Below are 57,671 nucleotides of genomic sequence, written 5' to 3'. Positions count from 1 at the left end.
AATTGGGAAGCCACCTATTTCAACTTCGATGCGGATAAATTGGAGTCGATTGCCGCGGAAGGAGCGAAACTCGGGATAGAGCTATTCGTACTGGACGACGGTTGGTTTGGCAAAAGAGATGCAGATAACTCCTCTCTCGGAGACTGGGTAGAGGATCTGCGCAAGCTTCCAGGTGGATTGTCTGATGTGGCGCAGCGTGTGAACAATCTAGGCTTGCAGTTTGGCCTCTGGTTCGAGCCGGAGATGATCTCGCCAGACAGCGAGCTCTATCGTAAGCATCCCGACTGGTGTCTGCATGTGCCGGGACGCCGCCGCAGCGAAGCCCGCTGGCAATTGGTGCTGGACTATACTCGGGAGGATGTACGTCAGTACATTTATGAGTCACTGTCCCGGATTTTCTCGACCGTGCCTATTAGTTATGTGAAATGGGATATGAACCGTTGTTTAACGGAGATTGGCTCTGCAGAGTTACCTTCTGAACGCCAAGGGGAAACCGCACATCGTTATGTGCTTGGTCTGTATGAGCTATTGGAGCGAATAACTTCAGAGTTTCCGTATATCCTGTTCGAGAGCTGCTGTAGTGGTGGTGGCCGCTTCGACCCAGGCATGCTGCATTACATGCCGCAGACCTGGACCAGTGACGATACCGATGCTGTGGAACGACTGAAGATTCAGTATGGAACAAGTCTGGTGTATCCGGTTAGTTCGATAGGCGCGCATGTGTCTGCCGTGCCGAATCATCAGGTAGGACGGATCACCCCGCTGTCTTTTCGTGGAGATGTAGCTATGTCCGGTAATTTCGGTTATGAGCTGGATCTTACGAAGTTTACAGACGAAGAGAAGGAACTTGTGAAGGAACAGGTTGCGAACTATAAACAAATCCGCAGTCTTGTGCAGCAAGGGAATCTGTACCGGCTGCAAAGCCCGTTTGAGGGCAATGAGACAGCATGGATGTTCGTGTCCGATGATCAGCGTGAGGCATTAGTTTATTACTTCCGGGTAATGGCTGTGCCGCACCCGCCCCGCCGTAGCCTGAAGCTGAATGGTTTAAATCCGGAGCTGGATTACATTCTGGAGGCAAGTGGTGAGGTTTACGGTGGTGATCGGCTAATGCAGGCTGGACTGGCTCTGCCGGATATCCAGCAGGATTTTGTTAGCGGATGTTATAAATTGAAGGTGCAGGAATAGAGTTTATTGCAAGTCATCAGCAAGCCATGAGCCTAGCTCGTGGTTTGCTTTTTTTGTTCAAAGATGAATTTGAATCAGCTGAAGCTGCGGATGGCAAGGCAGCCTTGATCGTATCCACCTCCACACATATATTCCTCCTGTTTTGGCATCCTGTGCAGCTACCCTTGTGCATGACGCTATAGCTTTTTTGCATGTTCATATTCCGTTCATATTGAGGTCATAGAGAGTACATCTTCATTGGTTAATCTTAGCTTAGCAGTTAGTTATGGTAGTCCAAAACACAGCTGATGACAGGAGAAGATACGAGTGGAAATAAAAGAAAAAATGAAAATGAAGGCGGGCACGAGAACAAGTAAAATACTAAACATACTACTTAAAGTAGTAGGAGCAATAATCATCGCAATCGTGCTTTTTCTCGCTATTGTCTATACAGTTAATTTAATCAGCAATAAATCGGAACAAAATAAAATAGAACCCTATGGTCAGTTAGTACCCGTAGATGGGAAAAACATGAATGTTTATATTCAAGGAAAAGGTGAAGAAACAGTCGTGCTACTACCGGGTTATGGCACAGCAGCGCCAGCTCTTGATTTTAAAGCATTAATAGATGAACTGTCGCCGTTTTACAAAGTTGTCATGATTGAGCCTTTTGGGTATGGATTAAGTGATCTGACCAAAAAGGAGCGCAGCACAGAGAATATTGTAAGTGAAATTCATGAAGCTTTACAGGCTCTTAATATTGACCGTTATATTCTAATGGGCCACTCTATTTCAGGGATATATGGACTAGATTATGTTAACAAGTATGAAAATGAAGTGAGTGCATTTGTCGGGCTTGATAGTAGTGTTCCATCGATAAGCGAGAGGAAGATCGAAGCTTCGGAATTAAGAGCTATAAATCTGCTCAAAAAATCAGGTTTAATCAGATTGCAAATGAAATTTAGTGCTGACCCAATTGCTGAACTACCATTTGATGATAAAACAAAAGAACAAATGAGACTGATCAATCGCAAAAACATATTTAATCCCACCCAATTAAATGAAGCTGGAATGATGTATTCTAATTTTAAATCAGCTGAAAGCTTAACATTTCCTAAAAATCTTCCTCTTATTTTCTTTATACAAGCGAATCAACCAGCAACGGATAGATGGATACCAGAGCATGAAAAGCAAATCAAGGACTCTGTGCATGGAAAAATAGTGAAGTTTGAAGAGGGACATTATTTATATCGCACTAAAGCAAAAGAAATCGTAAAAGACTTTCAGGCATTTATGAAAGAAATAAAATAAGTGCTGCCGTCGAGCCGACCGGATTTCAGGATTTCCTCTGATTTTCGTTCGGTTTTTTATTAGTCCGTAAGATATGAGGGAGTGCCACCAGTTAACGATGCTCCAATCATTATGGTCTGGTCTGGGATAAGAATGAGAAGGCGCCGACTACATATGATGGAGAGTTCCCTTGGTTGCTGCTAGGTTCCTAGGTACCCTGCTTCGGATCGGACTCAGGAGTCCTTATTTGCTAGAAAAGAGGCAATTGAGGTTACTTTCGGACCCCAGCGACGTTATTGGCTAATTATCGCGACCGGATGGGGTATTTTGGAGTAAATAGCTGCACCTGAGTCCGATAGCTTCTCAAAAAAGCGTTTTTTTCGCAAATAGCGTCTGTGCGGTCCGTAAGTAAATAGGGAGTAGGGGTGGTATGAGAAAGTATGAGAAAGTATAAGGGATTATGAGGGAGTATGAGGTAGTATGAGGGGGTTCCACCAGTTAACGATGGTCTAATCTTTAGGGTTTGGTCGGGGATAAGAATGAGAAGGCGCCGACTACATATGATGGAGAGTTCCCTTGGTTGCTGCTAGGTTCCTAGGTACCCTGCTTCGGATCGGACTCAGTAGTCCTTATTTGCTAAAAAAGAGGCAATTGAGGCTACTTTCGGACCCCAGCGACGCTATTGGCTAATTATCGCGACCATATGGGGTGTTTTGGAGTAAATAGCTGCACCTGGGTCCGATACCATCTCAAATATGCGGTTTTTTCGCAAATAGTGGCTATACGGTCCGTAAGTAAATAGGTGAGTACGACCAGTGGAGCGTGACCAACTAATCGAATGGGTGAGTACGACCAGTGGAGCGTGACCAACTAATCGAATGGGTGAGTGCGACCAGTAGCGCGTGATCAACTAATCGAATGGGTGAGTACGACCAGTAGCGCGTGACCAACTAAGTGAATGGGTGAGTGCGACCAGTGGAGCGGAACCAACTAATCGAATGGGTAAGTACGACCAGTGGCGAGTGATCAACTCATCGAATGGTGATTCCAATGATCGCCGGCTGACTCACTAATTATCCGTAGTTTCCAGTAATCTATGGTGAGCCCTATCTTTCCACAACCTCCATAAATCCCACAATGAGCCCCACGGTAGCCTTTTTTAAGCAAGAGCATGTCCTATTTCCCTATAATCCACATTGACTTGGGTTTGTCACACCCCTATGATGATTATTAATATAAAAATATATGACACGAAGAGGAGCGAAACATCATGGCTTTGGAGATCGAACGCAAGTTTCTGCTGCCGGAATTTCCGGAGCAGCTGATTCAAAAGGGAGAGTTGAAGATTGTTACCCGTCATAATATCGATCAGACATATCTGGCGATAGATGGTGGTCAAGAGCTTCGTGTGCGTAAAATTACGGATCTGGACTCAGGTGAGGTAACCTACACGCATACGTTTAAGGATGGCAAAGGGATCAAACGCGAAGAGATCGAATATTTTATCTCAGAGGGTTTATATAATCAGATGATCGAAGCGGTAAATGCGGTAGCTTTGGTCAAAGAGCGAATTACAGCGGTGTGGAATGGCATAACGGTTGAGATCGACGTATATTCCCAGCTGAAATTGTCCGTATTGGAGGTTGAATTTGAATCTCTGGAGGAAGCGGAAAGCTTTAAAGAGCCGGAATGGTTCGGTAAGGATGTTAGTACAGAACGGCAGTACAGCAACAAAACGGTCTGGAGAGAGCTGCAAAATAAGACAAAGAATTAACGGACTTTAGCGCGTAAACGTGGTAGTATATAGGGAAAACAAGCAGAAATAGCTTTATCATCCCTAACTAGCTTAAGGATAACGTTTAGGGTGAAACTTATAGTTAATTATAAGAATTTATAAGTGGTGCAACTATAATAGCCTTATATTTCTGCGAGAAACAGTTGTCTTCTATATAGGACGACAACGTTGTTTCTTCTTATCATATATTCTTGTCATATATTAACGAGGGGTTCAGGAGGATGAGCATGAAGTTTATAAGCACAAGAGGTAATGTGGAACCTAAAGGTTTTATTGATACGGTGTTGATGGGACTTGCGGACGACGGTGGGCTGATGGTTCCATCCGAGATTCCAGTGGTTTCAGCAGCAACGTTGGAAGAGTGGAGAAGTCTCAGCTATCAGGAGTTGTTCCTGAAGATTGTTGCCTATTACACCAATGATGAGATTCCTTACGAGGATTTGCAGGAAATGGTCAACACCAGTTATGGCAATTTCCGCACACCTGAAGTAACGCCTATACACCAAGTGGATGATTCTTTATATGTCCTTGAATTGTTCCATGGGCCTACTTTTGCTTTCAAGGATGTAGCGCTGCAGTTTATGGGTGAGCTGTATTCATATATTTCCAAAAAACAAAACAAAATCATCCACATCCTCGGTGCAACCTCTGGGGATACTGGAGCGGCGGCCATTCAAGGTGTACGCGGCAAAGAAGGCATCAAGATCTGTATTCTCCATCCACATGGCAAGGTAAGTAAAGTGCAGGAGCTGCAGATGACTACGGTGGACGACAGCAATGTACTGAATCTGTCTGTTCATGGTAACTTTGATGATTGCCAGAAGGTGATTAAGGATCTGTTCGCAGATCTGGACTTTAAAGGTCGGTATCATCTGCGTGCAATTAATTCCATTAACTTTGTGCGGATTCTGGCGCAGACTGTTTATTATTTCTATGCATATCTTCATGTCGATGGCAGCAACGAGAAGAAGATTAATATCAGCGTGCCTTCCGGTAACTTCGGTAATATTTTCTCGGGCTATTTGGCTAAGCAAATGGGACTTCCTATTAACAAGCTGATCATTGCTACGAATGAAAATAATATTTTGGAGCGTTTCGTGAATACTGGCGAATACAAACCAGGTAATTTCACAAGCACTTACAGCCCTTCGATGGATATCCAAGTGGCAAGTAATTTCGAACGGTATCTGTATTATCTGGTAGGCGAGGATTCTGAGAAGTTATCCGCGTATATGTCCAAGCTGCAAACCGAAGGCAAGATTACGGTTGAAGGCGAGGCGCTTCAGCAGGTGCAGAAGGATTTTGCAGCGCTGGGTGTGAAGAATGATCAATGCTTGAATACGATCGCTAAGTATCAAAAAGAATACGGCTACCTGCTTGATCCACATACAGCATGTGGAATCGCGGCTTACGAAGCCTTTAATGGCCCAGATGAGATTGGCATTACCTTTGCGACTGCACATCCAGCTAAGTTCGATGAGGCAATTACTTTGATCGATATTAAGCAGGAATTCCCGGCACAGATTAAAGCATTGTTCGAGATGCCACAACATCAAACCGTAGTGGATCATGACAAGGATGAAATCGTGCGTCAGCTGCAAGCTTTTTACGGATTGTAATATCATATACTGTTCTACTTCACAGCACAGCCCCCGTTCTTGGGATAAGAACGGGGGCTGTTTGTGTGTTTATAGTAGCTTCTAACATTAACGTTGCGGCGTACGGGTCTGCTCCCTAGCTTTTTCACAAAAAGCAGCGACCTTATAAGAGACATAGTACGCCAGCATTTTTTCAGAATCGGTAAAGTCGGTGTCCAGCAGTCTGCTGATAAGATCGAGCTTATATCTGAGTGTATTCCGGTGAATGTACAGCTCGTCTGAGGTAATCTGCATGTTCCGGTTATTTTTGAGATAAACGTAAAAGGTATGATACAGATTGGACTGGTGCAAAGTATCGTATTCTTGAAGCTTGAGCAGCTCTGGATGGTAGTAGTTATTATCCTCGTTAAACACAACATCAGCAGAGAGCATCTCATAGAGCTGGATATCTGAATAGTAAGTCAGCTGCTGCTGCGGGCTGAGAATGGAACCGATCCGAATAGCATTTCGGGAGTGAAGATAGTGTCTCCTACATTGCGTAAGATTAGTGAACATATTGCTGATGCCAAGCGAGATGCCGGTTTGGGCTAGAAATTCCTGCAGCTGCTTATTTACAAGCTCTTTGGAGAGATTTCCATCATGGATCATTACAATCTGCCCGTCATAATAGGTGGAAGGACTGCCCGGAAAAAGCTGTTGCAAACGTTCTCTTAAATAATCATCATAACGGCCTGAACCCTCATACCAGGTAAGATCGAACAGCAGCACAAGCAGCTGATTCCCGAACTTTAGTCCTGCACTCCGCATCCTGTCCTGAATAATCCGGTTGTCCTGAAGCTGTTCCTCTAGCAATGCGCAGATAAAATCTTCAACTTTTATATTTTTGGCGTTGCGATAGTAGCTATTTTTGCCCATCTCTTCGGCAAGTATGGTAGCGGTGATGGACAGCAGCTCGTTATCTCTGGCGCGAAAAGGATTTGTGCATCCTAGAAGCAATACATTGCCGATTTGTTTGCCGGCTACTTTTATTTTGGAGATCAGTTTGGAGTTTGATGTTTCCTCGCAGGTTACCTCATAAGATTCATCGCTTTGTTTCCCACGCTGGACACTGTTCATTTTGCTCACGGCCGCAATGAAGTCGTAAGAGCAATAACCTTTGCGGATATTATCACTCCATATGTAATCGTCGATATCGGAAAGGTCAGAGTGAGCTACAATTTTGAAGCTGCAATCAAATACAATGACGGGATTCTGCAGTAGCTCGGCAGCTGTCTGTACGATAGCTGAAAGGCCTGCACCTGAAATGTATGCAGTAAACAAAGATGCGGTATAATGCTCCATTTCGATTTTACCTGATACTTGCTCATTTAAGGAAACATCCATTCATATCGCCCCCTGGTTCAATAATAGTGCAATATGCACTATAAAGAAGTGATTTTTGGTGCTTGTAAATATATTCACAAAGTATTGGACGCCTTAAACTAAAGGTGGAGGTGCTAAGCAGATGAAATATGAAAAACTGTTTGCAGCAGGTAAAATTGGACGCCTTGAACTTAAGAATAGAATTGTATTGCCGGCTATGGGAACGTCACTGGCTGCGGCCAGTGGTGAAGCATCGGATGAAATGATTGCTTTTTATGAGGAACGTGCCGCAGGTGGCTGTGGTCTAATCATTACGGAAATTACGCGTGTGGATAATGAGACCGGAGTAGGTACACCGAACCAGCTGAATGCAAGTGACTTGCTGTTTGTGCCACGTCTGGAGAAACTGGCAAGAGCTGTGCATCGTCATGACAGCAAAATATTCCTTCAGCTCCAGCATCCGGGCCGGCAAAATCACGGACGGCTTATTGGAGGCAAACAAATTGTTGCTCCTAGCGCAGTGATGTCTTCAGCGATTGGAGAAATGCCCCGGGAGCTGTCTACTGAAGAGGTAGAAGAGTTAGTTCGTAAATTTGTGTTCGGAGCTTATATAGCTAAAACAGCAGGTATTGATGGTGTGGAGATCCATGGTGCCCACGGCTATCTCGTAGGACAGTTTCTGAGCCCACTTACCAATCTGAGAACTGATAAATATGGCGGTTCACTGGAAGGTAGAATGTCATTCCTGAACGAAATTGTGCTTGGCATCAAAAAGACCTGTGGCGCAGGATTCCCTGTATCGGTGCGAATCGACGGCGATGAATTTGTCTCAGGCGGGATTACACTGGATGAGGCTATCCAGACTGCGAAACATCTGGAAAGCATCGGAGTGGATTGCATAAATGTAAGCTCCGGCACTTATGAATCATCCAATACGATCATTGAGCCGATATCCTACCCGCAAGGCTGGAAAAAACATCTCTCCGCAGCCATTAAGCAAGTGGTGCAAATTCCAGTGATTGCTTGTGATGTGATCCGTAAGCCTGAATTTGCTGAGAGTCTGCTACAGGAAGGAAATACGGATTTTGTAGCCCTTGGAAGAGCCCAACTGGCCGATCCGGAGTGGGGTAACAAAGCGGCAGCAGGCAAAGAAGCAGAGATCAGAACCTGTATCTCTTGCCTGTACTGTATTCAGGAAGTAATGGAGTGCAAGGTAATCAAGTGTGCTGTCAATGCCAGAGTGGGCCGTGAGCTTGAATTTGCAGAACCAACAAAAGATGGCGCTGGCAAAGTAGTAGCTGTGATCGGCGGGGGTCCAGCAGGTATGGAAGCAGCACGGATTCTGGCGCTCAGAGATTTTAAACCTGTACTGTTCGAAGCCAGAGATGTGCTAGGCGGCAGCGTGGAGCTGGGAAGCCGGCCACCATTGAAGGAGAAGCTGAACTGGTTTATTGATAATATGCAGCATCAGTTAGAGGAACTGGATGTTGATGTCCGTCTCTCTACGAAACCTACGCTGGAACAACTGAAGCAACTGAACCCTTATGCGGTATTTGTTGCCGCTGGGGCACAGCCTATAGTGCCTGTTATTCCGGGAGTGAAGAAGGCAGCGGTCTGCACCGTTGTTGACGTACTTAGTGGATCAGTTGTGATTAAGAACAAGCAGGCTGTGGTCATCGGCTCCGGCATGACAGGGCTGGAAACGGCTGAATATTTAGCCGATATGGGAAATCAGGTCACGGTGGTGGAAATGCAGCCGAGGGTTGGTCCAGATGCCTATCTGCCAAATCTGATCGACATTGTGACTAGACTGAAAAAGAACGGCGTGGAGCTCTTAGCATCAACCAAGCTGGTAGAAGTGCAGGATGGCGCGATTGTGCTTGAGAATACGTCCACGGGGGAAACTTCGCTGAAAAAGACGGATGCTGTTGTATTATCCATTGGTGTTACACCCGATCGCTCATTCGTTGATGAGCTGAAGCAGGTACTGCCTAATGTGAAGGTGATCGGCGATGCAGGCAAGCCAGGCCGAATCGGACAGGCCATTCAATCTGGATTCGAAACGGCTTTTGTGCTGAACTAAAGGGTTACTAATCTAAGGAGGGTTCATTCATGGTGAGTTTTGTGAAAAGTTTCGCAGATATGCAGAAATACGGAGGCAAGCCAACCACCTTTTATGATGCAGAGATGCTGACGGTGTATTGGGAGACCAAACCAGAGATTATCGAGCGTTTGTTGCCGAAGCCACTGAAGCCAACAAGCCGGCCGTTGGTAAATGCTTTTATCGCCAATTACCCAGCTACGAACTTTTGTCCACCTTATCGTGAAGCTGGATTGTTCGTTCTAGCGGACTATAACGGACAATTAGGCAACTACTGCCTGTCGATGCCTATTACAAGCGATATCGGGATGGCTATGGGCCGGGAAGTATGTGGGCTGCCTAAGAAAATGGCCGATGTGCGTATGAACACCTCAGAAGATGGCATTGATGGGGCAATCGGCCGGCATGGCATTGACTTTTTCAACGTAAAAGCCACTATGGATGGACACTTCAATGACAATGGAGCCGAGAAGATTCTGGAGGCATATTACGGCAAAGATATCCCTTTGTATAACATCAAATATGCCAATGCAATTGACGGAAATGGCTTCGATCTGATGCCAACCTTGGTCACACAGCGTTTAGTAAGTGAGGTTAAAGTCTATAAAGCGGCTGAAGCCTCTATCACCTTCCAAGACTCCCCGCATGATCCTTGGAGTGAGCTTGAAGTTGTGAATATGCTGGGCGCGGTTTACACCGTCAGTACAAATGTGCTTGAAAAAGGTAAAATTCTGGAGCCTCTGAATCCAATGGAGTATCTTCCATACTGCTATCTCCGCTGGGACTGGTGGGAGAACAATTTGCAACCTGTTTCCTCAGTATAAGCCTACGTGTTTGAAGTGAGTTTGTGCGAAATGAAACCGAAGAAGGATCGGCTAACCAAACATTAGGAGGAATTAGAATGACTAACCTTTTTGATTTGACGGGTAAGACAGCTATTATCGCAGGAGCATCCAGTGGGATCGGGGTACAATTCGCAGAGATGCTTGCTGAGCAAGGAGCAGACATTGCTATTTTGGCCAGAAGATATGACAAGCTTGTAGCAGTAGCCGAGGATATCCGGGCTAAATACCCTGAACGCAGAATAATTCCTATCGAGTGTGATGTAAGAAAAGAGGACCAGATTATTGTGGCTGTTCAAAAGGTTATGGAAGCCTTTGGCAAAATTGATATTCTGCTGAATAATGCTGGTGTGGTGGATGCGGTTCCGATTGAGGCGCTGGAAGAAGAAGCTTGGGATCGGGTACTGGATACGGATTTAAAAGGTGTTTTCCTGATGTCGAAACATGTGATCCGGCATATGAAGGAACGGAATTACGGCAAAATCGTCAATACAGCCTCAATGCTAGGCCTTACAGCTTCTGCTTCGGTTCCTACGCATTCTTACAATGCTGCTAAAGGTGGAGTGATCCATCTGACAAGAGGGGTGGCGGCAACTTACGCTAAGCATGGTATCACTGTTAATGCGATTGGACCAAGCTTGTTCAAAACTGAAATGACTGAGAATACGTTATTTGCAGAAAAAGCGCTAAAAATGTACAACGCAGTGTGTCCGATGGGGCGCCCTGGTAATCCGGGAGAACTAAACGGCGCCGTGCTCTACTTTGCTTCAGATGCTTCCAGCTACACTACAGGTCAGACTTTGTTTGTAGATGGCGGCTGGACAATTATATAGAGCTCATCTGGGTCCGTTCTGGGTCCGTAAGCTCAGGGAATCATTGTAATTCCAAAAAAAGGGTATCTCAAAAGCCATGAAAGGGTGGCTGGGATACGCCTTTTTTTGCGTTGTACGATGAGCGGTGCTCCGCCAGTAACAAGAGAATTGCTGAATTTATCAGAAATTGTCGTTAATTTGCCTTAAAAAGTAGACATGACTACCTATGAGTGAGAAAATAGCATGTAGAGTTAGTAATAACTAAAAAGGACGGGATAACATCATGACAATTCGTTTCGGGGTCATTGGAACAAACTTTATTACAGACCGCTTCGTGCAAGCCGGCTTGGAGAATGAGGAGTTTATCCTGACAGCCGTGTACTCTCGCACAATGGAGAAAGGTCAGGCCTTTGCTGCTAAATATGCGGGAGCTACAATTTATACGAATTTGGAAGATATGGTGAAAAGCAAAGATGTAGATGCTATATATATTGCCAGCCCAAATTCTATGCATGCAGAACAAGCGATTATGTGCTTAAATCACGGCAAGCATGTGCTCTGCGAGAAACCGGCTGCATCCAACAGTACGGAGCTTAAAGCTATGATTGAAGCTGCGCGCACAAATGATGTGCTACTGGTAGAGGCGATGAAATCGACCTTTATGCCGAACTTTGGAGTGATTCGTGATAATTTGTATAAACTCGGCCAAGTTCGCCGTTATTTTGCAAGTTACTGTAAGTACTCCTCCAGATATGATGCCTACCGGCAGGGGACTGTGTTAAATGCGTTTAATCCCGCTTTTTCCAATGGCTCGTTAATGGATCTTGGAGTGTACTGTTTGTATCCAATGGTAGTGCTCTTTGGCAAGCCTCAATCAGTACAGGCAGTGGGTGTCATGCTCTCGTCAGGTGTGGATGGTGAAGGAAGTCTCATTATGAAGTATGACGATATGGATGCGGTAGTTATGCACTCCAAGATTTCCGACTCCTATCTGCCAGCTGAGATTCATGGAGAGAACGGTACGATGGTGATCGACAAGATCAATGAGCCTTATCAGGTGAAAATTTACTATCGTGATGGTACAGTTGAGGAGCTTACGTTGCCTCAGGTGTTTGAACCTATGTATTATGAGGTTGAAGAATTCATCAACTTGATTAAGAATGGTGAACGGGAGAGCAGAATTAATACTCATGAGAACTCCATGGCCGCAGCAGAGATTATGGAGGAAGCCAGAGCACAGATCGGTCTCCGCTATGCCTCAGATTTATAATAAATAGAATGGGGAGCAGGACTTGAAGACTTTTAAAAAGGTTTATATTGAGATAACGAGCGTCTGCAACCTCGCCTGCAGCTTTTGTCCACAAACCGCCCGGACGAAAAATTTCATGAAGCTTGATACGTTTAATACGATATTGGATGAAATTAAACCACACAGCAATCATATTTATCTTCACGTCAAAGGGGAGCCGTTGCTGCATCCCAAGATCGGTGAACTGTTGGATGCTGCTCATGCCAAAGGGTTCAAGGTTAATATTACAACCAATGGCACGTTAATTCATAAAGCCGGACCTAAAATTCTTGGTAAGCCCGCACTGCGTCAGATGAACTTTTCTCTGCACAGCTTTGATGGGCATGAAGGGTCAGAGAACCGTGAAGGCTATCTTTCAGAGATAATTTCTTTTGTACGGGAAGCCTCAGCGCAAGGGGTTATTATTTCTTTCCGCTTGTGGAATTTGACGGAGGATAATCTGACGAATCTGGAGAGAAACCGTAACCGTGAAACCCTTGCCCTGCTGGAGGAAGCCTTCAACTTGGATTTCAAGATCGAAGAAAAGGTTGTGCCTGGCAGTGGTGTCAAGATTGCCCCACGCGTCTACCTTAATCAGGATCATGAGTTCCGTTGGCCAGCGCTGAATGAGCCGGAAGATGACGGAAAAGGGTTCTGTCATGCCCTGCGGAGCCAAGCGGCAATCCTTGTGGATGGCACTGTTGTGCCATGCTGTCTGGATGGTGAAGGAGTAATTAACCTAGGCAACATCCATGAAACTCCGTTCTCAGAGATTGTAGAGGGGGAGCGGGCGAACAATTTATTCTATGGCTTCTCACGTAGAGAAGCGGTGGAGGAGCTGTGCCGCAAATGTGGGTATCGGCAGCGGTTCGGAACCTAATGATTGGAATGCAAACAGAACCGGGACATGGCTATTTCATGAGTCCTGGTTCTGTTTTTTAATTAACGGGATTGTATATATATAATAATAGGTCTTTATAGTCTCCACTTTGGAGCGAAGGAGGAGCATATGCTGAAATCACTGGAAGCCATCGCCTTATACCGTGAAGGTGTGCAAGATCATTTGGAGGATCACCTCTGGCTGAAGCTTATTGTCCAAGCGGAGGAGCAGATTGTAAATTTGGAACGTGTGGAATCTCTGGAGGAGCTGGATCGCAGGAATCCCGTACTGGACTATGTGGAACGTAGCTTGCAGATTCTGGACCAACTTCCCCGTTCTATTTGGATAAAAGAGCTGGTGGAAGAAACGTTAATTTGGTCAGAAACGGCTAAGGGAGGTACAGCAAAGGAGCGGCTGGTTTGGCAGAAGGAAGGGATCAATTGTTTTGTACATAATTTAGGTTCCGCACAGTTATATGAGAGATATTTAGGGAGGGCTGTCTCCGAGAAAGGTGCGATGATTCAGCGGCTTATTGAGACTCATGGACTTATAGGACAGCAAATTCGCGGAGAAGTGCCGCCGGAAGTCAATAAGCCACTCCATGATATAGTGGAAGATCAGCTGCTGACCGCGGAGGAACTGGAACGCCTGCTGACCGTGCTCAATCATTGCATCATCGGAGCTGTGTCTCCCGAGTTATGGCAGAATGTGCAGCATGAAGTGAAGCAGCTTATTGAGCTGATTTCTTCAGGCAATCTTGCTAGTCCTATGCCGATGAAGGAACGACTGCGCAGAATGCGGCTGGGTCCGATCTCTAGAGGAGAGGATTTCACTACGGAATGGGCTAAGCTGACGCAGGAAGGTTTCCATGCTGAACGCTTGGAGTCATTAAGTAAGATTACCTTCTGGTATGTGGAATCTGCACTACAGACCTTTTCGCTGGAGCAATTTCTGAAGGTGATGGTGCTTGCTGCCCAGAGGGCGCAGAATCAATCCTTAAGCCATATCAGCTTCGAGCATGTCATGAACAGCATTTACTACGATTACAAGGGTGTTAAGAAGACCAATGTTTATAAGAAGCGGATTATCGAAAAATATTTAGCGGAGCTTACATGGAAGGATATCGAGCAAGGGACTTTGCCTGCTGAGAACCCTCACCTCCTCTTGCGGCAATATTCTAAGGAACATCTGCCAGACACGGTATTTTTTCAATTCCAATTCTCGGCAGCGGCAGAGAAGCTGATCGAATTCTGTATGGAAGCTGAAAAATCACCCTTGTATGAACGTGCTGTATTGCTGTTATTCGATCTATTCGAGCTGCGCAGGGATGCTTTTGACCGTTTTCATAATGAAGATACCTACTTAAGCCAAATGAATAATACAGCAGATTATAAAGCTGTAATTCTAGATCATGCCACTGGACAAAAAGTGTTGGATATCGGTCCGGGCGGCGGTGTGCTGCTGGATTTACTGGAAGAGCGTATGCCCGAGGTTACTCCTATCGGCATTGATATATCAAGCAATGTAGTGGAAGCCTTGCGGCAACGCAAGCAGCGGGAAGGTCGCCACTGGGAGGTGCTGCAGGGAGATGCGTTGAACCTTAAAGATTTCGTGGAGGCCGGAACGGTGGACACGGTAATTTTCTCTTCGATTTTGCATGAGCTATATTCTTATGTGCCGCTAAATGGTAATAAGTTCAATCACGACACCGTCTCCGCAGCTCTGCGAAGTGCCTTTGCTGTATTGTCAGCTGGCGGGGTTATCATTATCCGCGATGGGATCATGACTGAACCTGCATCATTGCTGCGGAGAGTTCGCTTTCTGGAAGAGGACGGTCTGGTGTGGCTGGAGCGTTATGCGAAGGATTTTGCTGGACGTCAGATTCAGTTTCAGAGATTAGGGGAACAAGAAGTGCTCATGCCCGTTAATGATGCCATGGAATTTTTATATACTTATACCTGGGGCGAAGAGGCTTATATTCACGAAGTCCAAGAACAGTTTGGTTATTTCACCCCTACGGAGTTTGCCTCATTTATTGAACAGATTTTAGGAGAGCAGGCAAAGATTGAGGTCTTCCGGCATTACTTGCAAGAAGGTTATACCGAAGCTTTGCGTGATAGAGTAAGGTTCATGGATGAGAGCGGACAGGAAGTGGCGCTGCCGGACAGCACCTGCTTTATTGTGATTCGGAAGGAATAGCCGAAAAGTAACATCAGCTGCATCTAAAAAAGCAATCGGCAGACCCTCTGATGCGGAGGAGATCCGATTGCTTTTTTATATAGAGATTCTTGCCCTTGTTAGATTAGTACTTCTAGCTGCGACTTATCAGATTCTTCGGCTAAACGTTGAATTTCTTGATAGGTAGCTAATTGTTCTGTCCGCTCATTGGTGTTCTCTTCAGAAGGTTTAATTTCTGTTGAACCTGCTTTATCGATCTGATCTTTAATTTTATCTCCCGTGTCTTTCATGGCATCGCCTAACGTTTCGTTCATTTCCGATAGTTTAGTTTCGATTTTGGATAACTGCTCCCGTTTGGCTGTTGCGGAATGAGTAGAACGAGCCTCGTCCAGCTCTATTTCCTTGGTCAGAACTTTTGCCTCGCCACGCATCTTAGTGTGGGTAGAAGAAACTACCTCCATTTGGCTAACATCTTGGCTTACAGAAACAATCGTATTCAATCTTTCGTTCTGTATCTCTTGCTCGGTTTTAGGTTCATCCTTTGGATTAGCTTTTTGAGCATCTTCTAAGTTCTTTTGTTGCTCTTCGAAGCTGTATTTTGCAATTTGTTGGTCAATCGTTTGGAGCTGCTTGTCGAACTCTTTAAGTTGATCTTGAATAGATTCGAGATTATGTGAACTTTTGGTAGTTCTTTCAATCAGACTGTTCTTACTGTCGATGATATTTTGTTTTTGTTTAAGCAGGGAGTTAACCATTCCGTCCATTTTGGATTGATTTTGAAAAGCAGCCTTTGCAGATTTACTTATTGATAATTTATCTCCATTACCATTACCACTAGTATTGCTGTTTGATTTCATAGTTTTATCATGAGTTTGGTGACTAACAGATACATTAAACCTCGTTCCCATAGATGAGGTCATATTCGTTATATGCATGGTTCATTATCCTCCTACGACGATAAGATCTATCTATAATATATCGGCAAATCAGCAGTAATATTTAATAAAGAGAGCTGTTAGCCGCAGCGTTGTTTGATGGACGCTTAACAGCTTTTTTGTCCAAACTATCCCGGAAGAGGAAGATATTTTCCATTTCAGGCTTTGTAATGTCTATTTACCGGTGAATTTTTGTCGAAAGTTAGAGGGAGAAATGCCTTCTTTCTTGGAGAAGCAGGAAGAGTAGTAAGTAATATGATGGAAGCCAACCTCTTCAGCGATGCGGGCAATGGACCAGGAAGTTTGAATTAACAGCCGTTTGGATTGTTCTAGACGATAGGACAGGAGATAGGCCATAGGGGTCACACCGTATATTTTTAGCATGTTTTTGGCGAGATAGTTGGGATGATAGTTAAGTTCTTTTTGAAGTAAGGAGTTAGAGACATCACGAGTATAATTTTGCCGAATGAACAATTCAATCTTCTCGGCAAGATGAATGGCGGTTGCATCGGATGCCTCGGCCAGATCGCGGTCCAAGAATTGCAGGAACTGTTGAAAGGAGGCTTGGCGCTTCCAGTTGCGCATCGACTGGGGTTCTTGTTCCAGATGGAAAAAGAACTCTAATACCTCCATTGCCTTCTCTGATATTTCCGTATACTTCGGAATAAAGATCGAGCATACATCGCAGTGATTTAAATAAGCTTTTTGTTTATGGCTTTCGATGAGCTCGCTCTGATTCTCCAGACATTCGTTCATATCCTGACACTCGATCCAGCTGCCGAAGGTCTGGAAATGAATCCAGATGATTTCTGTTTCGATAGGACAAGGGGCAAAGCCATAGTGATGGGCATCTGGACGAAGGATGAGGAATTCTCCTTCCTTTAGCTCCCAGTAAACCTCGTTCTCGGCGATGGGCAACATTCCCTTTTTAACAATGATTAGATCAAATACGCCGATGCAATTACGACTGATATGATAGTCTCCAGCATTGTAGTGAGCACGGCCACAGTCTATGAAATAAGGAATAGGCGGTGTGATAAAGCTAAGAATCGGTGAGTTCATCGCGAGCCTCCAATTGGAATCCATCGTTTTTTTATGATGTAGATGAAACTAGCCTGCACCTTTCCTGAACTCCGAAGGCGAGCATTTCATCGCTTTACGGAAAACCTTTATGAAATAGCTTACATTATCAAATCCGACCTCGAATGCGATGTCGGATATTTTTCTTTCACTTTGTTGCAGCAGATCGGCAGCCTGGCGAATCCGGTATGAGTTGATGTAATCGACTGGCGTTTTACGAGTCATCATTTTGAAGAAGCGGCAGAATTGCCCCTCGCTCATGGGAATAAGCTCTGATAGATCACGGGTACGTATCGGTTCCTGATAGTTATCTTGGATATAAAGGATCACCTTTTTAAGGCGGTTAATTTTGGTGGTATCAGCATCATCCGATTGGCTGCGGTTCTCAAATCGGCCCTCTGCGGTAATCTTGGAAAGCATGATTAGCAAAGTTCCTTTCATAAAAGTCTCAAATCCGGGCATTTTATTAGCGTATGCCTCCATCATTTGCTCCAGATGATGAAGCAGCTCCTGCTGCCAAGGGACATCGGGTGTAATATGTCTCGGAAAGCTCTGGCGTTTCTCTTGCAGTGGCAAAATCGCGTTTTGCTGGATCGTATCGTACTGGGCGCTAGCCAAAAGATCAGGCAGAAATACAAGCGCACAGAATTTGCAGGGGGTGTCTTCGTTCAGCACATAGGCGGCGTGTATATCGCCAGATTCGATAAATACCGCTTCGCCCGCGCGGAGTGGAAAATATTCTGTGTCTACTTGGAACAGAATTTCTCCTTCTAGCAGCATAAAGAACTCCGCTTCTTCATGCCAATGTGTATCGAGTACATGCGTTCCGGATGGAAGTTCTATCCAATAAGCAGCGAGTGGAAACATACTATCTCCATGAACTCTGTTTTCTTTTAGCAAACTCTGAGTTGTACGGTCCATATAAAGGCCTCTTTTCTTAAAAAACATCAAAATAGTGTTATAAATGAGCTATATAGTATTAGTTTTGTTCATTTTTTATCGGTATAATGCAACTATAAACACCAAATTGAAAGGTGGCAAGTACACAATGAAATTTACTGATGGTCTCTGGCTGGTTCGTGAAGGTATCACGATTAACGGCGCAGTTCAAAATTATGTTGTAGAAAAGACTCCCGAAGGATTAACAGCAATTACACAAACGACTCCAATCACAGGGCGCGCAGCAACGCTGAATTCAACCCTGCTTACTGTAAAATTCCATTCCCCGCTTCCAGGCGTGGTAGGCATTAAAATTATTCATCATGATGGTGTACAGGAACGTGGTCCGGTTTTCGAACTGACTAAAGGTACTGGCGATCATGTGAAGATTGAAGAAACGGATCTCGAAACCGTGCTGATCAGCGGCGGACTTCGTGTAGTGATTCGCAAAGGCGAACAATGGGCGGTGGATTTCTATCGCGGCGAAGAACGTATTACAGGCAGTGGCTTTAAATCCATGGCTTACATCACCGACCAAGACGGTAACACGTACATGCGTGATGAGCTGGATCTCGGCGTAGGCGAATTCGTATATGGTCTGGGCGAACGTTTTACCGCTTTCGTGAAAAATGGACAAACCGTTGATATCTGGAACAAAGACGGCGGCACTAGCTCTGAGCAAGCTTACAAAAACATTCCTTTCTACGTATCAAGCAAAGGTTATGGCGTATTCGTGAATCATCCGGAATTGGTTTCCTATGAAATCGCTTCAGAAAAAGTGAAAAAAGCCCAATTCAGCGTAGCTGGAGAAAGCTTGGAATACTTCGTGATTGATGGACCTACCATTAAAGACGTTATTAGCAACTATACTGCTCTTACAGGTAAACCAGCGCTTCCACCAGCATGGACTTTTGGGTTGTGGCTGACAACTTCGTTCACTACCAACTATGATGAAGAGACTGTAAATTCCTTCGTAGAAGGTATGGCAGAACGTGATCTGCCGCTGCATGTATTCCACTTTGACTGCTTCTGGATGCGTGAGTATCAATGGACTGATTTTGAATGGGATAAACGTGTATTCCCAGATCCAGAGGGCATGCTGAAACGCCTGAAGGAAAAAGGCCTGAAGATCTGCGTATGGATCAACTCTTATATTGGTCAACGTTCACGCTTGTTTGAAGAAGGCAAGAAAAACGGCTACCTGATCAAAAAGCCTAACGGCGATGTTTATCAATGTGACCTGTGGCAAGCGGGTATGGGACTGGTGGATTTCACTAACCCTGCGGCTTGTGAATGGTATGCCGGCTACCTGCGTGATTTGGTAGATATGGGCGTAGACAGCTTCAAGACAGACTTCGGTGAGCGGATTCCTACAGATGTAGTTTATTTCGACGGATCTGATCCGATGAAAATGCACAACTACTACACTCAACTGTACAACAAAGTTGTATTTGAAGTATTGGAAGAGAAGCTTGGTAAGAATGAGGCAGCATTGTTCGCACGTTCTGCAACTGCTGGCGGCCAACAATTCCCAGTTCACTGGGGCGGAGATTGCTACGCAGATTATGAATCCATGGCAGAAAGCCTTCGCGGCGGTTTGTCTCTGGGCTTGTCCGGTTTCGGTTTCTGGAGTCACGATATCGGTGGTTTCGAGAACACTGCTCCGGCACATGTATTTAAACGCTGGTTAGCTTTTGGACTGTTGTCCAGCCACAGCCGTCTGCACGGCAGCACTTCTTATCGTGTGCCTTGGGCGTACGATGATGAAGCTTGTGATGTTACCCGCTTCTTCACGAAGCTTAAATGCAGCTTGATGCCTTACCTGTATGATGTGGCTGGGCAGGCTGCAGAGCATGGCTGGGCTTCTATGCGGGCGATGGTTATGGAATTCCCGGAAGATCCAACATGTGAAGTACTCGATCGCCAATACATGCTGGGTGATTCCTTGCTCGTAGCGCCTATTTTCCAAGAAAACGGCGAAGTGAAATACTATCTGCCAGCAGGTCGCTGGACTCACCTGTTATCTGGTGAAACTGTACAAGGCGGATCATGGCGCAAAGAGAAATATGATTTCTTCAGCTTACCACTGTTCGTTCGTCAGAACTCCTTGCTGGCAATCGGCAGCATCGATAACAAACCGGATTACGACTTTGCGGATGGCGTGAAATTTGGCCTGTATTCACTTGAAGAAGGTACTACTACTTCTGCAACCGTACGTGATCTTAAAGGTGCTCCAGAATTGACTGTGAAGGCTGCCCGCAAAGGCAACAGCGTAACAGTTACTGCAGAAGGCAGCGGTAAAGAATTCTCGCTTTCCCTTAAAGATCTGGGAGCTATCGCTTCCGTAGAAGGTGCAGAGCAAGTAGATGAGACTACAGTGAAAGTAAACGCAGGTGCAAAATCCGCATCGTTTACCATTACATTGAAATAAGATGATTTCTTAAAGCATATTGATATAGCCATAACCTCTCTTGTAGATTGGGTGAATGATCCGTTCCCTGGTTTATAGGAGAGGTTTTAGTGTTACAATCTTAACTAATAACGGGGGAAACGTTATGAATACTAATTTAATTAAGGGAAGTGGAGTTTTGAATCAGACGGACTATACCTCTGCTACGGTTCTTTCAACCGCCGCTAATTTTATTATGAATAGGCAAGAACCTTTTACACATACCTTCCGGACTTATATTCGTTTACGGGAAAACGGCCCGGTGCAGCTGAAATTTTGGCATAGCAATGCGGTGGATTCCACCTGGGACCAAGGGCTTGAAGCTTCGGGCAGTGAACCTGGGGGCAGTTGGGTGATCGAATCGGCTTTTATCGCGGATGGGGGCACTGAGCCAAACGGAGCTATTATTGAGCATACACAACATGCTGTCACTTTTGAAGGCAATGTCTCCAAGTCAGTAACGGCCGGTGAATGCTTCTGGAGTGATGAGACAAGCATCAATCTACCTGATGGCCATTACTTAGCGTTTACATGGACGATTAAGACAACTACTGCGGGTAAATCCATTCCTTTCAACGTAGAAGGGATGCTGGCAACCGCTTATGATGCGCCCGGAAATCTGGCTGCACAGGAATCAGCCGATGGGTTTACAGAATCTGACAAGCTTTTGGTACTGCCAAGCTATATCGGATATAAGAAAGCTGTGAATAAGAAGCTAGTATTTTTGGGAGATTCGATTACTCAAGGTGTGCGGACATTAAAGGACGGATACGAATATTGGGCAGCGAGAATTGCGGATGGTCTTGGTGCAGAGATTGGCGTATGGAATCTCGGCTCAGGCTGGGCTAGAGCGTATGATGTAGCTGCGGATGGCCCTTGGCTTCACAAAGCTAAACAGAGTGATGAACTGATGATTGTCCTCGGCGTAAATGATATTGATATTGGCTGCCGCTCTGCAGATGAGTTACTTGGTGATCTGACAACTATTATTGCTAAGATCAAAACAGCAAATGCTGATGCTAGTATTATTCTAAGTACGGTGCCGCCGTTTAATTTTCAGGAGGCAAGAGAAGAAACTTGGCGTAGAGTGAATCATGAAATCCTGACTAACCCACCCGCTGGAGTAGACCGTGTGTTTGATATAGCAAGCCTATTATCGTTGCCTGCACCAGACGATCACCGGATCAGACCGGAATATATGAGTGGACAAGACGACCCGCATCCGAACGGCATAGCCGGTAAGACGGTTGCGGACGCCTTTTTAAACTGGTATTGATCAACTCTTAAATGTGTCCCGGTAGTCCTTAGGTGAAGATCCAACCTGCTTCTTAAACACTTTGCTGAAATATTTAACATCATGAAACCCGACCATTTCGGAGATTTGGGCCAGCTTCAGACGAGGATTCTGCAACAGTAGCTTAGCTTTATCTATTCGGATATTAACAATAAAGTCGGAGAAGTTAATCCCGTATTCCTGTTTGAATCGGCGGGAAATATATTCACGGCTAACAAAAAACTTTCCGGCCACTTCCTGTAAGGACAGGTCAGAAGCGTAATTAAGCTCGATGTATTTGACGATATCATGCATCGGATTACGTTCTTTAGCTTGTTTCAGGGCGATTACTTCGGCCAGCTCCTGCATTAGGGTATACGACCAGTCACGCCAAGCGAATAAGGAGAACGAGTAACCGTTCGTATAAGGAGCTGGGTGAAGCTGGTCGGCCTGTTCAAGCTCGGCCAGTGCGCCTTCAGCTTCAGGGCCTAACATTTCCCGTACCAGCTGGGAACGAAATAGTAGAGCATCATTTTTCCAAGAGTTTAGGATTTCTGGTGTCACAACCCCGCCTCGGCTAAGCTCATCTACCCAGTGCTGCGCAGCTGTTGATAATATCTCTGGACTTCCGCTGATGACTGCCATTTTCCAATCTTCCTTGACGTCAGCAAAGTTCGTTGTTGATACATTACCGCGAACCTCTGCTTTGGCGATCTCTTTACGATCTCTGAATTCTTCGGAGGAAGAGGAGAAATGGCAGTAATCCTCATGAATTAATAAGTTTCGGCGCTGTAAGGCCTCTGCCACCTCTGCACGCTGATAAGGTAACTGCTTAGGTAAGTTGCCGATGCTGCTGATTCCAAAATGCATTCGGACCTGCAAGGTAGAGTAGATGCCATGATTGATTCTGCCTATTAGCTCGACAACAGAGGTTTGAATATCCCACAGAATAATCGCAATCTCCGGAGGACCTCCCCAATAACGAAAAGCAACACCCTTATGCGGACTGTGCAAAAATTCATTACAAATATTGACGATAGCGTAGTTCATTAGCTCGGTGTCTCCGCCAAAACGTTTAATCAACGGATTGTTACCCGCATCTGTCTGCACCAATATTAACCGAGCGGAATGGATGTTTTCCGGAATGATACCATCACTGCATAACCTCCGCAAAGATAAATCAGAATTGATCGGATCATCAATTAGTGCAGATAATAGCTTTTCCCCATAAATGGGCTTGAACTCATTAAGCTGAATACTCTGTTTCTGCCGTTCGCTTCGGTCGTCTTCTTCTGAGCGCCAGGCTGCAACTGCTTTAGCTACCGCTACATTGATTGCCTCGGCTTCGATAGGTTTCAGGATATAATCAATACCCCCATGCCGCACAGTCTGCCGTACGAACTCAAAATCATTATGTCCACTGACTACAATAAACTTAGTGTTGCCGGCGAATTCGTTCACCCAGGTCATTAACTCTATCCCATTACCTGATTCCATCATCATATCCATAATGACTAATGCTGGTTTAGCCTGCCGGATGATCTCGATGGCTTCATTTCCATTTCCGGCTTCCAGAATTTCATCTATTTGATGGGCGTCCCAGTCGACAAGCAGTCTGACTGCCTTTCTAACTCTTGCCTCGTCATCAACAATCAACGCCTTCATATCTTTTCACGCTCCGCTATAATTTCAATTTCCAATTTCACTACTACTCCGCCCGCTCTAAGGTTATCCACAGTTAAAGTGGCGCTATCTCCGCACACAAACTTGAGTCGAGCCAGAACGTTCGGCAGACCAATACCTGATCCTGTAGCTTCCTTGGTTTGCTCTGTATTTCTTAATAAATCTATATCTGTTCTAGTAGGATGCTGTAGCTTCTGCTTTAAAAGATCTAACTTCGCTGAAGGGATCGCATTTCCGTTATTTTGGATACAGATTTCCATCCGGTTGTCATCCACTCTTGCTGCGGTGATTTCAATGAATCCGTCACTGCGGGAAAGATTAAAGCCGTGTTTGAAATAATTTTCTACAATAGGCTGTAAAATCATTTTCGGCATAAACGTCTCTAAAAGTGATTCCTCCATATCGTAGCGGAAACTGAACTTATTTTCAAAACGTTCCTTTTGCAGTTCAATGTAGGCTTTGACATGATCCAGCTCATCCTTAACAGTTACGATCTTCTCCTCATTGTACATGCTGTAGCGCATCATTTTGGCTAGAGCTGAAAGAAGTGAGTAAATTTGGGGCACTTTAAGCTCTAAGGCCAGCGTGCCAATGATCTGTAACGTGTTATTCAGAAAATGCGGGTTGATTTGTGCCTGCAGTGCCCGCAGTTCATTGGTCTTATTGGACAATTCCAGCTTGTACTCTCTTAAAATCAGGTTGTTGATCGTGTCCATCATACTGCGGAATCGCTCGGTAACCACGCCAATCTCATCTTTGCCCATAGGTTGAATTTCAACATCAAGATTACCGGTCTGCACCTGATTCATGTAACGAGTCAACTGCTTGATAGGAGCCGTGATTCGAAAAGAGATCAGGGTCGTTAACGTGGCAATTGTAATCAAAAGTAGAACAAGGAGGATTATATTGATCGCTGCCGCCTCATTGGCTTCCCGGAAAAGATAGGACGTAGGAATCTGCTTCACGAGGGTCCAATTTAAACCTTGGGTTTCGACTCTTTGGTAAATAAACACAGCATCTTCCTCTTCAAAATACCCTTGCGAGCTTTGAGTTGTGGCGATTTGCTTGTTGTACCAAGAAGCGTGTAGGCGCTTGCCGTATTCCTCACTGTTGCTTCCATATACAATCCTGCCATCGCCATCCAGCAGCCAAATGTTCTCCTGCTTCTGATCATATAACTGGCTGACGATGTCGGTAAGAGCCGTTAGCTTAACATCGATCGACAGGAAGCCGAGTGGGGTGGTAGTTGGAATCCTTTCAATTCGTCTATGCAATGTGAACACAGGCTCCGGTATGAGTTGCGGGATAGGTGAAGTTAGGCCATAGCTGTGACTTATATGTGTACTTTGTATAAACACAGGAGAACTGCTAGTGATCTCTGAGTCGGCATAAGGGGGGATACCCTGCCAACGTTTGGGTGTATTTTGGGTGAGCAAAGTGGCTTTTCTATCCTTTACACCGTAAAGATACACCTGGGATATATCTGGCATGGATGAAGAAATGTAATTTAGAGAAGAATAAATTCGTGTATTTGCTGCCATATCCTCGTATCCCGCTTCGAGCAGTCTGTAGAAATCTGAATCTGAATAGACGATAAGGGAGAGACGATTGATCTCCTGAATCAGACTTTCGATGTTTCTATTGCCTTGAAAGAGGAGGTTCGTATTCTCATCTACTGCCCTTGTTCTTAGGGATTGAGTGCTATAGTGATAGCTAATAAACATGGTGGCCATAATACAGATTAACGTTGGCAGTAGGATAAAAACGATCAATTTTGTGCGAATCGTGTTCCATTTCATCGAAATTTGTCACATCCGATCAATATTTTACACCTGAAAGATCACTTTAGTAGGTGTGAGGTACCCTGAAAAAAACAGATAATATGTGTATAAAGCATAAACAAGTAAGTGAGCAAAAGAAAGGGGGGGGCAATAAATGCGCGGCACTAAGTTGTCCCAGTTAGGTCAACAGCTTTTTTTCGTTGGTCCGGCAGTTTTGTTTTTTACCTTAATAACGATTATCCCATTTTTGATGGGGATGTATTACTCTTTCACAGATTGGAACGGTGTATCCGGTAATGTAAGTTGGGTCGGATTTCAAAACTTTTCCACTATTTTTTCAAATGACCCTGACTTCTGGTCTTCCTTTTGGTTCACGGTAAGATTTACGGTGTTAGGTGTGATTTTGACTAACGTGGTAGGCTTCTTCTTAGCTTATCTGTTAACTAAACCTTTAAAGACACGTAACATGCTTCGGACTATTTTCTTTATGCCGAACGTTATCGGGGGATTGTTGCTTGGTTTCATCTGGCAATTTATCTTCATCAAAGGGTTCGCCACTATGGGCGACCTGACAGGATGGTCCTTCTTTAATCTTCCTTGGCTCGGTGATGCCACAACAGGATTCTGGGCGATTGTAATGGTCTTTGTTTGGCAGTCTTCCGGTTATCTAATGGTTATCTACATTGCCTCGTTGAGTAACGTATCTAAAGAAGTACTAGAAGCGGCTGATATTGATGGTGCTTCCCGTTGGCAGGTGCTACGCAATATCGTAGTTCCACTAATTATGCCTGCTGTAACTATCGGATTATTCTTGGCCATTTCCTGGTCATTCAAAATGTTTGACCTTAACTTGTCCTTGACGAAGGGTGGACCGTTCAAATCGACGGAATCCGTTGCTATGAATATTTACAATGAAGCCTTCCTGAACAATCGTTACGGGCTGGGTACTGCAAAAGCGCTGCTGTTCTTTGTAATTGTAGCCATCATTACTCTGATTCAGGTCCGTATCACGAAGAGCAAGGAGGTTGAAGCGTAATGAAACCTACAGAAAAAAAGAGATGGAATATTGGCACGGAAGTAATAATGATCCTTCTGGCCCTGCTCTTTCTCTCTCCATTCTATTTCTTGCTCGCAAACTCGGTGAAATCCTTCGGTGAAATTCTGAGTGATGCGGCAAGCTGGCCAAAAGTATTTATGTGGTCGAACTATTCAACCGCCTGGAAATTAGCCCGTTTCGGTGAAGCATTCCGAAACTCGGTTATTATCACAGTGATCAGTGTTATTCTAATCTCTCTGTTCAGTGCGATGGCATCCTATCGTATGGTTCGGGCGAATACGAAATTCAATCAGTTCTTGCTGCTTATCTTCGTAGCAGCAATGGTAGTTCCGTTCCAAACGATCATGATTCCAATTCTGAAGGTCGTAAATGTTATTGGAGTGAACAACTCTTTCCTTGGTTTGATTATCACGAATCTAGGAATCAGTGTTCCGATGGCGATCTTCCTGTTCCACGGCTTTATCAAGTCCGTTCCTCTTGAAATTGAAGAGGCGGCTACAGTAGATGGATGTAATCCTATTACCGTGTTCTTCCGTATTGTGCTTCCTTTGCTGAAGCCAATGGTGATGACAACAATCGTGCTAAATGCACTTGGAATATGGAATGACTATCTGTTGCCATCCTTGATTCTTCAGGCACCAGAGCTTCGGACCATTCCACTAGCGACTTTCTCCTTCTTTGGTCAATATACCAAACAATGGGATATGGCACTTCCGGCTCTCGTAATCGGGGTCGCACCAATTATCATTTTCTACCTGTTTATGCAACGTTACATTGTTGAGGGAATAGCGGCTGGCTCGGTGAAAGGTTAACACCGAGCCCTCCGTTCCAAATATTTTTTAAGCAGTCCACTATTTTAAGGGGGAATATATAATGAAGAAGAAACACTCCGCAGTTGCTCTATCAGCAGTAATGGCAATGAGTTTAGCTCTAACGGCATGTGGTGGTAATAATAACGCTTCTAGTAACTCACAAAATGGAAGCGCTGGCACAAATTCAGGTGAAGTGAAGACCGTTAAGATCTTCCAATTCAAAACTGAAATCGTAGAAGGCCTCAATGAGCTTAAGGTTGAATTCGAAAAAGAATACCCTAACATTAAGCTGGATATCCAAACAGTTGGTGGTGGTGCGGACTACGCAGCAGCATTGAAAACTAAATTCGCTTCCGGCGATGCGCCTGATATTTTCTCCAATGGTGGATATGCAGAAATGGAACTTTGGGGAGACAAGATGGAAGATCTGTCCGACCAACCTTGGGTAAAAGATCTGATTCCTATGGCTGCAGAGCCTATGACTAAAGATGGCAAAGTATACGGTATGGCAATGAACCTTGAGGGTATCGGTATTGTGTATAACAAGGACTTGTTCGCTAAAGCGGGAATCACTGAAACTCCAAAAACATTGTCACAGCTTGAAGAAGCGGCTAAAAAGCTGCAAGCTATCGACGTAACTCCTTTTGGTAATGCATATCAGGAATGGTGGCTGCTAGGTAACCAAGGGATCAGCGTAGCCTTTGCACAACAAGATAATGTAGATGAATTCATCAAAGGTTTGAATGAAGGAACTGGTACAATTGTAGGCAATAAAACGTTTGAAGAGTGGAGCAAGTATCTCAAACTGACTTTACAATACGGACAAAAGAATCCTTTGACCACAGATGCTAACACTCACCTGGCAATGTTCGCAAAAGGCGAAACTGCAATGATGCAAGAAGGTAACTGGGCACAAACTCTTGTTGATAACATCACTCCTGATATGAACATTGGTATGTTCCCTATGCCAATCAATGAAGATGCTGAGAAGAATGACAAAATGACTGTTGGTATCCCTGCGAACCTTGTAGTCAACAAAGAATCCGGTTCTAAAGAAGAAGCAAAAACGTTCTTGAACTGGTTGGTAACTTCCGATATGGGTAAAGAGTACATCGTTAAAAAATGGAAATTCATCCCTGCTTTGTCCACAATCGAAGCAACACCTGAAGACATCGGTATGCTTGGAGCAGACGTATGGAACTATGTAAAAGAAAACAAAGTTTATGGCCTGCAATCCTCTAAATTCCCTGATGGTGTAACGCAAGAATTTGCCAGCGTGATTCAACAGTTCATTGCTGACAAGGTTGACGTTAACGGTTGGATGACTGGTATGCAAGCTGCATGGGACAAGCTTAAAAAATAAGTAAAGCACATTATAGAGAAGATTTAATGGATATTAGTGGTTAACAGAAGCGCTCTCCGTATACCTCATCAATTTGAGACGGGGAGTGCTTTTTTTGGGAAACAGGGCTGATTATCAAGGGATGGGGAGAAGCGCCAATGAAACGATATGATCATGTTCAGATGGGTGTGGACTATTACCCGGAGCATTGGGATGAATCCATGTGGGAACCAGATATCAAGTTGATGAAAGAAACAGGTGTTAAAGTAGTCCGGGTTGCTGAGTTCGCATGGAGCCGACTGGAGCCAACTGAGGGGAATTACCAGTTTGAGTGGCTGGACCGTGCGCTGGACCTTTTTCATCAATATGATCTGCAGGTTGTGATGGGTACGCCAACAGCTACACCGCCAAGATGGTTAACGACGAAATTTCCGGATGTGCTTCCGGTGTTTGCTAATGGAGAGATTTTTCACCCGGGGGTACGTGGACACCGCTGCTATAACAGCACATCGCTGCGTGAGTATGGCAGCCGTATTATTCTGCGTCTTGCCGAACGTTACAGTGAACACCCGGCCGTCATAGGCTGGCAGACTGATAATGAATTTGGCATGTTGGATTGTCATTGTGACGCTTGTAATACTGCTTTTCGAGCATGGGTACAAGCTAAATACGGAACACTGGCTGAGGTCAATGCAGAATGGGGAACCGTTGTTTGGAGCGGGGAGTACAGCGATTGGAATGAGCTTACCGTGCCGTTGGGCGGATCACCTCATCAGAATCCATCTTTTCTGCTTGACTTTCAGCGGTTTCAGTGGGATTCGGTGGTAGCGTTTCAGACAGCGCAGATCAATATTTTGCGTATGATTTGTCCAGAGCATTTCATAACCCATAACTTTCACAGCTATCCGCAGCGCCTCGATATGTACGCGGTCGGTGCAGATCTGGACGTGGCTGCGTTTGATTATTATCCGAATACTTCGCCAACCAAACAAGAGACAACGCCTTATAGCGGAGCACTTTCATTGGACGTAACCCGTGGCATCAAACGCCAAAACTTCTGGATCATGGAGCAGCTGAGTGGATCTCCGGGTTGTTGGATGCCGATGTGGCGAACCCCTTATCCGGGACTGATTCGTGCCTATGCATGGCAGGCGATTGCTAGAGGTGCGGATACTGTTGTTCATTTTCGCTGGAGAAGTGCAACTTCAGGAGCAGAACAATTCTGGCACGGGCTGATTGATCACAGCAATGTTCCCGGACGCAGATTAGCGGAGTTCACGCAGCTATGTCATGAGGTTAATGGGCTGAGCGGCAAGCTCCAAGGAACGATGCTGAAAAACGAAGTGGCTATCCTCCATTCTCATGAAGAGAAGGCTGCGCTGGATATTCAGCCGCAGGCAGAGGGCTTTGATTATTATGAGAACATTAAGCAGATTCACCGGGCGGTGACCAAGCTTGGCATGGGCTGCGATGTTATCGACCTCAGACAACCGCTTGATGGATACAAAGTAGTAATCGCTCCAAATTTATATTTGCTGGATGAGGAGATCGTACGTAATCTGGAGGATTTTGCCCTCGCTGGCGGGACCTTACTGATCACCAACCGTAGTGGCGTCAAAAATATAAACAACATCGCAGTCATGCAACCGCTGCCTGGGCAGCTGAGCTATTGTACCGGCGTTGAAGTGCTGGAGTATGATCCGATTGGCGTTGAAACACATGTCATCGTGGATGCGGAGGGTAACCCATATGAATGTACGCAGTGGTGCGACATCCTCCGACCTGTAGTGGCCCAGCCGATTGCCTGGTATGGTGATGACTTCTATCGCGGCACACCCGCTGTAACTGTTAATTCCTTCGGCAAAGGTCAGGTTTATTACTTTGGAACCCATGCGGATGAGCAATACTGGACAGTTCTATTGGAGAACCTGGCTAAGGAAAAAGGGTTGTTACGCTTTGAAGGATTGCCAAACGGAGTACAAGCCTCCGTGCGGACTGGAGATCAGGGAAGCTTCTTGTTCCTGCTTAACCTGAGCCGCGAGTCGGTGATCGTTCCGTTGCCACGAGAATACAGCAGCCTGCTGGATAATAAGATTCGATCGGGAGAGCTCCAGCTCGAGCCGTATGGCGTTGAGGTGCTGGAGATTTGAGTGGTTTTGAGTAAAGAGATTTTGGAGTGGGTTTGGGAGTGTGGCAGGAGAGGGGAAAGTGGAGAGGGGAATGTGTGGAGTAGGGTGAAGTGAAGGTTGGTGAAGATGGAGTGAGGGATGTGTGGAGTAGGGTGAAGTGAAGGTTGGTGAAGAGCGGTGTAGGGGAATGTGTGGGGGAGGAATAGTGAAGTAAGTGGAAGTGTGGAGTAAAAAATGAGTGGAGTAGGGCATGCAGAAACTTTAACAGAAGCACAACAGAAAATAGTTGCACTTCGTACACTTATTTGAAGTGTTGGAGTATTTAATTGGTTTTAGTTGCACTTTGTGCAGCTAAAAATTGGCTTATCCCGCTGCAAGGCCATATTCCGAGAATATAGTTGCACAGAATACACTTATATGGATAATTTCTGCCGTGCAGGCTATTTTAAGTGTACAAAGTGCAATTATTTCGTCTGACTTACTCATACTGAACTGAAGAGAGCTGCACAATGGAGTCCCAACATGAGCAGATTCCCACATGGAGTCCACCATAGCAGATTTCCACAAGTTGTCCAAAGCGGGCAGATTTCCACATGGAGTCCCAACATGAGCAGATTCCCACATGGAGTCCAACATGAGCAGATTTCCACATGGAGTCCCACCATGTGCAGATCTGCACGATCCATCTCAGAGGTGCCGTACACTCGCAGCCAAATGCACCCAGCCACCGTACCGCCCATTTCTACACAATAGTAGCGCATACCATACTCTTACTACGTTCTAGCCGCATATTCCCAGCGAGCAATTTTTCCACAGTAGGCGGGGCATGTTTAATGCAGGCGTCTAAATTGCTCCGGCGTAGTCCCGGATTGCTTGCGAAATGTGGCTACATAATGGCTGACATCGCGGAAGCCGACTAGCTGGGAGATAGCTTTTACCGTAAGATCGGGTTGGCTTACGAGCATTTCTTTGCTTTTCCGGATGCGTAACCGTACGAAATAGGCATAAGGCGAGAGTCCGAAAGTTTGGACGAATAGGTTGTTAAGATAGCGCCCAGATACGCCTAGTTCATCGGCTAGATCGTTCAGTCCAAGATCAGGATCGCCATAATGGCTGTCCATCCATTTTAGCAGTGGCTGCAGCTTATCTACATTGCGGGAAATCGCCGTATTATTTTGAAGCTGACCATATTTACTCAAAGTAAGCAAAAAACGATAAGCATCTGTTGAGGCGCCGAGACCAAACATATCCTGATAGGCATCATGACGATCCAGCATCTCCTTCAGCAGATTTGGGAGAGGCGCTTCATTTTCCCAACGGTAAAAAGAATTACTATTCATCCCAAGCGTCTCCAAAATAGAGTGTGCCGAATCGCCACCAAACGTTAGATAATAGGTACCCCAGTTTTTGGTGGAAGCCTCATAACGATGGGGTGTATAAGGAAGTAGTAATACGCCGCTGCCTTCGGGCAGGGAAAAGGTTTTATTGTCAAAATGGATGATCCCTTCACCTTCTGAGGTTTGAAGCCAATGATACGTTTCATAACCATCGGGGCGGGATACTTTTTCCTGATCATGATTGTGCCCCATACTGTCTAAAGTGATTGGCAAGTGCTGTCCACCTTCATGGACGAATACGATCCTGCGATGCATGATTTCGGACAATGTTATCCTCTCCTGTTAGTTCTATATTCTTATATGTATGAGATATTATTTTATATTTAAAGGGCAACCTTAACCATTTACAATAGATATATAATTATACTATAAAGGGTGTGCGAAGTGTGATTAACGATAAATTACCTAAAATTTGGTACGGTGGAGACTACAATCCGGAGCAATGGGATGCGCCAGTATGGGCTGAGGATGAACGGATGTTCAAGCTGGCGGGAATTGATGTTGCCACAATTAATGTGTTTTCCTGGGCTTTAATCCAACCTTCCGAAGATACTTATGATTTCTCCTCATTGGATGAATTAATGGATAGACTATATAAAAATGGAACTTATGTATGTCTAGCTACAGGAACAGGAGCACATCCAGCTTGGATGGCTCATCGTTATCCTGAAGTGACCCGTGTCGATGTGCAGGGCAGAAAACGTAAGTTCGGCGGACGTCATAACTCCAATCCGAACAGTTCAGTTTACCGCAAGTATGCAGCGAAGCTGGCTGGTAAGCTGGCAGAACGCTACAAGGATCATCCGGCACTGGTAGCTTGGCATATTTCTAATGAATATGGTGGCTATGATTATTCCGAACAGTCCGCTGCTGCCTTCCGTGTCTGGTTGAAGGAGCGTTATGGTTCGCTGGATGCTTTGAACAAGGCTTGGAATACACGCTTTTGGGGACATACGTTTTATGATTGGGAAGAAATTGTGGTGCCAAATGAGCTGAGTGAAGAATGGAACGGTAACCGTACTAACTTCCAAGGAATCTCGTTGGACTATCGCCGTTTTATGTCTTATAGCTTGCTCGAATGTTACAAAATCGAATACGAAGCGATCAAAGAACACAGCACCAACGTACCTGTTACAACGAACCTGATGGGCTTTTATCCGGAGCTGGATTATTTTGAGTGGGCCAAGCATATGGATGTAATTTCTTGGGACAACTATCCTTCACTGGACACACCGGTCAGCTTTACAGCAATGACACATGATCTTATGCGTGGATTAAAAAATGGCCAACCGTTCATGCTGATGGAGCAAACACCGAGCCAGCAGAACTGGCAACCGTACAACTCTTTGAAACGTCCAGGCGTTATGCGTCTATGGAGTTACCAGGCTGTAGCGCGTGGTGCAGATACTGTGTTGTTCTTCCAACTGCGTCGTTCGATAGGGGCTTGTGAAAAGTATCATGGAGCGGTAATTGAGCATGTGGGTCATGAACACACACGGGTATTCCGTGAATGTGCTGAGCTGGGTAAAGAGCTCGAGCAGCTTGGAGATCAACTACTGGATGCGCGCAGTGCAGCTAAGGTAGGGATCATCTACGATTGGGAAAATCGTTGGGCGCTTGATCTCTCAAGCGGTCCGTCGGTTGCCTTGGATTACGTGAATGAAGTCCACAAATATTATGATGCGCTGTATCAGCAAAATATCGAAGCCGACATGATCGGGGTCGAAGAGAACCTGTCCAAGTATGAAATTGTTATCGCACCCGTAATGTACATGGTCAAGCCAGGTTTTGCAGAGAAGGTTGAAGCTTTTGTAAAAGCGGGCGGCACATTCATTACAACTTATTTCAGCGGTATTGTTAATGAGAACGACCTCGTGACGGTTGGAGGTTATCCAGGCGAATTGCGTAAAGTGCTTGGAATTTGGGCAGAGGAAATCGATGCATTACTGCCAGGTATGAGCAATGAACTCGTGCTGGATAAAACGTGGGGTAGCTTGAGTGGTTCTTATAAATGTGATCTGCTCTGCGATCTGATCCATGCCGAAGGGGCAGAAGTTTTGGCAGAGTACGGTTCTGATTTCTATAAAGGAATGCCTGCATTGACTGTGAATAAATTTGGCGAAGGTAAAGCTTATTATGTGGCGACTAGCCCAGAAGCTGGATTCCTACAAGGATTCTTAGCGAATCTATGTGCCGAAAAGAACATTCAGCCGCTGGTAACTGCACCGGAAGGTATCGAATCTGTTCAACGTGTGAAGGATGGCGTATCTTACTTGTTCTTACTGAACCACACTGCCGGGGATTTAAGCGCGGATATTGGGGCAGCTGAGCGTACTGATCTACTGACAGGTAATGTAATCAGTGGTTCAGCAGTTGTACCGGGTCGTGGAGTATTGATTTTGTCGGACAAAAAATAGTTGAGTCTCGTCTAACCTATATAAATTTGAAATCCCCACTACAAAACGCTTTTTGAAGCTGATCGTAGGTGGGGATTTTTTTCTGTTATTTTTTGGTAGTTCAGTCGCTGCTCTTTTTGCCTTCAGCCATCCCCATTGGGTTTCCGCTGCTTAAGGTAATGCTCTCCGCCACAGTGGAATCTGATTTAAGCGTATATTGGATAATGTCATCAGCTTTCAGGTCAGCTAAGCTGATCGTGTTCTCCTGACGCGTGCCATTGTCGAAGGTAACCGTTACAATTTTGGTATCAGCATCAATTGTAATATCTGTGGTTTCCTCGGAGAAGGTTTGCTGCATCCCGCCGCCCTGTGGTCCACCACCTTGTCCACCGCCGTCAGGGGCTCCGCCTTCCGGTATTCCCCCCTCTGGAGGTGTACCGTTTTCTGAGCCTTGATCACCTTCGGGTCTTTCCGGTGGAGTACCAGCCTGGCCGTTCTGCATATCGGCTCCAGCCGTATCTCCAGTGCCTTGTGCGGGCAGGGAAGGCACTTCTGACGTATAGATTGTAATTGTGTTGTCGCTAATACTCTTAATCTTGCCGAAATTCATGGACATGCCGGGTCTGCCGTTTTGTTGATTGCCGTTTCCTTGAGATTGCTGTGCCTCAGCGTTATCTGCGGGTGCCGTGTTCGCTTGGTTATTAGTAACAGCTGTTCCTTCGGACTCCGAATTGGTGCTGCAGCCAGCCAATAGTAGAGAAGCGAGTAGACTTCCTGAGATCATAATCGGTATTAATTTCTTCATTTATTTTCTCTCCTTAATAGTTTTAGATTGATTAGGAGAAATATATCAGACGGTTCTGAAAGGTTGCTTAAGATCAGCTGAAAGTTTGCCTAAAGAAATAGATCATGTAAATGCTATATAATAATCATATAAGTGGGATAAAACTCTACAAAGGTAAGTCATGGTAAGAGATAACCAACGTTCAGGAAAGAGGCAGTACATGAAGAATTTACTCGTAACAGGCTACCGTGCGCATGAGCTCGGTATTTTTGACAATAAGCATCCGGGAATTCCTTATATCAAAAAGGCGCTGTCTAACAGATTAAAGCCGCTAATTGAAGAAGGCGTCGAATGGATTATTACCCCCGGCCAGTATGGTGTCGATCTTTGGGCTTGTGAGGTGGTATGTGAACTCAAGACTCAATATCCTGAATTGAAATTGGGGATCATTACGGCGCATACTGGACAGGAAGAGAAGTGGAAGGAAGAGAAGCAGGAGGAATACCGACGTATTATTGCGGGTGCGGACTTTTGCAGGGCGGTCAGTAATGCCCCTTATGACGGCAGCTGGCAGTTCAGGGCCAGAGATGACTTGTTGTTCCGCAAAAGTGACGGGATATTGCTCTTTTATGATGAGGATGCGGCGGAAGGCAGCCCGAAGTTTTTTAAAGAACGAGCGCTGAAGCTGCATGCAGAGGGGGACTACGAGCTGTTTCTTATTCATTCTGATGAGATTCAAAATATTGCCGATGAAGAAAATCAGCGAGATTATGAATAAAGCTACGAACGAAGATATCGCGAAATAAAAAAGCCCGAATCGGCATTGGGAAATCACCGTTACGGGCTTTAGTTTCTATTTGAACGAGAGGCGGAGAATAGGATGAGTGAGGTCAATCAAGCAGATATTTGTTATGTTATTTTGCTTAGCCCGACGAATCAAGACCGTAGAGACATGGAGATTATTCGTGGTCATGTTAAGCATTTACAAGAGCTGGACCGTAAAGGACAATTAGTGCTGTGTGGTCCCTTTAGTGATTGTCCTGGCGGTATGGTTATTGTAAGAGCGAACTCACGCGAAGAAGCCGTTCTCCTTGCCGAAAAAGATCCTTACGTGCTGTCTGGCATTCGTAGCTATGAAGTGCGTACATGGAGTCTGTCCCATGAGGGAAACAGGCATTTAGGTATTGTTCCGCTCCAGGAATAGGTTTAATCAATGAAGCTTTTTAGCGAAGGTGCTTTTCGCACTTTGTAATGCTGCTCATAGGCATAGGCTAGCTTGATAAGCGTAGGCTCCTGATAAGCTTTTGCTGAGAAGGTTACACCAAAGGGAGCGCCGGCCGAAGTGTATCCAGAAGGAACGACGATGGACGGATATCCTGCTCTGGAAGTAATTCTGGCGCCAAAATCGGCAGGGAACAGCAGGGCATCCAGATTGTATTCTTTCATAGTGGCATCGATCCCTTCTTCCTTGCACAGCTTCAGGTCAGTCGCACGATGGCGTAAATATTGAGCTTCGCTTTGTGTGCCGGAGGAGGTATATTCCGCATCTATTAATGTAGCTTGACCAAATCTCAAAGTCTCCACAGGGTGTGCATGATTAAAATCAATAATATCCTTCAAGGTTCGCATAGGTGCTCCTGGGCCCAAATGAGATAAATAAGCATTCAGTGCTGTTTTGAATTCGTTTAATACCACCGAAGAGTAACTAATTTCGCGGGCGGTCTTAATATCCGCAGGATCAATGATGGTCGCTCCAAGCTCTCTCATTCTGTCGACGGAAGCGTTGAACAAAGCAAGCTGCTCATCTGTGAGCTCCTCAAAATAATAATCACGTGGTATCCCAATTCGAGCGCCCTGCAAACCATTCGGATCAAGGAATACAGTATAATCCTCGTGGATTTTACCTGTATTTGTTCCCATAGCTGCATCGTGATCCTTGCCCAGCATGGCGTTTAGCAGTAACACGGCATCATGAACGGTTCTAGCCATAGGGCCTGCGGTGTCTTGTGTATTGGAGAGCGGCAGGATTCCTGAACGGCTGAGCAGCCCCACGGTTGGCTTAATGCCGATGATGGAGCCCAAATTACCGGGATTAAGAATCGATCCCGAAGTTTCTGTGCCAACAGAGACCGTACAGAAATTACAAGCGACAGCTACTGCTGAACCCGCACTAGAGCCGCCGGTTGGCGTAGAAATATTGTAGGGGTTAAGGACTTGCCCGCCACGGGAGCTATAGCCGGAGGGCATGCCGTTCGTCATAAAATTGGCGAATTCGGTCATATTGGCTTTACCCATAATAATGGCGCCGGCTTCACGCAGCTTGGTAACTATAAACGCATCTTCCCCGGCAAAAGAATTCGCCAAAGCCAGCGAACCCGCACTTGTATGCATTTTGTCCCCAGTATTGATGTTATCTTTCAATAACACAGGTATCCCGTGCAGGGGGCCGCGTGGGCCATTAATTGCCCGTTCCACATCCAGAGATTCTGCGATAAACAACGCATCAGGATTAATCTCCAGTACAGAGTTAATCGTCAGGCCGTTTTTGTCGTGATCAGCAATGCGTTCATAATACATGAGAACTAGTTGTTTTGACGTAATTTCTCCGGCTTCTAATGCGGCTTGGATGTCCGGTATGGTGGCCTCTACGATTTCAAAACTCATATGCGTTCACGCTTCTTTCCCTCTAGGATATGGCTTCTCCTTCATCTAACCATAATTTGGGTGTCGTTGGTAGTTTTCTTTTTAGACTTACATTTTGATTGGCCATTTGATATATTCAGGTCTGCATTGTAATTTTTTTATTTTTCTAGATTAGGAGCTAAATTAAGAACATGAAAAACCACAACTTTGCTTCAAAAATTATCACTTTTTTTGTGGTGATGATAAGTTTTGCTGTTTTATCTTCAAGTCAAGCTTTTGCGGAAGACAGTGATCTCAAATGTTATTTGGACGGTAAGCAATTACATTTTAATGTAAGTCCTATACTGAAAGATGGAGTTACATACGTACCTATGCGGGCGATCTTTGAAGCTTTAGGCGCAACTATTAAATGGGATAATCATGCGAAGTCGGTCTCAGCGGTTAAAGGGGATATTAACATTAAGGGTATCAATTTTCAAAATAATACACTCGTCCCTTTAAGATTTATTAGCGAAGTGTTGGGTAGTAGTGTCACTTGGGATGAAGGTACAAAATCTATTTACATAACCTCACCAGTTGCCGAGGAGAAGATTATTGCCCCGGTCAACAGAACAATTTCAGTAGGAAGCCAAGAGCAATCAAAATCGTTATCAGATGAGAGAAACAGGTTTGTTATAAACGTAAAGCACTACGGAATTAAAAATAATCAGTTGTATAGCTTGCTCGAATTTTCTAACATGGATAATAAAGATATCTCAATAAATTTTAAGTCCGGTGATCAAAAAATCATAAAGACATTCTCAAAGGAAAAGGACCCCATGCCGACTCTGAAAATTGAAAATTGTACGGAAGTAACCCATAAAGTAGTTATCGATAATATTGGCGGGAATATATATAAAATCCCGGAATTTTCAGTTAATCAGGCGTGTGTCAGTTCCAACCAATCCCAACAAGATGCGCTTGAAGTATGGCGGAACAACAATTCCGGCCTCTCGGAATTAGGCAGTAACCTCGTGTCTGTCCGTAAATATATTCAAGATCAGACGGGTGGGCTGCAAAACTTTGTGATCCCAGCCAATAAAGCTGAACAGCTGATCTTGGTCGCCCCAGTTGGAGGGAAGGATAGGTTGGTTGTGGAGGGCAGTTATTTTGTAGGAGGTCTATCAAATAAGACTATAGAATTCCAACTAAATTATGAAGTGGTTTCTGAGCTCGATTTGGGTATTTATAGTTACATATATACGGAACCTGTATATTAAGGATCGTTTTATTAGAAAAGAGGTGTCCGAACGGCCAAAATAAATGGCTGCTCAGACACCTCTTTTGTTGTGAGTGTGTAGATTAAAGTCTGACAATTACTCCTGCGCTGCTGTAAATCCCTCTTCCGCTAAATATTCTTTAGCTTCCTCAAGCGTTTCAAACGCCATCTCCAGATTGAGGTCGGCATAGACATACCATAAATCATCCTCAAGCTTTAGGGTTAGGGTTTGGCCCTCATCATTAGTCCAGAGTGTATCGGCAGTTGCCGCAGCCTTTTTCTTTCTTTTGCTGGCTACAGGAGCATCAGGAATGTAAATAGACAGTGAGGTGATGGAGGCATCCAGCAAACTACGCAGCTCGGATTCCGAGTAGTCGCGAATATTCACGAAGCCCTTATCGTCTGTCTCGTAGCCCCGCAGTAAGCCTGCGAACACATAGCCATTACCATTTGGATGCAGGTGAAAAGCCACGGTTTTCTTATCATGCTGGCTTTCCTCGTAGTGATAGTTCACGCGCCCAAGGGATACATTTTTGCGTTCCAGCTGGGGATAAGAGTCGAGAATCGCTAATTTTTGTTCAAAAGTAAGCATATACAGCCTCCGGTTTTCGGTGTGATTGTGCACATGATTATACCATGTCGCTGGATCGTAGACTATTTTTTAATCATCAAGCGGCAGAGACAGCACGAAGGTGCAGCCTTTGTCTGAGTGCTCCTCAAGCACGAGGCTTCCGTTCATAGATTCGGCCAGCAGACGGCTGAAGGTTAGGCCGAGTCCCAGACCACGCAGTGTGCTCTGCTTATCGCTGCCCCGGAAGAAGGCTTCGAAGACATGCTCACTATGATTGGATGAGATGCCAAGCCCGTTATCTTGAACACGGATTTCGGCAAAGCCATGACCTTGCTGCTCCAGCAGGTCTATCGTAAGCTGCACCTTTCGATCCGGAGCTTTGGCTTGTACGCTGTTATTAAGTAGATTGACGATAATCTGCTGGATACGAAGGGAGTCCCCACGCAAAAATAAGGGATTAATCGGCATATGAAGCACGGGTTCAGCAACATCTTCCGCCTGTGTCAGTTTCCATTGATATACGATTTCTGATAGTAGTGGTACGGCATCCAGTCGGTCGTGACGAACAGAAACCATTCCTGCAGTCAGGGCATTGTAATCCAGAAGGTCGGCTACCATTCGCTGCAACCGTCCAGCCTCCAGCAGGGCAATATCCAGAAATTCCGCAGCTTCATCACCTTCAACGACCCCTTCGCGTACAGCATGCACCAAGCCTTTAATAGAAGTTACGGGTGTTTTCAGCTCATGGGAGACTCCGGCCAGCATTACGGCTCGAGACTGCTCAAATTGCTGTAATTTGCCTGCCATCTCTTCAAAAGACATCATCAGCTCATGAATTTCCCGCTCTTTAGCATCCTTATCTAGAACGATATCATAACGGCCATGGCTGATTTGAGCCGCAGCCTCGACTACCTTCTGAATGGGTTTTGCCAGTTTACGAGATAAGAGGTAAATGGTTAGCCAACTTAAGATGATTAGAAACAGCAGCAGTATGGAGAAAAATATGATCTCCTCCTGTGGAATATGCCGCAGCGATTTTTTGGATTGCAGGACAATAACCTGTCCCAGTGTTTTGTCATCCGAATTTATGGGAGCCACAGCAGCCTTAAACTCAGGACTGCGGGAGTCGTTCAGGCTATCATTTAGCTTATATCTCATTTCCTTGTCAGTTAGAGGTGGCAGGGAGAATAGCATTTGACCTTGTTGATCAGTAATGATCACGCACATCTCTATGGTTAACTTGAAAAACCGCTTCCGGTCTTCGATCAGTTTTTCGAGATTATGGCTGATTTCAATGGAGCCTTCCATATTTAAGCTGCGATCTGCAATCTCCTGTGCCAAAAGCCCCGCAGTCTGCAGACGATTGCTCATAGCCTCCTGACGGATCCACCATAATGTAGCTAAAGCTGTGAGGAGCAGGCCTACACTAATAATGAGCAGATAACGTATCGTCCAGTAAGAAAGGATAGAGGTACGTTTGGCGTTGTTTCTCTTTAAGTTGTCCATAATTGATATCCCGTCCCCCTTAGGGTACGGATTTCCCCCTCACTAGTAGGCCAGTGCGACAACGCTTGGCGTAGTCTTTTGATCGACAAATCTACCGCCCGGTCGCTTCCTTCATAATCCATTTCCCATACAAATTCTATTAATTGCTCACGCGTACAAATCTGATTAGGTCTTTCAGCGAGAAATAACAGCACTGACATATCCCGAGGACTAAGACTCAGCTCAGCCCCATTTAAAAAGACAGCACGTGCTGTGAAGTCGATAAACAAACTGCCATAATGCCGTTTACGGCTGCCATCAGACCACTGCGAGGGACGGCGTAAGACAGCGTTCACGCGTGCTACCACCTCCTCGGGAATAAAAGGTTTAGACATATAATCATCCGCACCACCGTCGAGGCCGGCTAGCCGGTCATTGATCCCATCTCTTGCCGTTAGCATGATCACAGGGCAGCTGCTTTTTTCACGGATGAGCTTAAGCAGTTCAAAGCCGTCCATGTTTGGCAGCATGATGTCTAGTAATACTAATGAAGGAGGAGATATAGCAAAAGACTCCAGCGCAGCGCGTCCATCGGCTACACGGGTGACTTGAAAGCCTGCTTTTTTCAGATAAGCACTGAGGACCCTAGAGATGGCTTCTTCATCTTCTACAACAAGAATGGATTTCGTCAAATTGGAGTACCTCCAGTCCATAAAATTTACGACAAGTTTAACACATCATAGCCCGTTCTGCTCTGACTTCTTCCCGACATATTGCTTTGTTAGAATGAGGGACGAGCTTGAAAGCATACAGAAATTATGAATATTGGAGGGAACAGGATGAAGAGAAAAAGAATAGCCTTGATCGCTGCAGGAGTTATTATCGTAGGAGTAGTCACAGGTTATACATTACTGGATAAATCGCTGGGCAATAATGTAGAGATCGAGTCCGTGATTCCAAATCAAGCAACCACAGCAGATGCTGGAGAGACAACAAATAACACTGGAGCATCAGCAGGGGTGGCGGTCACAGCCGAACAATTAAACGGGGATTGGACCCTTGGGGAAACCTCTAAAGTCTATTGGTCAGTGACGACCTCTAAAGAAACAGTAAACTTCGTAGACAACAAAGTTCAGGGTACCTGGAAGGTAAATATAGAGGATTCTACTTCGATGGCCGGGGAAGGGACAGTGGATATGAGCGCTCTGGATTCTGGCAATAGCCAACGGGACGAGCATGTAAAAGGAGAGGATTTTCTATCCGTTACGGAATTTCCACAATCCACGTTTGTAGTGAAGTCATTTTCGGAGCTGCCGGCAGAATGGACTGAAGGAGCAACTGTGCCTGTTGAAATGCAGGGGACGCTTACCGTAAAAGGAGTAGAAAAGGACGTCACCTTTCAGTCGCAAGCGGCGTATAGCGGGGGACAGTTGATGCTGTCGGGAACGACAACAGTGGCCTTTTCTGACTTTGGTCTAAGCAATCCCCACACCGTTGTGCTGGATACAGAAAATAATCTTGAGGTTCGCTTGGAGCTTGTGCTGACAAAATAGTAGCTCTTTCGTAAGGATAACGCTGCTGTGAAATTTATAGAGAGACTGTACTGAAGAGATTTTCCCAGGCCGTGTTGGCTTTTGGGAGAGTCTCTTTGGTTTGGAATGAATAGTATGTTTTAATAGTAGTATCTGTCGAATAACTAGCAATAGTGGAGGTGTTCTTTGTGATCAAGGTGGCGGCAGCAATTATACATAATGAAGAAGGGCAGATTCTTATTGCCCGGCGGCGGCAAGGTAAATCGCAGGCAGGTCTGTGGGAATTTCCTGGTGGCAAAATAGAGCAGGATGAGAGCATCGCAGAGTGTCTGCAAAGAGAGCTTCAGGAAGAGATGGGGATCACAATCCTTCCCTATGAGAGCTTTGGCATGAACGAGCATAACTATGGAGAGATAAAGATCCAATTGATTGCTTGGAAAGCGCGGTATCAGGGAGGTGTAATTGATCTGGTCGATCACGACGAACATAGGTGGGTGCTTCCGGCTGAACTGGATCAGTTCATGTTTGCTCCGGCAGATCTTCCTTTTGTAGAACGTCTAGTGATGGAATCAAAGCCGGATTGAAGGGAGATATAATATAATATAGAAGAAAGGAAGAGCTTAAATGCCTGTATATGAAAAGCTAGTGCGTGACGGCATCCCCGATTTGATAGCTTCTCAAGGTAAAGATTTTAACACAAGGATATTAGAGTCCAAAGAATACATAACTGAACTACGTAAAAAATTGCAAGAAGAGTCGAAGGAATATTTTCAGGCAGCAAGTGATGAAGAAGCTCTGGAGGAGCTTGCCGATATGATGGAAGTGATTCAGGCTCTGGCGGAGACACACGGGAGCAATAGCGTGGAGCTGGAGAAGCAACGTGCAGAGAAAGCTAAACGTCGCGGTGGATTTAAGAAGGGGATATATCTGATTGAAGTGGAAGGAGAATAACAGGGAGATTATTTTTCCGCACAAGGAGGGTAAAACGTTGTTCAAAACCAAACTGACGATGATCTTAAGCAGTGTGGTGGCCTTGATTCCTGTAGCTATTTATTTATTCCTTTATTCCAAAATGCCGGATACCGTGCCGATTCATTATGATGGGAACATGGCTGATCGATTTGTAAGTAAAGCTAGTCTGGAGGTTATTTTGCAAAGCGGGCTGGGTTGTTTGGGATTCATAATCATGAAGCTTTTACAGTTCCTTTTGCAAAAAGCGTTTATTCAAAGCTCTAACGAGCACTCAGCGGCCTTGAGCAAGATCTGGAATATTGCTATTTTGGTGGTGACGGTGGTGTTTGCTGGCATCAGTTCCTATACATTCATTAGAATGGTCTGATAGAATTAAAGAGACTTAGCAGAAGGATTAGGAGGAACATGCAAATGAAAATGGACAACGCTTACAAGGTGAGATGGGGAATTATTAGCACAGGCTGGATTGCTCATCAATTTGTTACTGATTTGGCGCATGCCAGTAATGGTGTGGCTTATGCCGTTGGGTCAAGATCTCAGGAAAGTGCCGATGAATTTGCTAAAAATCATGGGATTCCGCATGCCTATGCAACCTATGAGGAATTGCTGAATGACCCGAATGTAGACGCGGTATATATTGGAACGCCGCATCCTTTTCACAAAGAAAATGCTTTAATGGCGCTGCGTGCAGGCAAAGCTGTCCTGTGTGAGAAACCTTTTACCGTAAACAGCGGTGAATTGGAAGAAGTTGTGGCCTATGCTAGAGCACATAAGCTATTCCTGATGGAGGCAATGTGGAGTCGCTACATCCCGGCGATTGTGAAGGTTAGAGAATGGATTGCTGAGGGTAGAATCGGTGATGTTCGTTTGGTGAAGGCAGACCTAGGGTTTCGTACCGACTGGAATCCGGAAGGCAGATTGCTGAATCCGCAGCTGGGCGGGGGTGCGCTGCTGGATGTGGGGATTTATCCGGTTTCTTTTGCCTCCATGTTGTTTGGACCTCATCCTGAGTCTATTTCCAGCACAGTGCACATAGGTGAGACTGGAGTGGACGAGCATTTCTCGATGCTGTTGTCATATAGTAACGGGAAAACCGCTTCGTTGAACGGTGGTATTCGTCTTAACATGTTGGAGGAAGCGCATGTGTTTGGCACAGAAGGCCGTATTATTGTAGAGGGTACATTAGTGAACCCGAAATCGGCTGCGCTTTATATAGGAGATGAGAAGGTAGAGAGCTTTGTGGACGACCGTGCTTCTATTGGATATTGTTTTGAAGCGGAGGAAGTAGGACGTTGTCTTCAGGCGGGGCTTACAGAGAGTCCGGTGATGACATTGGATGAATCGTTAGCGATTCTGAAACTGCTGGATCAAGTGCGTGCACAGTGGGGGCTTAAATACCCTGGAGAGTAATTAAAATATAAATTAAACACCCCTCGGTGCAGTGCTACACAAGTAGCTCCGAGGGGTGTTGTTATATTAACTAAGCTGCGCTAGTTCTGATTATTGGCGTTTTTGCCTGCCTGAACCCAGCCGGCCACTTCAACGGTACGCTTCGCTTGATGAAAAACAGCGTCACGGATCCGATCCTGATCTTCGATCATTTTACCGTCTCCATCTACACTGACACTTGTTCCGTAAGGGTTGCCTCCCGCACCAAATGTGACTGGATCGGTATAACCGGGTGCTGCAACAATGGCTCCCCAGTGATACATCGACGTATAGAGTGCCAAAATCGTAGCTTCTTGTCCACCATGCGGGTTCTGTGCTGAGCTCATGGCGCTGACGACTTTGTTTACTGTTAGTCCTTTGCCCCAAATGCCACCGGTTGTATCAATGAACTGCTTCATCTGGGAAGCAATGTTACCGTAACGGGTTGGGGAACTGAAAATAATCGCATCCGCTTCGACTATATCGTCGGGTGTGGCGACTGGGATATCTTTTGTTTTCTCAGCTAGGGCTTTCATGGCTGGATTTGCTTGAATTTTGTCCTCGGGGACGAGTTCCTGCACCTTCAGCAGTTTTACCTCAGCTCCTGCTTTTTCTGCGCTTTCCGCGGCCCATTGTGCTAGCTGGTAGTTAGTTCCTGTGGCACTGTAGTAGATGACAGCTAATTTGATTTTTGGCATGCTGTAGTCATTCCCTTCGAGTGTAGTTCCATACTATTAATTACCCTAATGGTGTCTTTATAACCCAGAATGAAATCAATCTATTCGAACTGGACAGACAGATGTCCACTTTGCCTGTGTATACTAAGTTCAATCACAGGAAATGAGGGAGAATGGATGAATACTTATTTTGTAGAGAAAGCAAAAATGACCTTGGCGGGGGTTAGCATACGCACAACTAATGAAGCAGAAATGGGACCTGATGGAGGTTTGTCGCAGCTGTGGGAAACTTATTTTCAGAGTAATATTGCGGGGCAGATAGCTACGGTAAATCCTGAGTACATCTATGCTTTGTATACGGATTATGAGAGTGATGCGAGCGGAGCGTATACCGTTGTGATCGGGCATGAAGTAGCTGAGGAGAGACATTTAGAGGGAAGTCAGCTAGAGGAAGGCGAGCTAGAGGAAAGCGAACTAGAGGAAAGCAAGCTAGAGGAAAACGAGCTAGAGGAAAGCGAACTAGTGGAAAACCAGTTCACCTATGCGGCTGTACCGGAGAGCAAATACATGGTTTTTAAGACGAAAAAAGGTCCGGTATTTGAAGTAGTCGCGCAAGCGTGGGGGGAGATTTGGGCGTACTTTAAGGAGTCTGGGGAGGTAAGAACTTACACGGGGGATTTTGAGATTTATGATTCACGGAATTTCGACCCTGCTGACACGCAGGTTGAGATTTATATTGCGATTGAATAGATAGGGGAAGGATGGTTTTGTGTGCTTAGTGGGTTAAGTGCTTAAGCGGGAGATTTTTTAGGGAAAAGTGTTATAGGAAGTGTTATAGAAAAGTGTTTAAAGGGATGTGTTTTAAAGGGAAAAAGGGATTTAAGGGAGTTGCTTCTGATAGTAGTATCAAGCAGCTTGCGAGAGAAAGGGGGGCTGCCGAGAGGTAGTCCCTATTTTTGCTGACGTGCTAGGTACCGGGGAGAAGGGTTACTTGACGGTGGAAGAGAATATAAACAGCTTAAAATTCTCGGGATGTGTTGTTAATCCTTGCTGAGGCTTGCATTTAGGCAGACGGGGGGAGACATAAGAAAAGCCCTAGAGTATATATACTTAACTAATGTGTCTGCGGAAAAATATACGATAAAAATCCCGTAGATTTGCTGGATTGGGTAGAAGTGGCGGGGATGTACGGTAAAAATCCCGTAGATTTGCTGGATTGGGCAGAAGTGGCGGGGATGTACGGTAAAAATCCCGTAGATTTGCTGGGTTGGGCCAAAGTGGCGGAAATGTACGGTAAAAATACTCTACATCAGCTGCATAACGTCGAATTAGTCAGAAATAAGAGCAAAAGTGCCCTACATTAGCGGTATCGAGCCAAAGTAGCAAGAAAGAGAGGCAAAAGTGCTCTACCTTAGCCGTCCCAAGCCAAAGTAGCAAGAAACAAAGGCAAAAATGCCTTACATTTGCTCCACCGAGCCAAAGTAGCAAGAAAGAGAGGCAAAAGTGCTCTACATTAGCCGCACCAAGCCAAAGTAGCAAGAAAGAGAGGCAAAAGTGCTCTACATTAGCCGCCCCGAGCTAAAGTAGCAAGAAAGAGAGGCGAAAGTGCTCTACATTAGCCGCCCCGAGCCAAAGTAGCAATAAAGAGAGACAAAAATGCCTAGGCAAACGCCGCTTGGACCTAGTCAAAGTTAGTTTGATGGAGGAGCTATTGGAGTGGGTATTGTTAATGGAGTTAATGCACTTTTGGAACTGATCCAGTTGGTGAAACTAACGGAGTTGATAGAGCTAATGTAACTATAGAAGTTAATGTAGTCGGCAAAGCTAGTTAGTTAAGCAAATGTGGTTGATGGAACTGAGATGATTGGTGAAGCTGTTGTAGTTCATGTAGTTCATGTAGTTCATGTAGTTCATGGAACTCATTGAGTCGGCGGATCCGATAGAGTTGAGTAGAGATGACCAATTAGCCAACACACAAATATACAGAAATGGAGAATGCCAAATGGGAAAACAATTTACCTCTATACTACCTGTACATGAAGAGTTTATTCTTCGGCAGCATCTTTTTTTCGTAGGGTCGGCGCCGCTTTCAGAAGATGGGCATGTTAACCTTTCGCCGAAGGGACATGATTGTTTTCGGATATTGTCTCCTAATCAGGTGGCTTATCTAGACATGACTGGCAGCGGTAATGAGACGAGCGCGCATCTGCTGGAAAATGGAAGAGTGACGGTTATGTTTTGTGCGTTTGAGGGGCCGCCTAATATTTTAAGACTGTATGGAACAGGGGCTGTGATTTTGCCTGAATCAGCAGAATGGGAAACACTGTCCCCTTTGTTTACATCTCTGCCTGGAGCTAGACAGATCATTTTGATAGATGTTCATAAAGTACAGACTTCCTGCGGATTTTCGGTCCCATTCATGAGTTATGAGGGTGAGCGGGATACGTTGCAGCGTTGGTCTATCCAAAAGGGTGAGGCAGGGCTGAGAGAATATAGACAAGAGAAAAACACAAAGAGTATAGACGGGCTACCCACACCTCTTGGACAAAAAAACTGACCAGACAGGAGTTCCCATTCTCATGGTCAGCAGAAGGAGCGTACTATCTGTAGGGATTGTTTACCCAAGTCGTTCAAAGTTGTCTGCTTCGTATATGTACACCCAAGTCGCTATAGTTGCTTGACTACTCATTATAAATGTTCACTAGGTGGATACAGTGTATGCTATAAACCATTACATTCGATCTCATTAGGCAAAGTAATAAGCTAATTGAACGCAACAAGTAATCCCGTAATCCGTAATCCTGTAACCTGTAATCCCGTAATCAAAAAAATGAAGGACATAAGGGTGACGATTCATTTGGCATCCCATTGGAGGTTTTTTTAGAGTGTCTTTCCCTATTTAATAGTCTATTAAACTTATTGCTTTTACTGTTATTTCTATCATCGCATGCTCGTTTATTTAAACTTATAATGAAGGCGATGGGATGGGCTGCTTTTCCATCAATCATCGTTTACATTCTCATGTAGAAATCATTTGAAACGTAGATTAATAAACGGACAAAGGAGATACAGCATGCTGCCATCACTCACATTTCTTAAACGTCAATTAGAGGGAATTTTACGCAATAAATTTGCACAGGGGCATCAAACCTCGGGTTATTTATCCAAGCTGGAACAGCTTCCCGCAAGCTATGATGCCTATCTGGAATTCGCTCATAGCTTGGTTGCCATCCCAATGAGGGAAGATTGGCCTTACTATGAACCAAACGATTTACAAGAGATATGGCAGGAATGCGATCCGGCACGACCTTTAGGCCAGGTCGGCATCTTGAATCTTAAGGATAGCTCCAAGCGTGTGGAGGCGGGATTCCTCGCTTCAGTCTGTGGTTCAATGCTAGGCAAACCGATTGAGGTAAACCCCAGCTTGTCGGAATTGCGTAAAGCTTTAACTTCTGTAGGGGAATGGCCACTGAATGATTACATTTCTGATGAAGTTCTCCATGCTTTGGATCGTCGACATTGGTCTTGGTTTGAGACGACGCGGGGGCGAATTCGTTATGTGGCACCTGATGATGATATCAATTACACATTAATGGGAATGATGGCGTTAGAACAATTTGGCGACGGTTTTACGAAAAGAAATTTAAGAGATTTATGGATAAATCATCTTCCGATAAGTACTACTTGGGGGCCGGAGAGGACCATCTTGCTTCGATCGGGGATTAGCTATTTGGAGCATGATAGAGAACTATTCAATCATTCTGAAATAGAGGCTTGGCCCGACTTCATGGTGCAAGATACAGAACTATGCGGAGCAGCGATTCGCGCAGATGCTTACGGTTATGCCTGCCCCGGTCAACCCGCTCTTGCCGCTGAGCTAGCTTGGCGTGATGCAAGTTTTACACATCGCCGGACGGGGATCTACGCCACGATGTTCATCGCCGCTGCGATTGCAGTTGCGCAAGTGCTGCGCGATCCTATTAAAATAATAAGTACTGCACTGCGATTCGTACCTAGAAGGAGCCGATTCTATGAAATTACTCAGGATTGCCTGCAGAAGGTAGCGAATGCAGATAACTGGCTGGAAGCTTATCAGAGCATTAACCATAAGTATGCAAATTATAGTCACTGTCAGGTTTATCAGGAAATAGGTACCTTAATTAATACATTTCGATTTGCAGACAATGTCGGTGACGGGATATGCAAGCAGGTGATGCAAGGCAACGATACGGACAGCTTTGGAGCAACAGCAGGCTCTCTGCTCGGGGTTTATTTCGGTTCTGACAGCCTGGAAACAAGATGGCTTGAGCCTTTCCAAGACCGGATTCATACGGGATTATCTAATTTTCATGAGCAAAAGCTATCCCGTTTGGCTGAGCGGATGGGGCGTTTGCCAGAGCTGTTGCATACTCACCAACATCGAATTGAACCCAGCGAGCTCTATGTAAACGAGAACACCGATTTAAACCTTTGAATTTGATTTCATCAAAAAAATGGTTAAGATATCTGTTACTACGGTTCACAATTTTATTCCCTTGGAGTGTTTGTGGGACCTATATAGAAGTGCTTTAGAAATTAAAAGTGCCAATTGAGTAGCTGAGTAAAAGTCACCGTGCTTAATGCAATACGACATTATCCCGTAACAGGTTACTTTTTGATTTTTTTCATCTATCCATAGACTGCTAGTACATGGAAAAAAAGACACCAACCCCCGGTTAGTGTCTTTTTGTCTAGCAACAGGTACTGCTAACAATTGCAAATTTGCTTGAAGATGTTACATCAAACGTAGATCACATAAGGGATGATGCGTAACCAATGGTGTGAAAGCGTCTAGAGCAGATTACTTGAAAGTTCAATGGATTGTTAAAAACATCCACAATAGGTAAATTAATGAGACTTAGACTACAGGATAATTACGAATGATTAACGAGCTATGTGATCTTCATGGCATTACGTACCTATTAACCATCGAAGCGCTGTCCAATGCTAGTTGTTATAAGTGGTGGAGCTTACAGGATCGTCGAGCCGACACAAAGACAAGGTTATCCCGTATGCCGTATGCCGTATGCCGTATGCCGTATGCCGTATGCCGTATCCCAAATCCCTACCGCCCAAAGCTCATGCTACCCACGGATTCCACTATAAACACAGGCACATATTGCTCGCCTATGTCTGTTCCAACGAGCTCATATCCATTCTGATATTGGCCACTAATTAACGCGTTACCTGTAACGGAACCCACTTCTCCTTGGAGCAAAATATAAATCCCATCCGAGTAAGCAAGACTATTGCCGAAGTTATCTACGATGATCTCACAATGAAAAGAGACCTTTTCAAAAGGATGAGTGGTAAGATCCGCAGCTGAGATTACAGCATACTCCTGAACAATCTCCGCGAATTGATAGCTGCCGTCTACTTTACGGTAAAGTGCCGTTTGCCCGTCAACACCGTCTCCAAGATCCGCATTAGGCACGAGAATAGAGTCATCCGGCTGCAGTTCATAACTATCACCAGCTAAAGAAAATAACTGCGAAATACCATTCGATTTCATCTCATATGCTGTGAAAAGGGTGCGTCCACCTTCAACCTCAGATTGGGCTAAAACTACAGGTACACCTGAAGAAGTTGCCAACTGTTCATTAAAAGTAAGACTGCGCAGACTCTCGAAGCGTGGCAAGCTGTTTCCGGTTAATGTGACCACATTGTCGTCGTTATTCATCGCGGCATAATAGAGCACGCCACTATTATCCGTCCCGGCAACGATCACTTTTGTGCCCAATAGTCCTTTGCGGGAGATGACGTTGTTGTATTTGTCTTGCTCTTCACCGCCAGGAAGGAGGCGAACAGGCTCTGCGATATTCCAAGCCAGCCTAGCAGCGGCAATGTTTGTCGAAGTATCTTCTAGCGGGGCAAGATCTCCGTATAATTGTATCGCTTCAGCATATTGACCTTTAGTTGTCAGACGTTTGGCGTTTTTTAGTAGCTTAGCCTTACTAGTATCGATCAAAGTCAGCACCTTGGATGACGTGATGCCTGCCGATCCTGCAAAATTACGATAAGCTACAGCATGCCCAGCAAAAGCTGTGATATTGTCACCTTCAAGATCTTTGTTCAGGATGATCTTCCCGCTGCTTTCTGCTTGTTGAAGTACCCAAGGAGCTTCGTAATTATGCTGGCTATAAGCACTCATCAGGGACAGGGTGCTTTCCAGCATGCCGGTAAAGTTTCCTGCTCCTGCTAAGGATTTTAATATAGCTGTGTCATGGCTTTTAAACTTTGAGGCTAGTAAATCCTCTTTGGAAGCTGCACTTCCATAATAAGCATCAGGAATCTGCAAAAGATTCCATTTGAAGTTCTCTTCATTACTCACCCCTCCGCTCTGGTTCTGGGCAAGATCGGCAAGGAACTGCTCCTTAAACTGACGGAAATAAGAGGTGAACTGGTCTGAAATGCCTGAGGCCGACGATAACTGGCGATAATAGGATTCATAGGGACCGCCTGGCTTCATATATGTAGCTTTTAAACTGAGCAGAGCTTGATAGCTTTTCATAAATCCGGCAAAATCCTTAGTCGCTGCTTCCTCCTTAGTAGAGGCTACCAAATCATTCAGAACTTTGCGGATGTCTGTGATTGGAGCTAATTCATCCAGACGTTTTGCGACTCTTTCTTCCTGGTAATCAATGGAATAGTTGGCCGCTGCTTGACGGTACTGATCCTCTGCATTAATCAGATCCCCGGCAGCGTAGAGACGGTCGGCTTCTTTGGTGATTTGTATTTTATCTGCGATGAGAAAAACCTTCTGTCCAAGCAGCACAAGCATGCATATACACAAAATGATCATAAAGTTTCGCAGGGTTATTAATTGTTTGAACGTCATATAGAGTAGCCTCTTTTTTCAAAATATAAGAAAGCCTAAGAAAGTATAAGTTTTACGGTATACATCATCCTTATATTTCTTTGAGAAACGGTTGGTTGTCATCAATAAGGATGTTTGCTTTATATTGGTTCATCTTAGCTTTCAGGTCTATTGGACCTCCGGGTCCCAGCGGTATTTGGCTTCACGAATGTCAGCTACCCTGAGGTCTAAGCCGTTCCAAGGTTCATGGGGATTCGCAGCAATGAGTTTGGACAACCGCAAGAAACGGTCCTTGGGCAGATCTTGCACGTATCGGCCAATCATATTGGAGTAGAGCAGGGCATAACGCTTCATTCTTACCGCCGCTCCTGCAACGCTCGTAAGGATGGTTAAGCCGTTAGCCATCTGGCGAATCTCCACTTCATAGTTCTTCACGTAGCGTAGTGTACGATCCTTAATGAGATCGGGACGGACTTTAGCGATCTCGCCGATATATTCGGCTAGCAGTGGTTCGAAGTCTTTTAGAAGAAGCTGCTCCAGTTCTAGATCCATATCCTTGCGGAGTAAAAATCCATGCAGCAAAGCCACTCGCTGCCGCGCGATCCGGTCGCCGCGAAGCAGGATGGAGAGCTCCCGCAGCTTCTCATAGGCAAGAACATCATCCTCACGGAGTACGGAGACAGCTTCCTGACGGTTGACCTCCAGCCCTTCCTTGATGATGCCGATCCCACGACCAAGCAGCTCATTGAGAGAACGAAGATTCTCGTTCTGCCTTACTTTTCGCTGCGTATAGTACAATAGTCCAGCAAGCACAAGACCCCCGGCACCACACAATATCATTTGTTGGATGCTATTTCCAAAATAGACAGAGGCTAGTGTGAGCAGTAAGATGAATAGTAGGCGGGTATGCATCTTCCGTCTGGCTAGTGATGCTGCGTGCTGCTCTACAGCAATAAGTGAGGCTCTGCCACATTTGCTACAGCGGTCTTCGCCAAGAGCGGTATACCGCCCGCAGTGGCGACAGATGCGCAGCTTGTCATAAGCGTAACGCGGGGCCTTGAAAGGCCGGAAGGTAACGGGTCTTTTCTTATTCACGGCCTTTATCGCCTCCGTTCAAAGCGGCTAGCAGTCGATCGTTAATATCATCACGTGTCAGTGGTTTGCGCTGATGTGCGGCATAAATGGAAATCTGAATTACGGCAATTAGGAACGTAATCCCAAGAATGACGTATGAAATCATGGAACAATCCTTTCTCATGGACGCTCTGCAGTCCAGATGGCTTTTAGAATGATAATCTTCTATGCATCAATGCACTGGGTCCGGCGGTCCTAAAGTTGAAGTTTACAAGGTTTAATTATATCATAATGGCATGCTATTTACAGATTTTAGCGATAGTGCTGAACCTGTCATATGTGCCTAATATAACACAAGAGGAGCCCTATTTATGCTTCGTAAATATCAAAGTATTAGAACAACCAAGACTCTCTTTCTACGTATCTTTCCGGCATTGCTCCTGGCTCTTTGTCTAGCTGCCTCGCCTTTTGCAGCTGTTAAGGCCTATGCGGCAACGTCGGCGCAATCTCACATTGACGCTGTGCTTCTTATTGATGTCAGCAACTCCATGAAGACTAGTGACAAGAACAAAATCGCCAACGAAGCGATGAAAATGTTCATAGATATGTTATCCACCCAAGGTGATAAAGTAGGTATTGTTGCCTATACCGACAAGGTGCAACGGGAAAAGGCCCTGCTGCAAATTAGCTCGGAGAGCGATAAGCAGGATTTGAAGGATTTTATTGATGGTTTGGACCGAGGAGCTTACACCGATATCGCTATTGGCGTAGAGGAAGCTGTAAAGGTTCTGCAGAATGGAAGTGACCCTTCCCATGAGCCTATCATTGTAATGCTCGCTGACGGCAATAACGATTTCAACAAAGCGACAGGCCGGACGCAAAGTGAATCAGATAAAGAGCTGAAGGCGGCCGTAGAGGTTGCCAAAAAGAATGGCTATCCCATCTATACCATTGGACTTAATGCAGATGGCAAGCTGAATAAACAAAGCCTCGCCGACCTGTCCAATGAGACGGGTGGTAAAGCATTTTCGACGGACTCAGCAGACGATCTGCCGCAAATCCTGAGTGAGATTTTTGCCAGCCATTTGAAGCTGAAGGTAGTGCCTGTGCAGTCGATTACTGCAAATGGCGATTATCAGGACGTGACCGTCAACGTGCCTAACGGCAGTGTTTTGGAAGCCAATATCTCAATTATGTCTTCACAGCCTGTGACAGCGAAATTAACGGACCCGTCAGGTAAAGAAGTTGCGATCCCCTCAAACAATGTCCTGCTGTCCAAGTCTTCTACTTATAGCTTGATTAAGCTACTGTCACCGCAGGAAGGAGATTGGAAACTTCAGGTTAAAGGTGTGCCAAAGGATAAGATTGATATTAATCTAGTCTTTAACTATGACCTGGAGCTTAAGATCGATGCGCTGCCATCAGCAACCTATAAAAAGGGTGATAAAATCGACATCACCTCGCATCTGTTCAGCAACGGTACTCAGGTAACACTCAGTAATTTGTATCAAGATATGAAGGCGGTACTGCTTGCTACAGATATTGATACAGGTGATGTGCAAGAAATCGAACTGGATAACTCCGGAGCTGTCTTCAAGGGTACCTTTGAGGTAAAAGAAAGCCATAACTACGAGTTGAAGGTACGGGCAGAGGAAAGCAGCTTTTATCGGGAAAGTGCACCTGTCCAGATCAGCGCGAAGACAGGCGGAGCAGCAACAACAGCACCTTCTACAGGGGCTGGCAACGAAGAACCCCTGAAGGAAGCCTCATCCAAAACCCTGTATTACATTATAGGGGGCATTCTTTTAGTGCTGGCAGCGGGTGCAGCATGGTATGTGCTGAATAAGAAATCGGCACGTGGTTTTGTTGGACAGCTGGTAGTAGAGGTTAAAGACAGCAATACGGGTGAGAAGACCTACCCACAATATAAGAAGCTTGCAGGCTTCAAGGGCAAGTTCACCCTTCATCAGCTGCTGCAATTGGCGCCTGAACTGAAGGAGAGCGAAACTGTTATTTTCACACCGGCTAAGAATGACCGATTGCTGTTACGCAGCGGAGAAGGTGTTACTGTGGAGAGATCCGGACGTGCTGCGGATGCTTCGCGTGGTCTTGAACTGAAGAGTGGGGACCGCGTTTCAGTATCTCTACAGACGGTAGATAAGACGATTTATCTGGAATATTTAGTATAGTAGGCAATGGCAATGTATGCCGCAGAAACAGTTTTGCTGCAAGATATCTGAAGTACAGCTTCCGCAAAACTTTTAGGAGGATAAGCATATGAAACCAGTAGTAAGAGAGCATATACAGCAATTGGATGTATCACTAGGCGGCGGGATTGTCAGCGATAAGATCAGGGTGGATACGATTGATAATCCGATCCTGATCATTGGACTAGGCGGCACGGGCATTGATGCTCTGCTGCGTCTTAAATATCAGATTAACCGCCGCTTTAAGCTGCCGGAGGATCCGATATCCAAGAAGAAACGGGACAAGCCGGATAATGTGGAATTTCTAGCTTTTGAGACGAATGAACAGGATCGTGGAAAAAAATACAAAGGCATTGGGCTGGACCCGCAAAATGAATTTGTACTGTTGGCGAATGCCGAAATCGGCGGATTGTTGCAGAACCGCAGTATCCTCGATTCCTATATTACGGATTGGCTGTCACCTGAGCTGAGTATTACAGATGGTATGAATGGTGCTGCTGGTGTGCGGCAGGCTGGACGTCTGCTTTTGTTCACCAAGATTAATCAGGTTGTAGGAGCGATTGATAAGAAGATCAAGACGTTATCCGTAGGCACTAACAAAAAGCTGATGGTCTTTCTGCTGACAGGTCTGTCGGGCGGTACAGGCAGTGGGGCTTTCTTGGATATTGCCTATATCGTACGCGGTATTATTGAACGTGACTACGGATCAGCCGGTATTGACCGTGTGAACACACTGGGTTATCTCTTTACACCTGACGTGAACCTGTCTAATAAAAGTCTAAGCGAGCACACGCGTGAATATATTCGCAAGAACGGTTATGCAGCGCTAAAAGAGCTGGATTACTGGATGAATGTGGACAGTCGTGGTGAGCGGTTCCAGCAGCAATACGGTAATATTTTGACGGTAAATTCACCGCTGCCTCCATTTAATCTATGTCATTTGATCTCTGCAACGAATACCGAGGGTAAGCTGCTGGAGAATGCGTACGATTACTGTATGAACGTAACGGCGGAGAACATCACGAACTTTATGGCGAGTGAAGAAAAACAGTCTGGTGAAGAATTCGCCATCCATGACTATATCAGTAATATCCGCACCAACATTGCGCAGATGAACAAGACCTACCCAGCTAACTATGAATACAACATTATCGGTGCCTCGTCCGCTGTGCTTCCGATTGAGGAAATGACGACTTACCTGGCTTTCCGCTTGTTTGATAAAATGGAAAAAATGTTCCAGCAGGCGCCAGGTCAAGAGGATGTAGAGAAATTCGCACGTAAGCTTGGAATTGATCTCGACAGTATGATCAAGACGTTTGAATCCCGTGTGCCTGAGCCGTTGCCAGGCTACGAGAACAGCGAACGCTTGAGCCATGCCAATGTTGTTAAGAATCAAGTGGTAAGCATGGATACAGAGCTGGAGCAGAACTTCCTGGCTCGTGCCCGTGAAGAATATATCAAATCGAAAAAGCAGCTGCCTGGCGAAATTGTGGGACGTTTCAGTGAAGAGCTGGAGCGCATCTTCCTGCATCCAGAGCAAGGGCCGTTCTACGTTTCCCGCTTGCTGTATACCGAGAAGGGCTTCTGTATTTTGAAGC

At 45.3% G+C, this 57,671-nt stretch carries 47 protein-coding genes (2 of these 47 cut by a window edge); 31 read left to right on the top strand and 16 right to left on the bottom strand.

Going from position 1 to position 57,671, the window contains the following annotated elements; translation table 11 throughout:
- The 4 genes from MKY14_RS23090 to thrC form a co-directional block, all read left to right on the top strand.
- A protein-coding gene (locus MKY14_RS23090; RefSeq protein ID WP_076130661.1) for an alpha-galactosidase crosses the window boundary here: on the top strand, positions 1 to 1,188 show its 3' portion. The gene continues 966 nt to the left of window position 1, outside the view; 1,188 of the gene's 2,154 nt are visible here — the last part of the coding sequence; its start codon lies beyond the left edge, outside the window; its stop codon occupies positions 1,186 to 1,188.
- A gap of 324 nt (positions 1,189 to 1,512) precedes the next feature.
- The gene (locus tag MKY14_RS23085; protein WP_076194460.1) at positions 1,513 to 2,478 is read left to right on the top strand and encodes an alpha/beta fold hydrolase; all 966 of its coding nucleotides are present in this window, start codon (positions 1,513 to 1,515) and stop codon (positions 2,476 to 2,478) included.
- A 1,249-nt stretch (positions 2,479 to 3,727) separates the two neighbouring features.
- On the top strand, positions 3,728 to 4,231 hold the full coding sequence (locus MKY14_RS23080; RefSeq protein WP_076302808.1) for a CYTH domain-containing protein: 504 nt from the start codon (positions 3,728 to 3,730) through the stop codon (positions 4,229 to 4,231).
- Between the two features lie 248 nt (positions 4,232 to 4,479).
- Entirely contained in the window at positions 4,480 to 5,871 is a 1,392-nt protein-coding gene (gene thrC / locus MKY14_RS23075) for a threonine synthase (protein ID WP_339189650.1), read from the top strand.
- A gap of 87 nt (positions 5,872 to 5,958) precedes the next feature.
- Here thrC and MKY14_RS23070 read toward each other — a convergent pair whose 3' ends face one another.
- A complete protein-coding gene (locus tag MKY14_RS23070) occupies positions 5,959 to 7,233 on the bottom strand; it encodes a PucR family transcriptional regulator (protein ID WP_339189652.1) in 1,275 nt (424 codons plus the stop codon).
- A gap of 121 nt (positions 7,234 to 7,354) precedes the next feature.
- Between MKY14_RS23070 and MKY14_RS23065 the strand changes: the two genes are divergently transcribed.
- The 6 genes from MKY14_RS23065 to MKY14_RS23040 all read left to right on the top strand — a co-directional run bounded on the left by MKY14_RS23065 (position 7,355) and on the right by MKY14_RS23040 (position 15,334).
- Positions 7,355 to 9,295, top strand: coding sequence for an NAD(P)/FAD-dependent oxidoreductase (locus MKY14_RS23065; protein ID WP_339189653.1), 1,941 nt, complete (start codon positions 7,355 to 7,357; stop codon positions 9,293 to 9,295).
- A 29-nt stretch (positions 9,296 to 9,324) separates the two neighbouring features.
- Positions 9,325 to 10,137 carry an acetoacetate decarboxylase family protein gene (locus MKY14_RS23060; protein WP_339189654.1) on the top strand — a complete coding sequence of 271 codons (813 nt, stop codon included), beginning with the start codon at positions 9,325 to 9,327 and terminating at the stop codon, positions 10,135 to 10,137.
- A 77-nt stretch (positions 10,138 to 10,214) separates the two neighbouring features.
- A complete protein-coding gene (locus MKY14_RS23055) occupies positions 10,215 to 10,988 on the top strand; it encodes an SDR family NAD(P)-dependent oxidoreductase (protein WP_036680744.1) in 774 nt (257 codons plus the stop codon).
- Between the two features lie 262 nt (positions 10,989 to 11,250).
- Entirely contained in the window at positions 11,251 to 12,237 is a 987-nt protein-coding gene (locus tag MKY14_RS23050) for a Gfo/Idh/MocA family protein (RefSeq protein ID WP_038568824.1), read from the top strand.
- Between the two features lie 22 nt (positions 12,238 to 12,259).
- Positions 12,260 to 13,135 carry a radical SAM/SPASM domain-containing protein gene (locus tag MKY14_RS23045; protein WP_036680750.1) on the top strand — a complete coding sequence of 292 codons (876 nt, stop codon included), beginning with the start codon at positions 12,260 to 12,262 and terminating at the stop codon, positions 13,133 to 13,135.
- Between the two features lie 129 nt (positions 13,136 to 13,264).
- A complete protein-coding gene (locus MKY14_RS23040) occupies positions 13,265 to 15,334 on the top strand; it encodes a class I SAM-dependent methyltransferase (protein WP_339189656.1) in 2,070 nt (689 codons plus the stop codon).
- Positions 15,335 to 15,432: 98 nt separating this feature from the next.
- On the opposite strand, the gene MKY14_RS23035 is transcribed toward MKY14_RS23040, so the two are convergent.
- The 3 genes from MKY14_RS23035 to MKY14_RS23025 form a co-directional block, all read right to left on the bottom strand.
- Positions 15,433 to 16,248, bottom strand: coding sequence for a hypothetical protein (locus MKY14_RS23035; RefSeq protein ID WP_339189658.1), 816 nt, complete (start codon positions 16,246 to 16,248; stop codon positions 15,433 to 15,435).
- 174 nt (positions 16,249 to 16,422) lie between these two features.
- Entirely contained in the window at positions 16,423 to 17,310 is an 888-nt protein-coding gene (locus MKY14_RS23030) for a helix-turn-helix transcriptional regulator (protein ID WP_076302813.1), read from the bottom strand.
- A gap of 48 nt (positions 17,311 to 17,358) precedes the next feature.
- Positions 17,359 to 18,249: an AraC family transcriptional regulator gene (locus MKY14_RS23025; RefSeq protein ID WP_076129611.1), complete on the bottom strand. Its 891-nt coding sequence runs from the start codon at positions 18,247 to 18,249 to the stop codon at positions 17,359 to 17,361.
- Positions 18,250 to 18,376: 127 nt separating this feature from the next.
- Between MKY14_RS23025 and yicI the strand changes: the two genes are divergently transcribed.
- Entirely contained in the window at positions 18,377 to 20,698 is a 2,322-nt protein-coding gene (yicI, locus tag MKY14_RS23020; protein ID WP_038568831.1) for an alpha-xylosidase, read from the top strand.
- Between the two features lie 124 nt (positions 20,699 to 20,822).
- The gene (locus MKY14_RS23015; RefSeq protein ID WP_076302814.1) at positions 20,823 to 21,992 is read left to right on the top strand and encodes an SGNH/GDSL hydrolase family protein; all 1,170 of its coding nucleotides are present in this window, start codon (positions 20,823 to 20,825) and stop codon (positions 21,990 to 21,992) included.
- On the opposite strand, the gene MKY14_RS23010 is transcribed toward MKY14_RS23015, so the two are convergent.
- Together MKY14_RS23010 and MKY14_RS23005 are read right to left on the bottom strand one after the other, a co-directional pair.
- Complete coding sequence (locus tag MKY14_RS23010; protein WP_076129608.1) at positions 21,993 to 23,654, bottom strand: response regulator transcription factor; 1,662 nt, start codon at positions 23,652 to 23,654, stop codon at positions 21,993 to 21,995. It abuts the gene before it with no gap.
- Positions 23,651 to 25,471 (bottom strand): cache domain-containing sensor histidine kinase, encoded by a 1,821-nt coding sequence (locus MKY14_RS23005; RefSeq protein ID WP_076282114.1) that lies wholly within the window; start codon positions 25,469 to 25,471, stop codon positions 23,651 to 23,653. Before MKY14_RS23005 ends, MKY14_RS23010 begins: the two co-directional genes overlap by 4 nt.
- A 136-nt stretch (positions 25,472 to 25,607) precedes the next feature.
- Between MKY14_RS23005 and MKY14_RS23000 the strand changes: the two genes are divergently transcribed.
- From MKY14_RS23000 to MKY14_RS22985, 4 genes are all read left to right on the top strand, one after another.
- A complete protein-coding gene (locus tag MKY14_RS23000) occupies positions 25,608 to 26,489 on the top strand; it encodes a carbohydrate ABC transporter permease (protein WP_036680772.1) in 882 nt (293 codons plus the stop codon).
- Complete coding sequence (locus MKY14_RS22995) at positions 26,489 to 27,322, top strand: carbohydrate ABC transporter permease (protein WP_036680774.1); 834 nt, start codon at positions 26,489 to 26,491, stop codon at positions 27,320 to 27,322. The genes MKY14_RS23000 and MKY14_RS22995 overlap by 1 nt, the downstream gene beginning before the upstream one ends.
- A gap of 61 nt (positions 27,323 to 27,383) precedes the next feature.
- Positions 27,384 to 28,685 (top strand): ABC transporter substrate-binding protein, encoded by a 1,302-nt coding sequence (locus tag MKY14_RS22990; RefSeq protein ID WP_094902687.1) that lies wholly within the window; start codon positions 27,384 to 27,386, stop codon positions 28,683 to 28,685.
- 137 nt (positions 28,686 to 28,822) lie between these two features.
- Positions 28,823 to 30,814: a beta-galactosidase gene (locus MKY14_RS22985; RefSeq protein ID WP_340977410.1), complete on the top strand. Its 1,992-nt coding sequence runs from the start codon at positions 28,823 to 28,825 to the stop codon at positions 30,812 to 30,814.
- An 809-nt stretch (positions 30,815 to 31,623) separates the two neighbouring features.
- On the opposite strand, the gene MKY14_RS22980 is transcribed toward MKY14_RS22985, so the two are convergent.
- Positions 31,624 to 32,457, bottom strand: a complete 834-nt coding sequence (locus MKY14_RS22980; protein ID WP_340977408.1) for an AraC family transcriptional regulator — start codon at positions 32,455 to 32,457, stop codon at positions 31,624 to 31,626.
- A 119-nt stretch (positions 32,458 to 32,576) separates the two neighbouring features.
- On the opposite strand from MKY14_RS22980, the gene MKY14_RS22975 reads away from it, so the two are divergent.
- Positions 32,577 to 34,607, top strand: coding sequence for a beta-galactosidase (locus MKY14_RS22975; protein WP_036680780.1), 2,031 nt, complete (start codon positions 32,577 to 32,579; stop codon positions 34,605 to 34,607).
- Between the two features lie 100 nt (positions 34,608 to 34,707).
- Here MKY14_RS22975 and MKY14_RS22970 read toward each other — a convergent pair whose 3' ends face one another.
- Positions 34,708 to 35,391, bottom strand: a complete 684-nt coding sequence (locus MKY14_RS22970) for a hypothetical protein (RefSeq protein ID WP_076302818.1) — start codon at positions 35,389 to 35,391, stop codon at positions 34,708 to 34,710.
- A 199-nt stretch (positions 35,392 to 35,590) separates the two neighbouring features.
- On the opposite strand from MKY14_RS22970, the gene MKY14_RS22965 reads away from it, so the two are divergent.
- On the top strand, positions 35,591 to 36,148 hold the full coding sequence (locus MKY14_RS22965) for a DUF1273 domain-containing protein (protein ID WP_036680784.1): 558 nt from the start codon (positions 35,591 to 35,593) through the stop codon (positions 36,146 to 36,148).
- A 102-nt stretch (positions 36,149 to 36,250) separates the two neighbouring features.
- A complete protein-coding gene (locus MKY14_RS22960; protein WP_051491142.1) occupies positions 36,251 to 36,574 on the top strand; it encodes a YciI family protein in 324 nt (107 codons plus the stop codon).
- Positions 36,575 to 36,576: 2 nt separating this feature from the next.
- Here the strand turns inward: MKY14_RS22960 and MKY14_RS22955 are convergent, their stop codons facing one another.
- Entirely contained in the window at positions 36,577 to 38,034 is a 1,458-nt protein-coding gene (locus MKY14_RS22955) for an amidase family protein (protein WP_340977406.1), read from the bottom strand.
- Positions 38,035 to 38,204: 170 nt separating this feature from the next.
- Between MKY14_RS22955 and MKY14_RS22950 the strand changes: the two genes are divergently transcribed.
- Entirely contained in the window at positions 38,205 to 39,272 is a 1,068-nt protein-coding gene (locus MKY14_RS22950) for a copper amine oxidase N-terminal domain-containing protein (RefSeq protein WP_340977403.1), read from the top strand.
- Positions 39,273 to 39,368: 96 nt separating this feature from the next.
- Here MKY14_RS22950 and MKY14_RS22945 read toward each other — a convergent pair whose 3' ends face one another.
- The 3 genes from MKY14_RS22945 to MKY14_RS22935 all read right to left on the bottom strand — a co-directional run bounded on the left by MKY14_RS22945 (position 39,369) and on the right by MKY14_RS22935 (position 42,040).
- Positions 39,369 to 39,863, bottom strand: a complete 495-nt coding sequence (locus tag MKY14_RS22945; protein ID WP_076099543.1) for a hypothetical protein — start codon at positions 39,861 to 39,863, stop codon at positions 39,369 to 39,371.
- Positions 39,864 to 39,932: 69 nt separating this feature from the next.
- Positions 39,933 to 41,348 carry a HAMP domain-containing sensor histidine kinase gene (locus MKY14_RS22940; protein WP_340977401.1) on the bottom strand — a complete coding sequence of 472 codons (1,416 nt, stop codon included), beginning with the start codon at positions 41,346 to 41,348 and terminating at the stop codon, positions 39,933 to 39,935.
- Positions 41,336 to 42,040 (bottom strand): response regulator transcription factor, encoded by a 705-nt coding sequence (locus tag MKY14_RS22935; protein ID WP_036680796.1) that lies wholly within the window; start codon positions 42,038 to 42,040, stop codon positions 41,336 to 41,338. The genes MKY14_RS22940 and MKY14_RS22935 overlap by 13 nt, the downstream gene beginning before the upstream one ends.
- 126 nt (positions 42,041 to 42,166) lie before the next feature.
- Here MKY14_RS22935 and MKY14_RS22930 point away from each other — a divergent pair, with 126 nt between their 5' ends.
- From MKY14_RS22930 to MKY14_RS22910, 5 genes are all read left to right on the top strand, one after another.
- Entirely contained in the window at positions 42,167 to 42,880 is a 714-nt protein-coding gene (locus tag MKY14_RS22930) for a YceI family protein (protein WP_076194409.1), read from the top strand.
- A 167-nt stretch (positions 42,881 to 43,047) separates the two neighbouring features.
- Entirely contained in the window at positions 43,048 to 43,443 is a 396-nt protein-coding gene (mutT, locus tag MKY14_RS22925; protein ID WP_076185009.1) for an 8-oxo-dGTP diphosphatase MutT, read from the top strand.
- A gap of 40 nt (positions 43,444 to 43,483) precedes the next feature.
- Positions 43,484 to 43,810 carry a nucleoside triphosphate pyrophosphohydrolase gene (locus MKY14_RS22920; protein WP_076194412.1) on the top strand — a complete coding sequence of 109 codons (327 nt, stop codon included), beginning with the start codon at positions 43,484 to 43,486 and terminating at the stop codon, positions 43,808 to 43,810.
- A gap of 37 nt (positions 43,811 to 43,847) precedes the next feature.
- Complete coding sequence (locus tag MKY14_RS22915; protein ID WP_081387265.1) at positions 43,848 to 44,198, top strand: DUF1648 domain-containing protein; 351 nt, start codon at positions 43,848 to 43,850, stop codon at positions 44,196 to 44,198.
- Positions 44,199 to 44,242: 44 nt separating this feature from the next.
- Positions 44,243 to 45,241, top strand: a complete 999-nt coding sequence (locus tag MKY14_RS22910) for a Gfo/Idh/MocA family protein (RefSeq protein ID WP_445669878.1) — start codon at positions 44,243 to 44,245, stop codon at positions 45,239 to 45,241.
- 80 nt (positions 45,242 to 45,321) lie between these two features.
- On the opposite strand, the gene wrbA is transcribed toward MKY14_RS22910, so the two are convergent.
- The gene (gene wrbA, locus MKY14_RS22905) at positions 45,322 to 45,957 is read right to left on the bottom strand and encodes an NAD(P)H:quinone oxidoreductase type IV (protein WP_076129597.1); all 636 of its coding nucleotides are present in this window, start codon (positions 45,955 to 45,957) and stop codon (positions 45,322 to 45,324) included.
- 156 nt (positions 45,958 to 46,113) lie between these two features.
- Between wrbA and MKY14_RS22900 the strand changes: the two genes are divergently transcribed.
- From MKY14_RS22900 to MKY14_RS22885, 4 genes are all read left to right on the top strand, one after another.
- Positions 46,114 to 46,686: a GyrI-like domain-containing protein gene (locus tag MKY14_RS22900; protein WP_340977400.1), complete on the top strand. Its 573-nt coding sequence runs from the start codon at positions 46,114 to 46,116 to the stop codon at positions 46,684 to 46,686.
- A 434-nt stretch (positions 46,687 to 47,120) separates the two neighbouring features.
- Positions 47,121 to 47,300, top strand: a complete 180-nt coding sequence (locus MKY14_RS22895) for a hypothetical protein (RefSeq protein WP_340393392.1) — start codon at positions 47,121 to 47,123, stop codon at positions 47,298 to 47,300.
- A gap of 638 nt (positions 47,301 to 47,938) precedes the next feature.
- A complete protein-coding gene (locus MKY14_RS22890) occupies positions 47,939 to 48,493 on the top strand; it encodes a pyridoxamine 5'-phosphate oxidase family protein (RefSeq protein WP_340977397.1) in 555 nt (184 codons plus the stop codon).
- Between the two features lie 516 nt (positions 48,494 to 49,009).
- The gene (locus MKY14_RS22885; RefSeq protein ID WP_340977395.1) at positions 49,010 to 50,410 is read left to right on the top strand and encodes an ADP-ribosylglycohydrolase family protein; all 1,401 of its coding nucleotides are present in this window, start codon (positions 49,010 to 49,012) and stop codon (positions 50,408 to 50,410) included.
- A 630-nt stretch (positions 50,411 to 51,040) separates the two neighbouring features.
- Here MKY14_RS22885 and MKY14_RS22880 read toward each other — a convergent pair.
- The 3 genes from MKY14_RS22880 to MKY14_RS22870 all read right to left on the bottom strand — a co-directional run bounded on the left by MKY14_RS22880 (position 51,041) and on the right by MKY14_RS22870 (position 54,032).
- Positions 51,041 to 52,813: a hypothetical protein gene (locus tag MKY14_RS22880; protein ID WP_340977393.1), complete on the bottom strand. Its 1,773-nt coding sequence runs from the start codon at positions 52,811 to 52,813 to the stop codon at positions 51,041 to 51,043.
- 147 nt (positions 52,814 to 52,960) lie between these two features.
- The gene (locus tag MKY14_RS22875; protein WP_076308978.1) at positions 52,961 to 53,887 is read right to left on the bottom strand and encodes a hypothetical protein; all 927 of its coding nucleotides are present in this window, start codon (positions 53,885 to 53,887) and stop codon (positions 52,961 to 52,963) included.
- A complete protein-coding gene (locus MKY14_RS22870; protein ID WP_155986556.1) occupies positions 53,880 to 54,032 on the bottom strand; it encodes a hypothetical protein in 153 nt (50 codons plus the stop codon). Before MKY14_RS22870 ends, MKY14_RS22875 begins: the two co-directional genes overlap by 8 nt.
- A gap of 205 nt (positions 54,033 to 54,237) precedes the next feature.
- Here MKY14_RS22870 and MKY14_RS22865 point away from each other — a divergent pair, with 205 nt between their 5' ends.
- Together MKY14_RS22865 and MKY14_RS22860 are read left to right on the top strand one after the other, a co-directional pair.
- Positions 54,238 to 56,055 carry a vWA domain-containing protein gene (locus MKY14_RS22865; protein ID WP_340977391.1) on the top strand — a complete coding sequence of 606 codons (1,818 nt, stop codon included), beginning with the start codon at positions 54,238 to 54,240 and terminating at the stop codon, positions 56,053 to 56,055.
- 88 nt (positions 56,056 to 56,143) lie between these two features.
- Positions 56,144 to 57,671, top strand: partial view of a tubulin-like doman-containing protein gene (locus MKY14_RS22860; RefSeq protein WP_076194441.1) — the 5' end (the start) only. It continues 1,862 nt past the right edge of the window; 1,528 of the gene's 3,390 nt are visible here — the first part of the coding sequence; its start codon is at positions 56,144 to 56,146; the stop codon falls past the right edge of the window.

The organism is Paenibacillus sp. FSL R5-0887 (assembly GCF_038002305.1).
Lineage (GTDB): Bacteria > Bacillota > Bacilli > Paenibacillales > Paenibacillaceae > Paenibacillus_AQ > Paenibacillus_AQ odorifer.
This window is presented reverse-complemented; position numbering and strand designations above follow the sequence as displayed.

Bases quoted from the DNA above. Each gene is read 5' to 3' on its own strand.
- MKY14_RS23085 (WP_076194460.1), top strand. From the start codon at position 1,513: ATGAAAATGAAGGCGGGCACGAGAACAAGTAAAATACTAAACATACTA.
- MKY14_RS23080 (WP_076302808.1), top strand. From the start codon at position 3,728: ATGGCTTTGGAGATCGAACGCAAGTTTCTGCTGCCGGAATTTCCGGAG.
- thrC (WP_339189650.1), top strand. From the start codon at position 4,480: ATGAAGTTTATAAGCACAAGAGGTAATGTGGAACCTAAAGGTTTTATT.
- MKY14_RS23070 (WP_339189652.1), bottom strand. From the start codon at position 7,233: ATGGATGTTTCCTTAAATGAGCAAGTATCAGGTAAAATCGAAATGGAG.
- MKY14_RS23065 (WP_339189653.1), top strand. From the start codon at position 7,355: ATGAAATATGAAAAACTGTTTGCAGCAGGTAAAATTGGACGCCTTGAA.
- MKY14_RS23060 (WP_339189654.1), top strand. From the start codon at position 9,325: ATGGTGAGTTTTGTGAAAAGTTTCGCAGATATGCAGAAATACGGAGGC.
- MKY14_RS23055 (WP_036680744.1), top strand. From the start codon at position 10,215: ATGACTAACCTTTTTGATTTGACGGGTAAGACAGCTATTATCGCAGGA.
- MKY14_RS23050 (WP_038568824.1), top strand. From the start codon at position 11,251: ATGACAATTCGTTTCGGGGTCATTGGAACAAACTTTATTACAGACCGC.
- MKY14_RS23040 (WP_339189656.1), top strand. From the start codon at position 13,265: ATGCTGAAATCACTGGAAGCCATCGCCTTATACCGTGAAGGTGTGCAA.
- MKY14_RS23035 (WP_339189658.1), bottom strand. From the start codon at position 16,248: ATGCATATAACGAATATGACCTCATCTATGGGAACGAGGTTTAATGTA.
- MKY14_RS23030 (WP_076302813.1), bottom strand. From the start codon at position 17,310: ATGAACTCACCGATTCTTAGCTTTATCACACCGCCTATTCCTTATTTC.
- MKY14_RS23025 (WP_076129611.1), bottom strand. From the start codon at position 18,249: ATGGACCGTACAACTCAGAGTTTGCTAAAAGAAAACAGAGTTCATGGA.
- yicI (WP_038568831.1), top strand. From the start codon at position 18,377: ATGAAATTTACTGATGGTCTCTGGCTGGTTCGTGAAGGTATCACGATT.
- MKY14_RS23015 (WP_076302814.1), top strand. From the start codon at position 20,823: ATGAATACTAATTTAATTAAGGGAAGTGGAGTTTTGAATCAGACGGAC.
- MKY14_RS23010 (WP_076129608.1), bottom strand. From the start codon at position 23,654: ATGAAGGCGTTGATTGTTGATGACGAGGCAAGAGTTAGAAAGGCAGTC.
- MKY14_RS23005 (WP_076282114.1), bottom strand. From the start codon at position 25,471: ATGAAATGGAACACGATTCGCACAAAATTGATCGTTTTTATCCTACTG.
- MKY14_RS23000 (WP_036680772.1), top strand. From the start codon at position 25,608: ATGCGCGGCACTAAGTTGTCCCAGTTAGGTCAACAGCTTTTTTTCGTT.
- MKY14_RS22995 (WP_036680774.1), top strand. From the start codon at position 26,489: ATGAAACCTACAGAAAAAAAGAGATGGAATATTGGCACGGAAGTAATA.
- MKY14_RS22990 (WP_094902687.1), top strand. From the start codon at position 27,384: ATGAAGAAGAAACACTCCGCAGTTGCTCTATCAGCAGTAATGGCAATG.
- MKY14_RS22985 (WP_340977410.1), top strand. From the start codon at position 28,823: ATGAAACGATATGATCATGTTCAGATGGGTGTGGACTATTACCCGGAG.
- MKY14_RS22970 (WP_076302818.1), bottom strand. From the start codon at position 35,391: ATGAAGAAATTAATACCGATTATGATCTCAGGAAGTCTACTCGCTTCT.
- MKY14_RS22965 (WP_036680784.1), top strand. From the start codon at position 35,591: ATGAAGAATTTACTCGTAACAGGCTACCGTGCGCATGAGCTCGGTATT.
- MKY14_RS22960 (WP_051491142.1), top strand. From the start codon at position 36,251: ATGAGTGAGGTCAATCAAGCAGATATTTGTTATGTTATTTTGCTTAGC.
- MKY14_RS22955 (WP_340977406.1), bottom strand. From the start codon at position 38,034: ATGAGTTTTGAAATCGTAGAGGCCACCATACCGGACATCCAAGCCGCA.
- MKY14_RS22950 (WP_340977403.1), top strand. From the start codon at position 38,205: ATGAAAAACCACAACTTTGCTTCAAAAATTATCACTTTTTTTGTGGTG.
- MKY14_RS22945 (WP_076099543.1), bottom strand. From the start codon at position 39,863: ATGCTTACTTTTGAACAAAAATTAGCGATTCTCGACTCTTATCCCCAG.
- MKY14_RS22940 (WP_340977401.1), bottom strand. From the start codon at position 41,348: ATGGACAACTTAAAGAGAAACAACGCCAAACGTACCTCTATCCTTTCT.
- MKY14_RS22935 (WP_036680796.1), bottom strand. From the start codon at position 42,040: ATGGACTGGAGGTACTCCAATTTGACGAAATCCATTCTTGTTGTAGAA.
- MKY14_RS22930 (WP_076194409.1), top strand. From the start codon at position 42,167: ATGAAGAGAAAAAGAATAGCCTTGATCGCTGCAGGAGTTATTATCGTA.
- MKY14_RS22920 (WP_076194412.1), top strand. From the start codon at position 43,484: ATGCCTGTATATGAAAAGCTAGTGCGTGACGGCATCCCCGATTTGATA.
- MKY14_RS22910 (WP_445669878.1), top strand. From the start codon at position 44,243: ATGAAAATGGACAACGCTTACAAGGTGAGATGGGGAATTATTAGCACA.
- wrbA (WP_076129597.1), bottom strand. From the start codon at position 45,957: ATGCCAAAAATCAAATTAGCTGTCATCTACTACAGTGCCACAGGAACT.
- MKY14_RS22900 (WP_340977400.1), top strand. From the start codon at position 46,114: ATGAATACTTATTTTGTAGAGAAAGCAAAAATGACCTTGGCGGGGGTT.
- MKY14_RS22895 (WP_340393392.1), top strand. From the start codon at position 47,121: ATGTACGGTAAAAATCCCGTAGATTTGCTGGATTGGGCAGAAGTGGCG.
- MKY14_RS22890 (WP_340977397.1), top strand. From the start codon at position 47,939: ATGGGAAAACAATTTACCTCTATACTACCTGTACATGAAGAGTTTATT.
- MKY14_RS22885 (WP_340977395.1), top strand. From the start codon at position 49,010: ATGCTGCCATCACTCACATTTCTTAAACGTCAATTAGAGGGAATTTTA.
- MKY14_RS22880 (WP_340977393.1), bottom strand. From the start codon at position 52,813: ATGACGTTCAAACAATTAATAACCCTGCGAAACTTTATGATCATTTTG.
- MKY14_RS22870 (WP_155986556.1), bottom strand. From the start codon at position 54,032: ATGATTTCATACGTCATTCTTGGGATTACGTTCCTAATTGCCGTAATT.
- MKY14_RS22865 (WP_340977391.1), top strand. From the start codon at position 54,238: ATGCTTCGTAAATATCAAAGTATTAGAACAACCAAGACTCTCTTTCTA.